The 57,671-nt window shown below is 69.1% G+C and carries 45 protein-coding genes (2 of these 45 only partly in view); 21 read left to right on the forward strand and 24 right to left on the reverse strand.

Annotated elements, in window-relative coordinates; all coding sequences use genetic code 11:
• Window positions 1–937: the 3' portion of an inositol-3-phosphate synthase gene (locus KEG57_RS15270; RefSeq protein ID WP_272418947.1), read on the forward strand. Its footprint begins 377 nt before the window's first position; only the last 937 of its 1,314 coding nucleotides appear in the window; its start codon lies off the left edge, out of view; it ends in the stop codon at window positions 935–937.
• Here the strand turns inward: KEG57_RS15270 and KEG57_RS15275 are convergent.
• Both KEG57_RS15275 and KEG57_RS15280 read right to left on the reverse strand, forming a co-directional pair.
• Window positions 928–1,251, reverse strand: a complete 324-nt coding sequence (locus KEG57_RS15275; RefSeq protein WP_272418946.1) for a TMEM165/GDT1 family protein — start codon at window positions 1,249–1,251, stop codon at window positions 928–930. The two genes, KEG57_RS15270 and KEG57_RS15275, sit on opposite strands and share 10 nt — an antisense overlap.
• Window positions 1,252–1,301: 50 nt before the next feature.
• Window positions 1,302–2,426: a diacylglycerol/lipid kinase family protein gene (locus KEG57_RS15280; protein WP_272418944.1), complete on the reverse strand. Its 1,125-nt coding sequence runs from the start codon at window positions 2,424–2,426 to the stop codon at window positions 1,302–1,304.
• Between the two features lie 273 nt (window positions 2,427–2,699).
• Between KEG57_RS15280 and KEG57_RS15285 the strand changes: the two genes are divergently transcribed.
• Window positions 2,700–3,362, forward strand: coding sequence for a hypothetical protein (locus KEG57_RS15285; RefSeq protein WP_272418942.1), 663 nt, complete (start codon window positions 2,700–2,702; stop codon window positions 3,360–3,362).
• 107 nt (window positions 3,363–3,469) lie between these two features.
• Here KEG57_RS15285 and KEG57_RS15290 read toward each other — a convergent pair whose 3' ends face one another.
• The gene (locus KEG57_RS15290) at window positions 3,470–5,110 is read right to left on the reverse strand and encodes a SulP family inorganic anion transporter (RefSeq protein ID WP_272418940.1); all 1,641 of its coding nucleotides are present in this window, start codon (window positions 5,108–5,110) and stop codon (window positions 3,470–3,472) included.
• A 200-nt stretch (window positions 5,111–5,310) separates the two neighbouring features.
• Here KEG57_RS15290 and KEG57_RS15295 point away from each other — a divergent pair, with 200 nt between their 5' ends.
• The 9 genes from KEG57_RS15295 (at window position 5,311) to KEG57_RS15335 (ending at window position 19,537) form a co-directional block, all read left to right on the forward strand.
• Window positions 5,311–6,756, forward strand: a complete 1,446-nt coding sequence (locus KEG57_RS15295; protein ID WP_272418939.1) for a complex I subunit 4 family protein — start codon at window positions 5,311–5,313, stop codon at window positions 6,754–6,756.
• 7 nt (window positions 6,757–6,763) lie between these two features.
• Window positions 6,764–10,699, forward strand: coding sequence for a putative inorganic carbon transporter subunit DabA (locus tag KEG57_RS15300; RefSeq protein ID WP_272418937.1), 3,936 nt, complete (start codon window positions 6,764–6,766; stop codon window positions 10,697–10,699).
• The gene (locus KEG57_RS15305; protein WP_272418935.1) at window positions 10,692–12,857 is read left to right on the forward strand and encodes a proton-conducting transporter transmembrane domain-containing protein; all 2,166 of its coding nucleotides are present in this window, start codon (window positions 10,692–10,694) and stop codon (window positions 12,855–12,857) included. The genes KEG57_RS15300 and KEG57_RS15305 overlap by 8 nt, the downstream gene beginning before the upstream one ends.
• A gap of 2 nt (window positions 12,858–12,859) precedes the next feature.
• Window positions 12,860–14,422 carry a complex I subunit 4 family protein gene (locus KEG57_RS15310; RefSeq protein ID WP_272418934.1) on the forward strand — a complete coding sequence of 521 codons (1,563 nt, stop codon included), beginning with the start codon at window positions 12,860–12,862 and terminating at the stop codon, window positions 14,420–14,422.
• A gap of 23 nt (window positions 14,423–14,445) precedes the next feature.
• Window positions 14,446–15,972 carry a complex I subunit 4 family protein gene (locus KEG57_RS15315; RefSeq protein ID WP_272418933.1) on the forward strand — a complete coding sequence of 509 codons (1,527 nt, stop codon included), beginning with the start codon at window positions 14,446–14,448 and terminating at the stop codon, window positions 15,970–15,972.
• Window positions 15,973–16,163: 191 nt separating this feature from the next.
• Window positions 16,164–16,766: an RNA polymerase sigma factor gene (locus KEG57_RS15320; RefSeq protein WP_272418931.1), complete on the forward strand. Its 603-nt coding sequence runs from the start codon at window positions 16,164–16,166 to the stop codon at window positions 16,764–16,766.
• Window positions 16,763–17,368 carry a hypothetical protein gene (locus tag KEG57_RS15325; RefSeq protein ID WP_272418929.1) on the forward strand — a complete coding sequence of 202 codons (606 nt, stop codon included), beginning with the start codon at window positions 16,763–16,765 and terminating at the stop codon, window positions 17,366–17,368. The genes KEG57_RS15320 and KEG57_RS15325 overlap by 4 nt, the downstream gene beginning before the upstream one ends.
• A 177-nt stretch (window positions 17,369–17,545) precedes the next feature.
• Entirely contained in the window at window positions 17,546–18,715 is a 1,170-nt protein-coding gene (locus KEG57_RS15330; protein ID WP_272418928.1) for a porin, read from the forward strand.
• A 123-nt stretch (window positions 18,716–18,838) separates the two neighbouring features.
• A complete protein-coding gene (locus KEG57_RS15335; RefSeq protein WP_272418927.1) occupies window positions 18,839–19,537 on the forward strand; it encodes a siderophore-interacting protein in 699 nt (232 codons plus the stop codon).
• Between the two features lie 33 nt (window positions 19,538–19,570).
• Here KEG57_RS15335 and KEG57_RS15340 read toward each other — a convergent pair whose 3' ends face one another.
• The 3 genes from KEG57_RS15340 to KEG57_RS15350 form a co-directional block, all read right to left on the reverse strand.
• Entirely contained in the window at window positions 19,571–22,732 is a 3,162-nt protein-coding gene (locus tag KEG57_RS15340; protein ID WP_272418925.1) for a serine/threonine-protein kinase, read from the reverse strand.
• A gap of 111 nt (window positions 22,733–22,843) precedes the next feature.
• The gene (locus tag KEG57_RS15345) at window positions 22,844–23,629 is read right to left on the reverse strand and encodes a hypothetical protein (protein ID WP_272418924.1); all 786 of its coding nucleotides are present in this window, start codon (window positions 23,627–23,629) and stop codon (window positions 22,844–22,846) included.
• Window positions 23,630–23,893: 264 nt separating this feature from the next.
• Window positions 23,894–25,345, reverse strand: a complete 1,452-nt coding sequence (locus tag KEG57_RS15350; protein ID WP_272418923.1) for a hybrid sensor histidine kinase/response regulator — start codon at window positions 25,343–25,345, stop codon at window positions 23,894–23,896.
• Between the two features lie 54 nt (window positions 25,346–25,399).
• Here KEG57_RS15350 and obgE point away from each other — a divergent pair, with 54 nt between their 5' ends.
• On the forward strand, window positions 25,400–26,428 hold the full coding sequence (obgE, locus tag KEG57_RS15355) for a GTPase ObgE (protein ID WP_272418922.1): 1,029 nt from the start codon (window positions 25,400–25,402) through the stop codon (window positions 26,426–26,428).
• A 43-nt stretch (window positions 26,429–26,471) separates the two neighbouring features.
• Here the strand turns inward: obgE and KEG57_RS15360 are convergent, their stop codons facing one another.
• The 10 genes from KEG57_RS15360 to KEG57_RS15405 all read right to left on the reverse strand — a co-directional run bounded on the left by KEG57_RS15360 (window position 26,472) and on the right by KEG57_RS15405 (window position 40,122).
• On the reverse strand, window positions 26,472–27,716 hold the full coding sequence (locus KEG57_RS15360; RefSeq protein WP_272418921.1) for a guanine deaminase: 1,245 nt from the start codon (window positions 27,714–27,716) through the stop codon (window positions 26,472–26,474).
• 45 nt (window positions 27,717–27,761) lie between these two features.
• The gene (locus KEG57_RS15365) at window positions 27,762–28,346 is read right to left on the reverse strand and encodes a hypothetical protein (RefSeq protein ID WP_272418920.1); all 585 of its coding nucleotides are present in this window, start codon (window positions 28,344–28,346) and stop codon (window positions 27,762–27,764) included.
• A 45-nt stretch (window positions 28,347–28,391) separates the two neighbouring features.
• A complete protein-coding gene (locus KEG57_RS15370; protein ID WP_272418919.1) occupies window positions 28,392–29,486 on the reverse strand; it encodes an SUMF1/EgtB/PvdO family nonheme iron enzyme in 1,095 nt (364 codons plus the stop codon).
• A 19-nt stretch (window positions 29,487–29,505) separates the two neighbouring features.
• Window positions 29,506–31,641, reverse strand: coding sequence for a sulfatase-like hydrolase/transferase (locus tag KEG57_RS15375; RefSeq protein WP_272458580.1), 2,136 nt, complete (start codon window positions 31,639–31,641; stop codon window positions 29,506–29,508).
• Between the two features lie 103 nt (window positions 31,642–31,744).
• Entirely contained in the window at window positions 31,745–33,004 is a 1,260-nt protein-coding gene (locus KEG57_RS15380) for a hypothetical protein (protein WP_272418917.1), read from the reverse strand.
• Window positions 33,005–33,064: 60 nt separating this feature from the next.
• Window positions 33,065–33,670 (reverse strand): hypothetical protein, encoded by a 606-nt coding sequence (locus KEG57_RS15385; protein WP_272418916.1) that lies wholly within the window; start codon window positions 33,668–33,670, stop codon window positions 33,065–33,067.
• A complete protein-coding gene (locus KEG57_RS15390; protein ID WP_272418915.1) occupies window positions 33,667–34,626 on the reverse strand; it encodes a hypothetical protein in 960 nt (319 codons plus the stop codon). The genes KEG57_RS15385 and KEG57_RS15390 overlap by 4 nt, the downstream gene beginning before the upstream one ends.
• A gap of 210 nt (window positions 34,627–34,836) precedes the next feature.
• Entirely contained in the window at window positions 34,837–36,372 is a 1,536-nt protein-coding gene (locus tag KEG57_RS15395; RefSeq protein WP_272418914.1) for a serine/threonine protein kinase, read from the reverse strand.
• A gap of 129 nt (window positions 36,373–36,501) precedes the next feature.
• Entirely contained in the window at window positions 36,502–39,033 is a 2,532-nt protein-coding gene (locus tag KEG57_RS15400; protein WP_272418912.1) for a HEAT repeat domain-containing protein, read from the reverse strand.
• Window positions 39,034–39,078: 45 nt separating this feature from the next.
• Window positions 39,079–40,122 (reverse strand): hypothetical protein, encoded by a 1,044-nt coding sequence (locus KEG57_RS15405; RefSeq protein ID WP_272418910.1) that lies wholly within the window; start codon window positions 40,120–40,122, stop codon window positions 39,079–39,081.
• Between the two features lie 72 nt (window positions 40,123–40,194).
• Between KEG57_RS15405 and KEG57_RS15410 the strand changes: the two genes are divergently transcribed.
• Window positions 40,195–41,103 carry a hypothetical protein gene (locus KEG57_RS15410; protein ID WP_272418909.1) on the forward strand — a complete coding sequence of 303 codons (909 nt, stop codon included), beginning with the start codon at window positions 40,195–40,197 and terminating at the stop codon, window positions 41,101–41,103.
• Here KEG57_RS15410 and KEG57_RS15415 read toward each other — a convergent pair.
• Window positions 41,100–42,014, reverse strand: a complete 915-nt coding sequence (locus KEG57_RS15415) for an ROK family protein (protein ID WP_272418908.1) — start codon at window positions 42,012–42,014, stop codon at window positions 41,100–41,102. The two genes, KEG57_RS15410 and KEG57_RS15415, sit on opposite strands and share 4 nt — an antisense overlap.
• Window positions 42,015–42,067: 53 nt before the next feature.
• On the opposite strand from KEG57_RS15415, the gene KEG57_RS15420 reads away from it, so the two are divergent.
• The gene (locus tag KEG57_RS15420) at window positions 42,068–43,354 is read left to right on the forward strand and encodes an MFS transporter (protein WP_272418907.1); all 1,287 of its coding nucleotides are present in this window, start codon (window positions 42,068–42,070) and stop codon (window positions 43,352–43,354) included.
• Here the strand turns inward: KEG57_RS15420 and KEG57_RS15425 are convergent.
• Window positions 43,351–44,319: a phosphoribosylaminoimidazolesuccinocarboxamide synthase gene (locus KEG57_RS15425; RefSeq protein WP_272418906.1), complete on the reverse strand. Its 969-nt coding sequence runs from the start codon at window positions 44,317–44,319 to the stop codon at window positions 43,351–43,353. The genes KEG57_RS15420 and KEG57_RS15425 overlap by 4 nt on opposite strands.
• Window positions 44,320–44,400: 81 nt before the next feature.
• Between KEG57_RS15425 and mdh the strand changes: the two genes are divergently transcribed.
• The 3 genes from mdh to mhpA all read left to right on the forward strand — a co-directional run bounded on the left by mdh (window position 44,401) and on the right by mhpA (window position 48,146).
• The gene (mdh, locus tag KEG57_RS15430) at window positions 44,401–45,348 is read left to right on the forward strand and encodes a malate dehydrogenase (protein WP_272418905.1); all 948 of its coding nucleotides are present in this window, start codon (window positions 44,401–44,403) and stop codon (window positions 45,346–45,348) included.
• Complete coding sequence (locus KEG57_RS15435) at window positions 45,345–46,478, forward strand: DegT/DnrJ/EryC1/StrS family aminotransferase (protein ID WP_272418904.1); 1,134 nt, start codon at window positions 45,345–45,347, stop codon at window positions 46,476–46,478. The genes mdh and KEG57_RS15435 overlap by 4 nt, the downstream gene beginning before the upstream one ends.
• Before the next feature lie 63 nt (window positions 46,479–46,541).
• Window positions 46,542–48,146, forward strand: coding sequence for a bifunctional 3-(3-hydroxy-phenyl)propionate/3-hydroxycinnamic acid hydroxylase MhpA (gene mhpA / locus KEG57_RS15440; RefSeq protein ID WP_272418903.1), 1,605 nt, complete (start codon window positions 46,542–46,544; stop codon window positions 48,144–48,146).
• A 110-nt stretch (window positions 48,147–48,256) separates the two neighbouring features.
• Here mhpA and KEG57_RS15445 read toward each other — a convergent pair whose 3' ends face one another.
• The 3 genes from KEG57_RS15445 to icd form a co-directional block, all read right to left on the reverse strand.
• A complete protein-coding gene (locus tag KEG57_RS15445) occupies window positions 48,257–48,718 on the reverse strand; it encodes a nucleotidyltransferase (RefSeq protein WP_272418902.1) in 462 nt (153 codons plus the stop codon).
• Window positions 48,660–48,854, reverse strand: coding sequence for a hypothetical protein (locus KEG57_RS15450; protein ID WP_272418901.1), 195 nt, complete (start codon window positions 48,852–48,854; stop codon window positions 48,660–48,662). The genes KEG57_RS15445 and KEG57_RS15450 overlap by 59 nt, the downstream gene beginning before the upstream one ends.
• Before the next feature lie 90 nt (window positions 48,855–48,944).
• Window positions 48,945–50,339, reverse strand: coding sequence for an NADP-dependent isocitrate dehydrogenase (icd, locus tag KEG57_RS15455; protein WP_272418899.1), 1,395 nt, complete (start codon window positions 50,337–50,339; stop codon window positions 48,945–48,947).
• 104 nt (window positions 50,340–50,443) lie between these two features.
• Between icd and KEG57_RS15460 the strand changes: the two genes are divergently transcribed.
• Window positions 50,444–51,460 (forward strand): peptidylprolyl isomerase, encoded by a 1,017-nt coding sequence (locus KEG57_RS15460; RefSeq protein WP_272418898.1) that lies wholly within the window; start codon window positions 50,444–50,446, stop codon window positions 51,458–51,460.
• 324 nt (window positions 51,461–51,784) lie between these two features.
• Here KEG57_RS15460 and KEG57_RS15465 read toward each other — a convergent pair whose 3' ends face one another.
• The 3 genes from KEG57_RS15465 to KEG57_RS15475 form a co-directional block, all read right to left on the reverse strand.
• Window positions 51,785–52,903, reverse strand: a complete 1,119-nt coding sequence (locus tag KEG57_RS15465) for a prohibitin family protein (protein WP_272418897.1) — start codon at window positions 52,901–52,903, stop codon at window positions 51,785–51,787.
• A gap of 37 nt (window positions 52,904–52,940) precedes the next feature.
• Window positions 52,941–54,440, reverse strand: coding sequence for a DUF2330 domain-containing protein (locus KEG57_RS15470; RefSeq protein WP_272418896.1), 1,500 nt, complete (start codon window positions 54,438–54,440; stop codon window positions 52,941–52,943).
• 154 nt (window positions 54,441–54,594) lie between these two features.
• A complete protein-coding gene (locus KEG57_RS15475) occupies window positions 54,595–55,392 on the reverse strand; it encodes a hypothetical protein (RefSeq protein ID WP_272418895.1) in 798 nt (265 codons plus the stop codon).
• 78 nt (window positions 55,393–55,470) lie between these two features.
• Here KEG57_RS15475 and dusB point away from each other — a divergent pair, with 78 nt between their 5' ends.
• The 3 genes from dusB to KEG57_RS15490 all read left to right on the forward strand — a co-directional run.
• Entirely contained in the window at window positions 55,471–56,457 is a 987-nt protein-coding gene (gene dusB, locus KEG57_RS15480) for a tRNA dihydrouridine synthase DusB (RefSeq protein WP_272418894.1), read from the forward strand.
• Window positions 56,458–56,961: 504 nt separating this feature from the next.
• Window positions 56,962–57,453 carry a response regulator gene (locus KEG57_RS15485; RefSeq protein WP_272418893.1) on the forward strand — a complete coding sequence of 164 codons (492 nt, stop codon included), beginning with the start codon at window positions 56,962–56,964 and terminating at the stop codon, window positions 57,451–57,453.
• 39 nt (window positions 57,454–57,492) lie between these two features.
• Window positions 57,493–57,671, forward strand: partial view of a S16 family serine protease gene (locus KEG57_RS15490; RefSeq protein WP_272418892.1) — the start only. The gene runs 1,936 nt beyond the window's last position; only the first 179 of its 2,115 coding nucleotides appear in the window; the start codon lies at window positions 57,493–57,495; its stop codon lies off the right edge, out of view.

Below are 57,671 nucleotides of genomic sequence, written 5' to 3' on the forward strand. Positions count from 1 at the left end.
CAAGCGCCTGCACGGCCCGCACGTCAAGACGGGCGCCACGAAGGCCGACATGGTCGAGCAGGTGCGCGACGACATCCGCACGTTCCTGAAGACCAAGGGCTGCTCGCGTGCCGTCGCCGTGTGGTGCGGCTCGACGGAGGTCTACTTCCCGCCGGGCGACGTGCACGCGTCGATCGACGCCTTCGAGGCCGGCCTCGCGCGAAACGATCCGGGCATCTCGAACTCGCAGATTTACGCGTGGGCCTGCCTCAAGGAGCGCGTGCCCTACGCGAACGGCGCGCCGAACCTCACGGTCGACTTCCCCGCCGCGTGGGACCTCGCGAAGAAGCTCGAGGTGCCCATCGCCGGCAAGGACTTCAAGACCGGCCAGACGCTCATGAAGACCATCATCGCGCCGGGCCTCAAGGCGCGCATGCTCGGCCTCTCGGGCTGGTTCTCGACGAACATCCTCGGCAACCGCGACGGCGAGGTGCTCGACGACCCCGATAGTTTCAAGTCCAAGGAAGTCTCGAAGCTCGGCGTCCTCGAGTACATCCTGCAGCCGCACATGTACAAGGACCTGTACAGCAAGCTCTACCACAAGGTCCGCATCGAGTATTACCCGCCGCGCGGCGACGCGAAGGAAGGCTGGGACAACATCGATCTCTTCGGATGGCTCGGCTATCCGATGCAGATCAAGGTGAACTTCCTCTGCCGCGACTCGATCCTCGCCGCGCCGATCGTGCTCGACCTCGCGCTGCTCATGGACCTCGCCTCGCGCGCGGGCTTCTCGGGCACGCAGGAGTGGCTGAGCTTCTACTTCAAGAGCCCCATGACCGCTCCGAACCTCTACCCGGAGCACGACCTCTTCATCCAGTCGATGAAGCTCAAGAACACGATGCGCTGGATGATGGGCGAAGACCTCATCACCCACCTCGGCAACGAGTACTACGACTGATCGCTGCGCGCCGGGGGCTCGCCCGAACGAGCCCCCGGCTCCTCCTTCGCGCCCACCAGATAGATCACGCCGAGCAGCACGAACACGAGCCCCGCCGCGCGCTTCACCCAGATCGCCGGCACGTGGCGGCTCACGACCTCCCCGAGGAGCACCGCGACCGCGCTCGTCGCGCACAGTGCGAGCGCCGAAGCCGCGAAGACCACCCAGCGCGACGAGCCGCTGCCGGCCAGCGTGAGCGTCGCGATCTGCGTCTTGTCGCCCATCTCCGCGAGGAAGATGGCGGCGAACGTCGAGGCGAAGAGCTTCCAGTCCATCCGCCGAGCGTGACGCGGCCCGGCGCCACGAACAAGCGCGCTCGCGCCCGCTAGCCCCGCGGCGGCGCGTAGAAGTCGACGATGCGGATCGGTTCGGTCAGACGAACCCGCACGCTTTGACGATCGCCTCGCACGTCGCCGCCGATCTGGAACGCCGTCGGCGGGTCCATCTCGATCGTGATGTCGTCGACGAAGAAGTCGAACGTGTTCTCGAGGTTCTCGTACTCGCCGCGCCAGATCGTCTGGAAGTTCGACACGAAGGCCACGGGCGAGAGGTTCGTCACGCGGAGCTGCATGCGGTCCGGCCTGTCCTCCGCGTACGGGAACATGCGGAAACCGAAGCCGTAATACGGGATCGTCGCGACACACGCGAGCTTCGCCGGTCCCTCGTAGATCACGCCGCCCTTGCGGATCGGCGCGCCGAGGATCGCCCCCTTCTCGCCCACGCGCACGGCGTCGCTCCCCGTGTTGATCACGCGGCAGTGCGGCGTGCGGCGCACGAAGTAGCTCGGCAAGGTCTTCGTCGTCGCCGCGATCGCGTACGACACGATGCCCGGCGCGATTCGCTTCAGGGGCCCACGCGCGAGCAGGCCCTTCACCCGCGTGTAGTCCTTGAGCATCTCCGCATCGATGCCGAAGCCGCAGAACGGCGAGAGCACGCCCTCGGCCTCGACGAGCCGAAGCCACCGGCTCCCCGCGTCGGCGCGCAGGCGCGAGAGATCCACCGCGAGCCCGCGGAACCCGCCCGAGCCTTTCTCGCCCGCGCCGCTCGCGCCGAGCACCCACGCGAGCGAGTTGCCCGTGCCGAGCCGCAAGAGACCGAAGCGCGGCATCGGCGCGTTCCTTCGCTTCGCTTCGTTCACGACGGCCGTGACGACCGACGTGAACGTCCCGTCCCCGCCGCCGGTGAGGATCGTCTCGTAGCCGCGATCGACGAGGGTCCGCGCGATGCCCTCGCTCTCCTCGACGCTGCGCGACACGAAGAGATCGCCGCTGTCGAGGATCTGATCGAGCGTCTCGATGACCTCCGCCGTGACGCTCTTGGCGTTGCCGTTGACGACCACGGCGATGCGGGGCAGGGCCGGGCCGGCGGACCGGGCCGGCCCTTCGGGCCTCGACGAGGTGGCCTCGAGGTCCGTTCCGGGGGGGAGGGGCGCGTCGGTGCGAGAGGCCATGGGCGGCGGATCTAGCACGAAAACGGCCTCTTCCCCGCCTGCCCCCCCCGTCGCCGGAACCGCTTCGCCTAGCCTTGCCCGCCCGCCCGCGCGGACACAAACTGACCATACGTCCGAAGTTTCTGGACGGACTGGCTCAAATTTTGGTAAGGCGACGGGCGTATAGCCTTCACGTGCACTTGACAGCCGTCCGGCTCGAACCGTACGGCGCGCCCCAGTTCGCGTGACGATACGCGTGGGACGGGGATTATCGCAGAAGCGGGACGCAGCGACATGGCGAAATCGACAAAGACGAAGAGCTCGGAGAAACGCTCCGCGAAGAAACATTCGAGCTCGCGCGCGAGCGGCGACGCCCCGAAATCCGGGACGAAGGCCCGGGAGAAGGACGACGACGCCAAGGGCTCGAAGCGCAAGCTCGGTCTGCGGGGAGCCGCGCCGTGGGCCGCTCGCCACGCGGCCAAGCATGCCGCCGAGGCGCGGGCCCGGGCCGCCGAGCCTGCCCCGCCGGGCAGCGCGCGCGCCACGATCCGCGTGCCGGAAGGGGCCGACGCGATCAAGGCGAAGATCGCCGAGCTCCACAACCAGACCACGAAGATCCGCACCCTGCGCAAGCGCATGGAGAAGGGGTTCTTCGACATCGGCCTGGTCCTCGCCGAGATCCAGGAGCAACAGCTCTTCCAGGCGAAGGGCTACGGCTCGTTCGAGGCTTTCCTCGAGCGTGAGATCGACTTCGGCAAGCAGACCTCGCTGAAGCTCGTGAAGCTGTCGAAGGTCTTCCAGCGCGAGGCCGCCCTCGACCACGGCATGGACCGCTGCATGCTGGCCCTCGCCGCGCTCGACGGCGAAGCCGCGCCGAAGGCCGCGCCCTCGACGCCGGGCCCCATGGCCGCGCTCCCGCTGCCCCTCAAGCCCCCGATGCGCGCCGCCGGCGGCTGATCCGAAGCGGGCCGGCCCTCCCGGCCCTCGCTTCGAAACCACGACGTCCCCCTCCCCGGCGCGCGCTGGGAAGGGGGACGTTCGTTTTTACGTTCGGCCGGGTAGGCTCAGGGGGTCGAGCCGGCGCGCTCCAGCGCGATCTTCCTCCGCGCCGCGAGCGGGTGCTCCGACAGGCTCCGGTGCCGGTCGAGGCCGATCAGCTCCAGCACGCGCCCGTTCCGCTCGAACTCGCCCCGGAGCTCATGGAGCTTCTCCATCACGGTGTGATCCACGAGGCGGGCATGGTCGAAGTCGACGACCACGTGCTTCGCCTCGTGTTTCGCGAGCTTCCCCTTGATCGAGAGGTAGTTGCTGAACACCGCGGCGTGCCGGATCCGGAGCACGACGCGATCCTCGAACGAACGCTCCTCGATGTCGGGCCGGAACAGGCTCTTGATGGGCGCCCCGTTCACGACGTGCACGACCATCTTGATCACGATGCCAGCCGCCACGCCGACGAGCAGGTCGGTCGCGATCGTCACGACGGTCGTCGACACGAACACGAGGAGCTGCTCGCGACCGATGCGGAACGTCTTGACGAACTCGTGGGGGGAGGCGAGGCGCGTGCCCGTGTAGATCAGCATCGCCGCGAGGGCCGCGAGGGGGATGCGGTGGATGAGGCCGGGCAAGAACGCCACGAAGAGCAGCAAGAACAGCCCGTGGAAGAAGTTCGACAGCTTCGACCGCGCGCCGTAGCCGATGTTCGCCGAGCTGCGCACGATCTCCGAGATCATGGGCAGGCCGCCGATGAGGCCCGCCACGAGGTTGCCCACGCCCGTCGCGAGCAGGTCCTTGTCGAGGTTCGAGCGGCGCTTTTCCGGATCCAGCGCGTCGACGGCCTTGGCGCTGAGCAAGCTCTCGATGCTGCCGACGAGCGCGAACATCGTGATGTACTTGAGCGACGTCCCCGAGAGCACCGCGCTGAAGTCCGGCGTCGTCACCGCGGCGAGCAAGTTTCCCGGGAGGTTCACCAGGAAGTTCGGGCCGATCTTGTAGTCGTGGTGGTTGATCGAGAACGTGTACGTGTGCTCGTGCTCGAGGTCGAACACGTGCGCGAGCGGCACCGCGAGGGCGAGGACGAAAAGCGGGGCGGGGATCTTCTTGAGGGCTGGGACGCGCTTCGAGACGACGGGGAACAGGAACAGGATCGCGAGGCTTGCGACGCCGATGATCGCGATCTCCGGATTCAGGCGCCCGAGGCTCCGCGGGATCTCGAAGAGCAGGGGGAGCGGCTCCTTGGCCTCGGGCGTCACGCCGAGCGCCACGTGGACCTGCTTCGAGCAAATGATGATGCCGATCGCCGCGAGCATCCCGTGCACCACGGACGAGGGGAAAAAATCGCCGAGGGCTCCGGCGCGCGCGAGGGCAAACCCGATCTGGAGCACGGCGGCCACCACGATCGTGGCGAGGGCGCGTCGATAACCGACCGAGCCGTTACCATTGCCGAGCTCCGTGACCGCGCCGAGTGCGATGACGATGAGCCCCGCGGCGGGCCCCTTGATGGTGAGCGTCGCGCTGCCTATCCATGTGGCGATCACGCCGCCGATGACGGCCGTGATGATGCCCGCCACGGGCGGAAAACCGCTCGCCATGGCGATGCCGAGGCAAAGCGGTAATGCGATCAGAAAGACGAGAAATCCGGCGACGAGGTCGTTCCGGATGGAAGGCGCGCCCGTGGGCACACCGGCGCTCTGGTCCGGCTTGTCCATAAAACCCTCTGCGGATCGGTCACGGACATCGAAATTCCGTACCCCACGACCTCGGTCGTGCGATCCGATCCACAAGACGGATCGAGGCGACCGACAGGTTCCCGGGAACCAACTCGGAGCTCGTCCCGTCCCACGACGCAAGCAGCACACGCAAGGACGCCCGTCCCTGCGATAGCCATTGTTTTATGCCAAGTCTCCTCTTGACGATTTTCCCGCCCTTGCTCGGCGCGATCTTCGTCATTCTGCTTCCGCCCGGGAAAGCCCGGATGATCAAGGGCGTCGCGCTCTTCCACGCGGCGCTCGCATTCATCGCATCGTGGAGCCTCGTCCCGTCGTTCGACCGGACCACCTCCGCGCTGCAATTCGTCGCGCCATTCCCGTGGTCCCCGGATGCGGACGGCTCCGCCGCGCTCGGCGTCGACGGAATCTCCTTTCCGATGGTGCTCCTGACGACGCTCGTGATGCTCGTCGCGCTCGTCGCCTCGCTCCACGGCACGCACCGGGTGAAGGGATATTTCGCCTGGTTTTTGCTCCTCGAATTCGCGGTCCTCGGCGTCTTCACCTCGCTCTCGTGGTCGCTCTTTTACGTCTTCTGGGAGCTCACCCTCGTCCCTCTGTTTTTCCTGGTCAGCGTGTGGGGCGGGAAAAACCGGTCGGCCGCGAGCATGAGCTTCTTCCTGTACACGCTCGCCGGCTCGGTCCTGATGCTCGTCGCCATCCTCGCGCTGCACCTCTCGGTGCCGAAGCACGGCTTCGGGATGGTCGAGATGCAAAACGCGAGCGCCGGGCTCGGCCGGGCGACGCAGGTCCTCCTCTTCCTCGGCCTCTTCGCGGGCCTCGCGGTGAAGATCCCCGTTTTCCCGCTGCATGGATGGCTCCCGCTCGCGTACGTCGAATCCGAGCCGCCCGTCAGCATGGTCTTTTCGGCCGTGCTCGCGAAGATGGGCGCGTATGGCCTGCTCCGCCTCACGGCGCTCTTGCCTGCCGGCGCGGAGTCCCTCGTGCCGCTCCTCTTCCTGCTCGGCCTCGTCAATATCGTCTACGGCGCGCTCCTCGCGTTTCGCCAGCCCGATCTCAAGACCATGGTGGCCTATGGCTCGATGAGCCACATGGGCTTCGTCTTGATCGGCGTCTCCTCCCTGAACGACGCCGGGCTCACGGGCGCCACGATGCAGATGTGCACGCACGGCGTCTCCAGCGCCGCGCTCTTCCTCCTCGTCGGCGCGCTCGAGCGTCGCACGAAGACCCGCGATTTGCGCCAGTACGGCGGCCTCGCGAGCGTCACGCCGCGGTTTTTCGTGGCGCTGTCCCTCGCGCTCCTCGGATCGATGGGTTTGCCCGGGCTCGCCGGCTTCGTCAGCGAGCTGTCCACGCTCGTCGGCACGTTCCAGCGGTACGAATATTTTGCTGGAATCGCGACCGTCGGCGTCCTCATCACGGCCGGATATTCGATGCGCGCCATTGGCCGCCTCTTCTTCGGCCCCTTGAATCCCCGCTGGAAACACCTCCGGGACCTCGAGCCGCGGGAGCTCCTCGCCGCCGCGCCGCTCGGGGTGCTCATCGTCGCGCTCGGCGTCGCCCCGCGCGCCGCTCTCGACCTCTTCGCCGCCACGGTCTCGCACATGGCGACGCTCTTCCACGGATGAGACTCGTATGCGCGCACTGCCTTCCGCCGTCACGCGCGGCATCTCGGTCGAATCGAGAAAACACCTCGAACACGAGATCCACCACATCGCCCACGTTCTGCCCGGACAGGGGCCGATCGAGACGTTCATCCACCACAATACGCTGCACGGCTTTCAGCACCTGCATTTCGAGGAGGCCGTCCTGGAGGCGCGCCGCGTGCTCGGCGGGCGCGGATATCTGCCGCTCGACGAGTACCGGCGGCTCTACGCGATCGGGCGGATCACCGATGAGGACCTCGAACGAGCGCGCCGCGAGCGAAATGGGGCGACCGAACCCGAGCCTCTGATCTGCATCGGCGATCGGACGATCACCACGCGCGACGTCGAGCGCCTCGCTTTGCTGCACGGCCTCGACCCGCTCGAACCCGGCGAGAACGCCGAGTCGCGCTTCGGGCCCGATTTCTTCTCCGTGCTCCGCCCCGAGCTCTCCAAGGAATCCCGCGAGCGCCTGCTCGCCACGGCGAAACGCGAATTCGAGGCCGCGCTCGCCCGCGTCGGTCGCGATTTCACGGTGGCCGATCTCCTCGCCGATCTCCTCGCCACGCCGGTCCCCGCGGCCGTGCTCGAAGAGGCTTGCCTCGAAGGCCCCACGGACGAGAGCGCCGATCCCGACGCCGTCACGCGCGCCCTCGACGCGCTGGGCATCCCGGAGGAGACGCGGGCCGGATACCTCGACATCGTCCGCGACAAACTCTCCGCGAGCGCCGCGAAAAACCGCCCCGAGCGCTGGCTCGAAGCCGAGGTGCGCAAGGTGCGCCGGGTGCTGCTCGCGCATTTCGGCGTGGAAGGCACGCTCCCCGCGCTCGCCGAGCGCGTGCGACGTGATCCCGAGGGCCTCGCCGTCCTCTCCTTGCTCCGCGCGAGCCTCGCGAGCTTTGGTTTGTCCGACCCGTTCTCGCCGATTCACGCCGAGCACCTCACGCCCGAGGAGCCCGTGGGCGCGCGGATCGAGGCGCTCTTCGAGCGCATCGAGCACCTCGAAGCCTGGGGCGGCCCGGCCATTCCGCTCGACGCCAAGCTCGCCTCACGCATCCGCGATACCGTGCGCGCGCACCTCGAAGAGCGGGACGGCGCGCTTGGTCCGCATGCGGGCGCGGCGACCAGCGAAATCGCGCGCCTCTGCCTCACCGTCGTCCACGACCTCGGCCCGGATCACCTGCGTCGGCGCGGGTTCGAGGCGCTCCGGGCGCTCGAATCCGCGTTCGGCGGGCCGCCGTCGAGCGAGAGCCTGATCGCCGAGCTCACCGCGCGGGATCCGCGCCAGCAGATGATGGAGCACGCGGCGCGCCGATTGGAAGAGCACATCGGCAAGGTCGGCCCCGAGACGTGCCACCGCGATTTGCTCCTCGCGCTCACGGGCGAGGACATCCACGAGAAGATTCACCCGCAGATCATGCGCGTGACCATGGCGTTCCTCGACGAGGGCCTCGCGGCCTGGCACGTCGCAGGCCGCTCGCTCGGCTTTTACGACGCGTTCCGCAAGATGGCCGAGCACGACCGATTCTTCGAGCTCGAAGATTTGCCGGGCGCGCGCGACGCGCTGCGGGAGCTGCCGCCGCTCGCCGTCGACGCGATCCTCCAGAGCCTCGAGCGCCTCGGCGTGCCCGAGCCGCACTGGGGGCCGTATCTCCGCCGCATTTGCGTGGGTTTGCCCGGGCTCGCGGGCATGGTGCACTGGCGCGAGACGCACCCCAACTACCCGGCGCAAAGGGCGCATCCGATCAACCTCATCCAGTTCCTCGCCGTGCGCCTTTTCTACGAGGTGCTCTTCGTGCGGCGCGCGTCGCTCCGCGCTTTCGGGCACGACGGCGACATCGACGCCTTCCGCCATTCCTTCTCGAACCACCTGCCGGAGCTGCTCGTCCGGCACGCGCTTTTCCTCGGCGAGTTGCCCGATTTCCTTGCCGAGCGCGCCCGCGCCCTGTTCGAGGCGCGCTCCGCCTCCGCCGCGGCCGGCGACGCGGGGGTGCTCCTCCGCCTGGCCGACATGGTCTTCGACCTGAAGCAAAGCGCCGAGCACGTGAACGCCGGGCATTCCGCGCGGCACCACGCATTCCGCCTCTTCTTGCTCGCGCAGCACCTCGGCGTCTCCCCGGGCGAGCTCCGCGCGACCTCGCTCGAAGGGGTCACGCGCCTGCTCGCGACGCTCGACGCGTGCGAACCCGACACCATCACGCCGATCTGGCACAACGCCTACGAGATCCATTACCGCGACGCCGTCCTCGAGGCGCTCACCACGAACATCCGCGCGCAGAAGCCGTACGTGGGCCGGCGCGAAGCGCAGATCGTCTTCTGCTTCGACGAGCGCGAGGAATGCATTCGCCGGCACGTCGAGGAGCTCCGGCCCTCGTACCAGACCTTCGGCGCGGCGGGCTTTTTCGGCGTGGCGATCGCGTACGAGGGGCTCGGCGCGCGCGAGGCCGTGCCGCTTTGCCCGATCGTCGCGACGCCCGCGGCAGAGCTCTGCGAGGTCCCGCGCCCCGAGGCGATGCCCGCGTGGGCCTCACGCTCGCTCCGCATGCGCGCGCTCGCGGCGCTCCGCGACGTCATCCGCGAGGTCACCCGGAACCCGGTCTCCTCCTATTTCGTCATCGACATCCTCGGGTTCTTCTCGCTCTTCCCCGTCCTCGGCCGGCTGCTCTTCCCGCGCGCGTTCGATCGCATGTCGCGCCGCGCGAAGGACGCCGCGCTCCCCGCCGTCGAGACCGAGGTGCCGCTCGATCGCGAGCGCGAAAAAGGTTCGGAGCCAAAACAAGGCGAGCTCCAGAAGACCCATTTCACCCTCGCCGAACAGGCGGATCGCGTGGCGTCGCTCCTCCGGATCATCGGCCTCGTCCGCGACTTCGCGCCGCTCGTCATGCTCTCGGGTCACGGCTCCGAGAGCCGCAACAACCCTCACCTCTCCGCGTACGACTGCGGCGCCTGCAGCGGCAAACACGGCGGCCCGAATGCCCGCGTCTTCGCGCGCATGGCGAACAACCCCGAGGTCCGCACGATCCTGCGGGAGCGGGGCATCGACATCCCGGACGACACCTGGTTCCTCGGAACCGAGCACAACACCGCGACGGACGAGATCCTCTATTTCGACCTCGTCGACATCCCGCACGCCTTCCGCCCCGCCGTGGACAAACTCCGCGGCGTGCTCCAGAAGGCCCGGGAACGCTCGGCGCACGAGCGGTGCCGCAAGTTCGAATCGGCCCCGAAAAACCCCACGCCGGCGCGCGCGCTTCGGCACGTGGTCGGCCGCACCGCGGACCTCTCGCAGGCGCGCCCCGAACTCGGCCATGCGACGAACGCGTTCGCCATCATTGGACCTCGAACGATCTCGCAGGGCGTCTTCCTCGACCGCCGATGTTTTTTGATCTCGTACGATCCGTCCATCGACTCCGAGGGCACCATCCTCGAAGGCATCTTGCTCGCCGCCGGCCCCGTCGGCGCGGGCATCAGCCTCGAGTATTACTTCTCCACGGTCGACAACACGACGTACGGCTGCGGGACGAAGGTCCCCCACAACGTCGCGGGCCTCATCGGCGTGATGGAGGGCGCCTCGGGGGATCTCAGGACCGGTTTGCCCCGACAGATGATCGAGATCCACGAGCCCATGCGGCTCCTGATGCTCGTCGTGGCGAAGACCGAGATCCTCGGCAGGATCTACGAAAAGCAGCCGATCGTCCGCGAGCTCGTGGGCAACGCATGGGTCCACCTCGTCGCGATGGATCCGGAGACGGGCGAATGCATGTCGTTCCTGCCTGGAAAGGGCTTCGTCCCCTGGGAGCCGCAGGGCCTCCCGGTGAAGACGGTGAAGAGCTCCGCGGCCTGGTATTCGGGCACGCTCGATTTCCTCCCCCCGGCGTTCATTCGTCCGGACGAACGCCCGGCGCGTTCCCCGGTGGCCCATGCTTGAGCGTTTTGCCATTCTGATTCCGCTGCTGCCGCTCGTCGCGGCGACCCTCATCGGCCTCTTCGCCCTCGGCGGGCGCCCGCTCCCGGAGCGCACGACGAGCCGGCTCGCCCTCGGCGCGGCTTTGCTCTCCTTCCTCGGCGCCGGAGCGCTCCTTTTGCGCTCCACGCTCGGCGCCGCGCCCGCGACGCTCTTCGTCGCGCCCTGGATCGAAAGCGGCTCGTATCGCGCGCCCCTCGAGCTCCTGCTCGATCCGCTCTCGGCGTCGCTCGCGCTGCTCGTCAGCGGGTTCGGCGCGCTCGTCCTCAAGTTTTCGACGAATTACATGCACCGCGAGGCCGGCTTCCCTCGGTTCTTCGCGGTGATGTGTTTTTTCCTCGCCTCCATGTTGCTGCTCGTCCTCGGCGGCAACTTGGTGATGACGTTCGTGGGCTGGGAAGGCGCGGGCCTCGCGTCGTACCTGCTCATCGGATACCATTACCAGCGCAAGGCGCCGGCGCGGGCCGCAACGTACGGGTTCGTGACGAACCGCATCGGCGACGCGGCCTTCCTCTGCGCGATCTTCATCGCCTGGCACGAGCTCGGCACGGTCCGCTATTCGTCGCTCTTCCACGTCGCGGAAACCGCGAACCACGGGGCGCTCTCGGCTCTCGGGTTCTGCCTGCTCGTCGCGGCGGCCGCGAAATCCGCGCAGCTCCCATTTTCGCCATGGATCTCGCGCGCCATGGAGGGCCCGACGCCTTCGAGCGCGCTCTTTTACGGTTCCGTCATGGTCACGGCGGGCCTCTTCCTCGTCCTGCGCATGACCCCCGTGCTCGTGCACGCGCCCGACGTGCTGCGCGCGATGGCTGCGATGGGCGCCGCAACCGCGCTGTATGGCGGCCTCGTGAGCCTCGTGCAGACGGACGCGAAAAGCGGGCTCATCTTCTCCACGGTGAGCCAGCTCGGGCTCATGTTCCTCGCGGTCGGCCTCGGGGCCCGCGGCATTGCGCTGTTTCACCTCTTCGCGCACGCGCTCCTCCGTGGCGCGCAATTCCTCACGGCGCCGAGCACCCTGCTCCTCGTCACGCGCGACGAGCCATCCCGTGAAGAGCGCCCCGTCGCGGGCGAGGTCGAGCCGGCCTTTTGGCTCTTGCTCGCGGGCCTGCTCGGCGTGCTCGCATTGCCCTTCCTCACGGAAATCTGGGCCGGCCCGGACGCACCGCTCTCTCCCGGCGCATTCCTTTCCGCGGCAGGCGCTGGAATGGCGCTCTTCTGCGGCGGCCATTATCTCCTCCGGTTCGCGCAGCGTGGCCTCGCGAATGCCGGCAAGGGCGCCGAGTGGAAGACCGTCTCCTCGTTCGTCGAATTCGGCCCGGCGTGGATCGCCCCCGCGGTCGTCGGCGCCGTCAGCCTCTCGCTCGGCCTCGCGCCCGGCGGACGGCCGCATGGCCTCTTCCACCTCGTCCTCGATCCTTTGCTGAAGCGTGGTGGTCTCGGCCGCGCCGCGCATCCGTTCTGGGCCTTCGGCCTCATGCTCCTGCTCGGGTGCCTGCTCGTCGCGGGCTGGGCGACGGCGCTTTATTTCCACCGCGCCGCGCCCGAGCGGCCGGGCATTCTGCCGACGCGCCTGCGTGGCCTCTACGTCACGGCGCTCGCGCGATTCTGGCTCGAACCTCTTTACGAGCGCCTCCTCCTCGCGCCCATTCTCCGCCTCGGCCGCGCGCTCGACCGCCTCGACGCCTCGCTCCTCGACCGCGCCTTTGGCCGCCCGCTCTCGCCCGAGGACGCGCCCGCGCCGCTCGCGACGTTCCAGGAAAAGGTCCTCGCCGGTGAAATCGACGACGCCGATCCTTTCGCGGCCGTACGCGCGGCCCTCGAACGCCAAACCACGGGCGGCGCCGCGATCACCCACGGCGAAGAGCCACCCCCGGCGCCCAGCGCCGATGACGATTTCGCGCGGGGCCGCGGGATCGCGGGCCGGCTCCTTCAATACGCGGCGACACTCGCGCACCTCGTCGAAAAACACATCGTGCGGCGCGCGATCGGCCGCGGCATTCCGATCACCGGCGACCTCATCGGACGCACCCTCGATCACGTCGAGGCGCTGCTCGAAAGGCCGGTCGTCGTCGGGGCGCTCGTCGTCCTCTCCCTGTTCGTCGTCGTCCTCTGGGCCGTTTGACCATGAACGAGATTCCCTACTCCTCGGCCTTGCCCTTCCCGGTCCTCGGCGCGCTCATCCTCGTGCCGCTCCTCGCCGCGGCGTTCGTCCGTTCCCTGAAACACGCGCGCCACATCTATGCCATTGGCCTCGGCGGCGCCGCGCTCGAGCTCGTCCTCGCCGTCATGGTCGTGGCCCGATTCGAGCGGCACACCTCCGCGCTCCAGCTCGTCGAGCGTGTCCCGCTCTTCGGCAACTTCGCCTATCACGTCGGCGTCGACGGCATCAGCGTCCTCTTTCTGCCGCTGACGGCGCTGCTCGCGCTGCTCGTCATCCTCCACGCGCAGGTTGCATCCAAAGAGCGGCCCGGCCATTACCTCGCCGCCATCTTTTGCCTCCAGTCGACGCTCATGGGCGCGTTCGTCGCGCTCGATCTCCTGCTCTTCTGGGCGTTCGCCGCGCTCGAGCTCGTGCCCGGCACGCTGCTCGTGCGGAGCTGGGGCACGGGGCCGGGGAGGCACGCGGCGGCGCGTCGGTATGCGGCGCTCAATGCGATGGGCGTCCTGCTCGTCCTCGCGGGCGCGCTCGTCCTCGGCCGCGTCACCGGTGGTCGATTCTCCTTCGACGCGCTGCTCGACATGCCCGCGCCGGCACGTGCGCAATCCCTCGCGTTCTGGCTCTTCGTCCTCGGCTTCGCCATCCGGATCCCGCTCTTTCCTTTCCACGGATGGCTTCCGCCCGTCATGGCCGAGGGCCCGGTCGTGGGCGTGAGCGTCTTCCTCGTCGGCGCCAAGCTCGGCGTGTACGGCCTTCTGCGATTCGTGGTCCCGCTCCTCCCCGTCGCCGCGCATCGACACGGTTCCATTCTGGCGATCCTCGGCGTCGTCGGGATGCTCTACGGCGCCCTCCTCGCGCTCGTCCAGACAAACCTACGGCGCCTCGTCGCATTCGCCTGCCTCGCGCACACGGGCGCCGTGCTCGTGGGGCTCTCGGCGCTCAACGTGGAAGGACTCTCGGGCGCGCTGCTCGTCACGCTGAACGTCGGCCTGAGCGCGGCCGGGCTTTATTTCGTCGCGGGCTTCTTGCACCGCCGCCTCGGCTCGACCGAGATCGAGCGCGCCGCGCGGCTTTCGCATCGCGCGCCTCTGCTCTCGTTCACGTTCCTGCTCGTTGGCCTCTCGACGATCGGAATGCCGGGGACGAGCGGCTTCGAGGCCGAGCACCTCGTCGTCGTGGGCGCGCTCGGCGCGCGGCACGGCATCATGGCCATCGCGGTCGGCCTCGGCAGCTTGCTCGGGGCCGCCTATTTGCTGCGTTATTTCCAGCGCGCCTTCCTCGCCCCCGCCGCGTCCCCGCCTGGCTCTCCCGCGGCCGAGGCGAAATCGACGCGCGGCAAGAGCGTGCGTGACCTGAGCGCGCGTGAGCTCGTCATTGCCGGCGCGGTCGGCGCGATCATCGTGGGCCTCGGGCTCTTTTCTCACCCCTTGCTCGAGGTCGTGGACGGCTCGGTCCGCGCCATGTCCACGCGGCTCGAGCACGCCAAACCGCATTCGTCCCTCGTGATGCACGGGGAGGGCGCCCCGTAAGGGCGCTCGGGAGGCGTTTCGTCGTGCAAATTCGCGAGATCTTCGCCGCAGATCAGGTCGGTTTTCCCGTCCTCTCCACGCTGATCTTCCTCCCCCTCGCCTGGGCGATCCTCGTCCTCGCGATCGGCGACGAAAGACGCGCGCGGTGGACGGCGCTCACCGGCGCCGTGATCGAGCTTTTCCTCTCGCTCTTCGTGCTCGCGCGGTTTTCGCCCGGCACGCCCGACGTGCAATTCGCCGAGCGGCGCCCGTGGATGCCCACGCTCGGCGCGAGTTATCACCTCGGCGTCGATGGCATGAGCGTCCTCTTTTTGCCCGTCGCCTCGATGCTCACGGTGCTCGTGCTCGTCGCCTCCTGGCACGACGTGAAGACGCGCGCCCGCGGCTTCTGCGCGTCTCTCCTCGCGCTCTCCGCGATCGTCGTGGGCATCTACGCGTCGCTCGACCTCGTCCTCTTTTTCGTGTTCTGGGAGGCGTCGCTCGTCCCCATTTATTTCCTCGTGAGCCTCTGGGGCGTGGGCCCCGAGCGCCGGTATGCGGCGATGAAGTTCGTGCTCACGATGCTCGCCGCCTCGGGGCCGCTCCTCCTCGGCATCATCCTGCTCGCGGTCGGGGGCCGGCAAAACCCGGCCGATCCGTACACCTTCGACTGGCTCGTCCTCCGCGCGCGGCCGGTCCCGGCGGCGATTGGCCCGATCGTGTTCTTCACGATGCTCACCGGCTTCGCCGTCAAGGGCCCCTTCGTCCCGCTCCACACCTGGATGCCCACGATGCTACGCGAGTGCCCCGTGGGGATTGGCGTCCTTTTGACCGGGCTCAAGCTCGGCAGTTATGGGGTGCTCCGCTTCCTCGTGCCGCTGCTCCCCGAGGCCACGGCGCGTTATGCGTGGCTCCTCGGCGCCATCGGCGTCACGGGCGTCGTGTACGGCGCGCTCGTCGCGCTCGTCCAGCCAAACCTGCGGCGCATGCTCTCGTTCTCGTGCCTGAGCCACGTGGGTATCGTCCTCGTCGGCATCTCGTCGGGCAAAGCGGAGGGCCTCTCCGGCGCGGTGCTCGCGATGCTCAACCTGGGTTTGTCCGCGACGGGTCTGTTTTTCCTGACCGGCTTTTTGCAGAGCCGCGTGGGCTCGTCCGAGGTCTCGGCGCTCGGCGGCGTCGCCCAGAAAGCGCCACGCGCGGCCGTGATGTTCTTGCTCTTGAGCCTCGCAGGCATCGGCGTCCCCGGCACGAGCGGCTTCCCCGGCGAGCACCTCGTCCTGCTCTCGGCCTACGAAACGAGCCTTCCGCTGCTCGGGTTCGCGCTCCTCGGCACGATCCTCGGCGCGGCCTACGTCCTCCGGGTCTTCGAGCAGGTCTTCCTCGGCCCCGTGACGCGCCCGCGCGTCGCCTCGATGAAGGACCTCCGGCCCCTCGAATGGGGCGTCGTCGGGTGCCTCGCCATTCTCGTGCTCGTGGTCGGCCTGTATCCGCGGCCTTTGCTCGCGATCGTGGGCCCGAGCGCCGAGGCCCTCGCGCGCCCGGCGACCTCGGCCGTCGCCGCCCACCCGTGATCACGCGCCCCGTCGCGCCCGCCCGGGAACCCGGGCCGAGCTCGTTCCGTCCCACTCCGGACATGCGCGCCACCTCCGAATCACCGGCGTTCTCCGCGGAAGGACCCATCTTCCGCTTTCCGGGGGTGGCCCCGCGTCTCGACTACGCTAGAGTGGCCCCGTCGTCGTCGCCCATGCTCGACGGGTTCTCCATGGCCGCTCCGCAATCCACGTCCCTCGCGGAAGGCCGCGCGCAGTTCGAGGCGGCGGTTCGCCCGGTCCTGCCACGGCTCTATCGATTCTGCCTCGCTCTCTCGGGCGACAGCGACCGCGCCGACGATCTCTTTCAGAACACGCTCATCAAGGCTTACGCGAACGCAGCCTCGTTCGAGGGCCGGAGCGACCTCGTGGTCTGGATTTGCGGGATTGCCCGGCACGAGCACCTGGAGGCGCGGCGGACCGAGGCGCGGCGGCGCGGGCTCTTCGAGCAATTCGTCGATGCTTGCGCGTCGGCGTTCGGGTTCGGCGCGGAGGACGAGCGAAAAAGCCCCGAGGCGATGGTGATCCAGAACGAGCACGCGGGGCAGCTCCTCGCGTGCTTGCAGACGTTGCCCGAGGAGTTCCGCACGGTGGTGGTCCTCTGCGACATCGAGGAGCTCGGATACGATCGCGTGGCCGAGATCCTCGGCGTCCCCAAGGGGACCGTAAAAAGCCGACATGCCCGCGGGCGCGCGCGTCTGCGCGTGGCCTATGAAAAGCTCGTGGCGGCGAAGCCCGAAACGCCGGCGAGGGAGGAGGAGGAGGAATCGACATGAACTCGAAAGACCTGCCCCCGCTCCCCGAGAAGCTCGAGGAGGAGATCCGCGCCCTCCGCCAGGTCAAGCCTCCGCAATCGCTCGTCGAGCGCACGTTCTCGGGTCTGCCCGAGCGCTCGACCTCCGAGCGTCGCACGACGAATGCCCCGGCCAAACCCCGCCCGAGCGGTGGCTCGGCCTTCGTGCGCCTCGTGCCCGCGATGGCCCTCGCGGCGGCGCTCGTGTATGGCGTCTGGGGACACGTGCGCTCGAAGGGCAACGAGGTCGTGCTCGTCGAGGAGCGCGCGGTCGCCTTGCCAGAGGCGGGGCATGCCTGGACCGAGCTCCACCTGCAGACGCAACACCACGACGATCAGCCGGCGCTCGTGAGCCTCGAAGTGCCCACGCACGTGCGCGTGCAGCTCCCGTCGGAGAGCGAAGCGAAACTCGAACGGCATTGTGTCGAGGCGCGCTGTGTGCACAAGTTCACGCATCACAATGGGAGAGGCGTGCCTTTGCGGGTCGCCGTCACGCACCCGGGCCGCTACGAGATTCACGTCCGGCACGAATCGAAGAAGGCCGCGCTCCGCGAGCAGTTCGTGCTGACGGCCAGCCGCGATTGAAATACTGCGGCGGCGGGGAACACCCCGGCGCCGCATTGATTGAAAGATAACCATCCGGGCCCCGGGGTGCCGCGCCCTTTTGCGCGCCGCCTCCGGCTCGTCCTGCCGCGCCAACCCGGGTTTGGCGGCGCGCTCGTTCGTCCTGGTACGTCCGCGCTGCGGACCGCTGGAGGTATCGTGTCTCATCGCATTCGCGCGCTCGCGAGCGGCCTCGCGTCGCTCGCCATGGCCTCTTTTTTCGCGCTCCCCGCCGCCCGCGCCGACGCGCCCGCGAAGAGCGACAAGTTCGAATTCCACGCCTCGCTCGCGGACGGGCTCGGATTCCGCACCGAGCAGGACAAATTCGTCCTCGACGCGGGCGTGCTCAGCCAGACGCGCTTCGATCTCATCTCGAACAGCGACGGGCTCTCGAGTGATGGATTCAACGTGGCCGTCGTACGCCCGTACATCCGGGCCCGCGCATTCCACGATCAGGTCCGCTTCTTCGTGCAACCCGAGTTCGCCACGGCCACGCCGAAGCTGCTCGACCTCGAAATCGCCTGGCAGCCGATGCCGGAGCTCGGCATCAAGGTGGGCCAGTTCTTGACGCCGTTCAGCCGGGCGTTCTTCACGCCGGTGCCGATCCTCCAGTTCCCCGATTTCTCGCGCGTGAACGAGAAATTCAGAGCGGGACGCGACACCGGCATGATGCTCTTCGGCTCGACCGGCAAGGGGCGTCTCGAGTATTACGCGGGCGCATTCAATGGAAACGGCATCGACAAGGGCGGCAACGACGACACGTCCGTGATGGCCATCGGCCGCCTCGCGGTGAGCCCGGTGCGGGCCATGCCGTACGACGAGACGCCTTCTTTGCGTGGCGCCGTTCCTTTCGGGATCTCCATCGGCGTCAATGGCATTGCCGATCGCGCGCACCCGACGAAGCAGCAGACGGACCCCGCGACGGGCCAGCAAACGACCGTGGCCTTGCCAGCCGAGACGCGCCTCACCGCGGGCGCGGACGTGTTCATCGCCTGGGATCGGTTCACGTTCCTCGGCGAGGCGTATGCAAGGCAGGTGCAGCCCGACGAGGGCAAACGAATCCAGGGATTCGGGGGATATGCGCAGGCGGGGTATTTCGTGGTGCCGAAGCGCTTCGAGATCGCGGCGCGCGCGGGCGTGATGGATCCGGACACGTCGAAGCCGGACACCGAGCGCAGCGTCGAGGGGCTGCTCAATGGGTACGTCGTCGGCAACCACCTCAAGATGGGCTTGCGTTACATGTGGCTACGCACCGACGCGAAGACGGCCGACGGGTACGCGGCCGGTACGAACCACAAGCTGACCTTCCAGATGCAGCTCTGGATCTAGGGGGAGATGGAGTCCGGGACCTGTGGCTGTGCCCCCCAGCACGATCTCGACCGTAATTGAAAACGATTTTCATTGTCATGTTCATCAACGGCGGGTAGAGTTCGGCCTCAGAGGGTGCCGACCATGCCCGAGATGCCTGCTTTTCTTGCCAATGTCCTGGAGCCTCGCTTCGGCCGCCGCGCCGAGGTGACGGGAGTAGCGGACCTCGCGCCGAAGCTCCGCAAGGTGCGCTTCGAGGGGGAGGCGCTCCGAGGCGTCACCTTCAAAGCCGGCCATGAGGTGGAGTTCCGCGTGAGTGATCGGGCGTTCCGGCATTACACGCCCTCCGCATTCGACGCGCGCGCGGGCGCCATGGAGGTGGTGTTTTTCCTGCACGGGCAAGGCCCAGGCTCGCACTGGGCCGCGAATCTGCGCCGCGGGCAAACCACGAACGTGCTCGGGCCGGGCGGGAATTTCGTGTTGCGGGACGCTTCCAAGCACGTGCTGCTCGGCGACGAGACCGCGCTCGGGCTCTTCGCGTGCTTCGCGCGCGCAGCGCCGGGGCAATGCATCGGCGCGGTCGAGGTGGCTCGCGGAGGAGGCGGCTGGCCCGAGCTTCTGGGTCTCGATCTCTCCGCCGCGGAGAGGACGGGGGAACGCGGCGACGCGCTCTTGCAATGGCTCGAGGCGAACGAGCCCGCGCAGAGCGCGGACGTCTGCTTTTACCTCGCGGGGCATACAGGCTCGCTCGTCCGGATACGCGAGTGGCTGCTGCAACGAGGTTTTTCGCGTCGGAGCATTCGAACGAAGGCTTACTGGGCGGACGGGAAGCGGGGGCTGTAGACGCGGGGTCCGCGGCTTGCGCCACAAGAGGGATCAGGGGGCGCGGCGAAGGTCGGCCCGCCGATCCATGAAGCGGCGCGGCAAGAGGGGGTTCGTCGCGATCGCCTTGTCGAGCCATTCCACGGCGAGCCGCGTGTCTTCGGCGCGGGCGCGCTGGGCGAGGAGGACCCCCTTGGCGGCCATGGCGAGGGCCCATTTCGGGTTGTGCCGGAGCGCCTCGTCGGCGGCGGCAAGGCCCTCCGCGAGGCGTTTTTCACGCGACGCATCGTCCACGGTACGGCTTTCGGCGCGGAGCGCGAGGAGCTCGGCGAGCGCGGCGTGGAGCGGGGCGTGGCGGGTATTGATGCGCAATCCCTCGCGGAGGACACGCTCGGCCTCGTCGAGCAAAACCGAGGCGTCCTCGCCGCGAAGCGCCGCGCGCCGGGCCATGGCCATCGTGAGCAGGCCGAGCTCGAGGCGAATGGCGGGTTCCCGCGCGTCGAGCTGCGCGGCGCGGCGGAGCTCGGCGCGGGCATCGTCGAGAGCTTTTTGCGGATCGGCGTTCGTGCGGAGGAGGTAGAGCGCGCGCACGTGCTTCGCAGCGCCCATGCCGAAATGGGTGTCGGCCTCGTCCCTGTTGAGATCGAGCGAGGCCTGAAAGCTCGCCTCGACACGATCGAGCGTCGCGATGGGATCCGCGCCTGTCGCCTCCTCGTATTGCGCGGCGACGAGCTCGGCCCAGCCGCGGTTGTTCAGCATGGGGAGCCATTTCGGGTTGATCTCCGCGCCGCGCGCGCAAGCCTCGACGGCGCGCTCCACGGACGGGCGCGGATCCTGGCCGATCGAGAGCTCGTAGCTCGCGCGGATGGAAAGCACGAATGCCGTGTTGGAATAGGACCCGATGTACGTCGAATCCTCCTTCGCGGCGCGCAGGAATCTCTCCACGGCACGATCGATGGAAGGCCTCGGATCGATGCCTCGGTCCCTCTCGTGGTCGGCCCTCACGAGCAACGCGAAACCGGCGTCGTTCCATGCCCACACGAGCGTCGGCTCGATACGCGTCGCCTCGTCGAAGCTCTTCATGGCGCGCTCGAGGGAAGGAATGGGATCGAGCCCGATCTTGCGCTCGTGCTGCGCGATGTACGTATAGGCATTGCCCACGCCGTCGTCGGAGATCGCGTCCTCGGGCGAGAGCCGCTTCGCGGAGAGCCAGATGTCGATCCCAGACTCCAGCGTGGGGCGCGGATCTTCCCCGCGGCGAAGCTCGGTATTGCCGACGTGGAAATGAGCGCGCCCCTTCTTCCGGAGCGCGCTGACGCTCCTCGGATTCGACGCGAGTGCCGCATCGCAGGCCGCCAGCGCTGCCTCGAACGAGGCGCGGTGCGAGCGCCCCTCCCAGATGTCGAGGAGGAGCCATTGGTTCCACGCTTCGGCGAGCGCCTCGTGGACGACCGCGTCGCTGCGGGCCATGGCCGACGCCGCCTGATATGCATCGATCGCCATGGCAAACAGGCGACGCCCGTCCTCCTGGCGTCCGCTCTCGCTCGCCGTGATGCCGGCCTCGAATCGCGCGTCCCCTTCGAGCTTCTTCGCCTCGTAAAGCCAGGGCGACTCTTCCGCCGCGAGCCGCGCCTGCGCCGCGGCGTCGTCATAACGCTTCTCGTAAAGCGCGACGAGCCCCTCGATGTAGGCCCTCGATTCGACCTCGGTCCCGCCGCTCTCGCGGAGATGTCGCAACGCGGGATCGCGGAAGCTCGCCTCGGCCCTCCGGATCGCAGCCTCACGCGCCGCCCCGTCCTCGATGCGACGCGCGCCGTCGAGCTCCTCCTGATAACGCCCGCCGAGCGCAAGCCCGAGCGCATAATGCACCTCAGGCTTCGTGTATCCGGCGCCGAACGCCCGTTCGAGTTGCTTTCGCGCCGTCTCGTACTCGTGCAGCGCGAGGTGCCCGCGGCCGAGCGCGTAATGGCCCGGGCCCTCGCCGACGCGCCCGGCCGCCGCCATCCTGCGCTCGATTTCGGCGAGCCGCGCCCGCACGACGCGGTGCTCGCGCTCGATGTCGTGCGCGGGAAAACCATATGCGCTCCGAAGAAAGAGCTCGACGTACTTCACGTCTTCGCCGAGCTCCCGCGCGAGCCTCGCCCGCTCCGACGCATGCCGCGCGGCGTTCACCCACATGCCCCCGAGGACGAGCGCGACCGAGAGGCCAATGCCCGCGACGAGGACCACGGCCCGGTTTTTCCGGGCCTTCGCCCAGAGGACATACGTGACGGAGGCCCGCTTCGCCTGGATCGGCTCGCCGTCGAGGAAACGCTGCAAATCGTCCCCGAGCGCCCGCGCGGATTCGTACCGGCGCGAAGGATCCCGCTGCAGGCACGTCATCACGATCGTCTCGAGCTCGGTCGGCACGCCCCGCCGGATGCTCCCGAGCCCCGGCGCGTCCTCGAGGATCACCTTCGTCAGAATCGACATCGCGTTTGCTCCGACAAACGGTGTCCGACCCGCGATGAGCTCGTAAAGCGTGGCGCCCAGGCTGTAGACGTCCGTGCGCCGATCGAGCAGCGTCGTGTTTCCCTCGGCCTGCTCGGGGGACATGTAGGACGGCGTGCCCACGATGGCGTTGTTGAGCGTCTCCCCGCTGCTGCTCGACACCTCGCGGGCGAGGCCGAAATCGACGACGTAGGGCTTGAACGAACCGTCCTCGGCCGTCGTCACCATGATGTTGCCGGGCTTGACGTCGCGATGGGCGAGGCCGAGCCGATGCGCCTCGTGCAACGCCGCGGCGACCTCGCGAATGACCTTCACCTTCTGCTCGAGCGTCATCTCGGGGTGCGCGCGATCGAGGGGCACGCCGTCGATGAGCTCCATCGCGATGTACGGCTCGCCGTCGGCCTCGCCGACCTCGTACACGCGACAAACGTTGTCGTGCTGCACGCGCGCCTGCGCCCGCGCCTCCGCCAGAAAACGCCGCGTGTCGTCGGGGTCGTCACTCTTCAGGAGCTTCAGCGCGACCGCGCGGCCGAGGCGCGGATCCCAGCCGCGGAACACGGTGCCCATCGCGCCTTCGCCGATGAGGCGGAGCTCCTCGTATCGCTCCCGCAGCGCAGCGGGTGGGACGCGGTCCTCGCCGCTACCGCCGGCGCCGAGACGCGTGTGGCTCTTCGCCGCACGCGCGTCGAGCGTGTCCGCCATCTCGTCGCTGCGCGCGCCATTCATGCTTCGAAAAAAGTTACCACGGCCGCTCGCACGGCTGCCATGCACGTTGGCGGAGTCATTGCGTAAGCGAACGCCCGTCTCTGGTCGGGCGTTCGCCGCGGGAGAATGGAATCACTGCCGATAAACGGTGATCACGTTATCGAACCCACCGCACGACTTCCAGCCGGCCGACGGGTCGGCGCCATCGACCGCGACGCAGTTGTCCGCGCAGGTTCCGTCTCCGGAAAATGGATTCGTGTATTGCTTCTGCCCGGACGAACCGATGCGACCCGCGACCGGCGACGTCAGGGCGCCTGCGCTGTTGCAATAATGGAACTCCGGCGGGTCCTTGAAGATGTTGCCGAAGAACGCGCCCTCCTGCGTCGGATACGTCGGGCTCGTGTCCGGGCCGATGGTGGGGAACTCGGCCGCGTTTGCGACGAGGAAGATGGGGACGTGCGTGCCGGTCGTGTTGAGGTGTGCGCCGAGGCACGCGGTCATCCGCTCCTGGCAATCCGCGTCACAAGCGTCGTTCTCCCACTCCGGGGCGACGCCGAGCAGGCCTTCGAAGGTGTGGCTCGTGAGTGTCTCGTCGTTCTTCATGATCGTGCGGCCCGCCGGGAGCGCGCACTTGACGATGTACTCGACGGTGTTGCGGCCCTGCGCCGACGCCATCAACCCGACGCCATTCTGCAGGCCGTTGCTCGTCCCAAGGCCGTTGCTCGTCCCGAGGCCATTGCTCGTCCCGAGGCCGTTGCTCGTCCCGAGGCCATTCACGACCGCGAAGCCATTCGTGCTGCCGACCGCCTGCTCCGCCGCGGCGACATCGGCTTCGTCCCGGTCATCGCCCTCGTCACCGCCGCACCCAGTCCCCGCCACGAGGATCGCTGCATACCATGCAATATGACCCAGCTTCATAAGCTTCTCCGGCGTTAGGGAGCAAAGAGCGCCACCATGTTTCAGGATAGCGAAAACCGGCAACTCTTGTCAATGGCGCATTAACGCTTTCCGCCGAAACAGGAGGATGAAACGAATCCAGTATGAGCGGTTCTCCACGTCGTGGGAACGGAATGGGAGCGGGCATACCGCACCGACGACGCGCGCTCGGTCCGGCACTGTAGGGCCAGCGTTGAGGCCAGAAGGCTTTCCCTGACGCGCGCTGTCCTGACGGACCGCGCGCGCTTAGCCCCTCGGCAGAATCACTTTGACCGTGGTGCCTTCGCCCTTTTTCGTGTCGACGACGACGCGGCCACCATGCTGATCGACGATTTTGCGGACAATGGCAAGCCCAAGCCCGGTCCCCGCGGCCTTTGTCGTGAAAAACGGGTCGAAGATCTCGGCGAGGATATTGGGGTCGACGCCCGGCCCGGTGTCGCCGATGGAGAGCCACGCCTCGCGCTCGTCCGCGCCCACCCGCGCCCGCAGGGCGCCGCCTTGGGGCATCACGTCGAGCGCGTTGACCACGAGGTTCAAGACGACCTGCTTGAGTTTCTCCACGTCGCCGAGCGCGACGACGCCCGCCGCGAGCTCACGCACGAGCTCGAGCCCATGCGCGGCGATGGCCTCGGCCTCGAGGTCGAGGACCTCGTCGACGACACGGCCGAGATCCAGCGGCTCGCGCTGCGGCGCCCGCGGCCGCGCGAGCTCCAGGAAGTCCGTGAGCAACCGTTCGAGGCGTTTGATCTCGCTCTCCACGATGCGCACACGCGCCCGCATCGGATCCCGCGCGGCCGGTGCTTCGAGCCGCTCGATGCCCCGCGCGAGCAGGTGGAGCTCGAGCACGGCGGCGTTCAGCGGGTTTCGGATCTCATGCGCGAGCCCGAGCGCGAGCGGCGCCATCGCGTTCAAGGCCTCCGCGTCGGCCGCGCGTCGTTCGAGCGCGCGCCGCTCGGTCACGTCGATCCCGATGCCGTAGACGAGCTCGATCCGCTTGCCCGATCCGCGGACGGGGCTCAGGTGCCAGCGAACGCGCCGGATCGCGCCCATGGCGTCGCGCACGCCGACCTCGATCTCGTTCGCACCGCCGCCATCGCGGACGGCGACGAACGCCTGGCAGAACTTCTTTCGCGCGTCCTCGTCGATGATGTTGTCCGGCAAGGCGCCGCCGAGCGCGGCCTCGGTGGAGACGCCGGTCATGGCCGCGAGGCGCGGGTTCCAGAGGGTGACGTCGCCCGAGGCGTCGAGGCCGACGATGAGGACGTCCGCCGCGTCGACGATGGCGCGGTAGCGGCGCTCGAACTCCTCGCGCTCGCGCTTCAGGGCGATCTTTTCGAGGGCCTGCGCGACGGTGGAGATGAGCTCGGCGGGGCGGAAGTTCTTCAGGATGAACGCGAAGGCGCCGGCGCGGAGGGCGGCGATGGCCGTGTTGACCGTGGCGTTGCCGGTGACGAGGACGATCTCGCCGTGGGGGCAGGCCTCGCGCAGGGGGCCGATGAGGTCGACGCCGCTGCCGTCGGGAAGCTTGACGTCGACGACGGCGACCTCGAACCCGTCCTTCTGGGCCCGTCCGAGCGCTTCGGCGCCGGTTTCGGCGAGCGAGACCTCGACGTCGAGGTCCGGATCCCCCGAGAGGACGTCCCGGAGGTTCTTCGCGAGGCTTTGGTTGTCGTCGACGATGAGGATCCGTGCCGCCAATTTCCTCTCCTCCGCTGCCCGTATCCCTATCATTGTGGTAGAAGCCGCGCCGCCATGCGGTTCGTCGACGAGTGTAGGGTCAAGGTGGTAGCAGGCAGCGGCGGCAACGGGTCCGTTGCCTTCCGCCGGGAGAAGTACGTGCCCTTCGGGGGCCCCTCGGGCGGCGACGGCGGCCGCGGAGGCGACGTCGTGCTCGTCGGCGACGAAGGGATGAGCACGCTGCTCGACTTCGTCTACGCGCGGACGATCGAGGCGGAGCGGGGCGAGCACGGTCAAGGTTCGGACTGCCATGGGCGCGGGGGCGCGGACCGCGTGGAGCGTGTGCCGCTCGGTACGCAGATCTACGACGCCGAGACGGGCGAGCTCGTCTCGGACGTGACGGCGCATGAGCAGCGTGTGGTCGTGGCGCGCGGGGGCAAGGGGGGTCGGGGCAACATCCACTTCAAGAGCGCGGAGGAGCGAGCTCCACGGCGCGCGGAGAAGGGAGACCCGGGCGAGGAGCGAGAGCTTCGCTTGGAGCTCAAAGTGCTGGCGGACGTGGGGCTCGTAGGCTTTCCGAACGCAGGCAAGAGCACGTTCGTCGCGTCGGTGTCGAAGGCGCGGCCGAAGGTCGCGGACTACCCGTTCACGACGCTGACGCCGACGCTCGGGGTCGTGGAGATCGGCGGCGGGAGGCGGTCGGGCGGCACGCATTTCGTGATCGCGGACATCCCGGGCCTCGTGCCGGGCGCGAGCGAAGGCGTGGGGCTCGGGACGCGATTCCTGAAGCACCTCGAGCGGACGGGGGCGCTCTTGCACCTCGTGACGATCGATCCGGGCGAGGGGCGGGATCCGCTCAAGGATTACCGGGCGATCCGGAAGGAAATCGCGAAATACAGCGAGGCGCTCGCGGCGCGGCCGGAGATCGTGGCGCTCTCGAAGGCGGACCTGCCCGAGGTGAAAGAGGCGTACCCGGCGATCCGGAAGCGCTTCAAGCGGGCGAAGATCGACCTGCACCTCGTGAGCGCGGCGACGGGGGAAGGGATGCCGGAGCTGATTGCGGCCTTGTGGCAGATGGTGAGCGAGGGGCGGCGCTCCGCCTGAACGAGCGGCGCGTTTTTCGGACCATCACATTGAGCCGTGCCCCTCACCCACCCACGACACGACGCCCCCGCACGTACGTCTCCCGGACGGGCGTCGTGTCGCTGCTGAAGACGATCCGCGAGAGCACGTCGTTTCGCTCCTGCACATAGGCCGGGAGCTCGATCACGCAGAAATCCGCGTCCTTGCCGGCCTCGAGGCTGCCGGTCTCGGGCGCGATCCCGAGCGCCTCGGCGCCGCCGAGCGTGCCCAAGCGGAAGAGCTCCTCCGGGGTGATCGGATCGCCGATGCACATCGCATTGTCGTACGTGGAGGACATGATGCGCCGCAGGTCGAAGGTGCGACCCGCAGCGACATCCGTGCCGAGGGCGACGGGAATCGAGCGGGTGCGCGCCTCGTCGAGGCGCATGCGGCCGCTGCCGAGGAAGAAGTTCGAATCGGGGCAATGCGCGATGCGCGCGCCACGCGCCCGGACCCGATCCCATTCGTCCGGCGAGAGGTGAATGGCGTGCGCGAGGAGCGTGCGCTCGCCGAGCAGGCCGGTGCGGTCGTAAATGTCGAGGTAATCGGTGGCGAACGGGTGCACGGCGAGCGCCGCCCGGCACTCGTCGGGGTTTTCCGAGACGTGCGTCTGGACGAACAGGCTGTGATCCCGGGCGAGCCGGCTCGCGCCTTCGAGCAAGGCGCGCGAGCAGGTGGGCGCGAAGCGCGGGGTGATCACGAAGGAGAGGCGGCCTCGATCGTAGCCGTGGTAGGCCTGGACGAGCTCGGCGCAGGCGGCGAGCGCGCGATCCGCATCGACGCGAAGGGGTTCGGGGCAATGCTGATCCATGAGGGTCAAGCCCGCGAAGGCGCGATGGCCGCTCCGCGCGAGGGCCTCGAAGAGGACACGCGTGGCCGCAGGGTTCGAGCTCGAATAAAGGACGGCCGTGGTGGTGCCGGCCGCCGCGAGGCGATGCGTGAGCTCGGCGGCGACGGCGGAGGCATGGCGCTCGTCGAGGAAGCGCGCTTCCTCGGGGAAAACGGTGCGCTCGAGCCAAGGCAAGAGTGGGCCCGTGGCGCTGCCGATGACGCGGGTCTGCGGGTAATGCAGGTGCGCGTCGACAAACCCGGGCACGAGGAGGAAAGGACGAACGTCACGCACGAGGGTGCCATTCGGCGCGCCCGCCCAGGGCTCGACGGCCTCGATGCGACCGTCTTCGCCGATCACGAGGACGCCGTCTTCGAGGAACCGGAGGCCCTCGCCGCCCGAACACGCGGTCATGATCCTGCCGCGAAATGCACGCTTCATGATCGCCCCCCTCTCGCGCCGCACGTCATGGAAAGCTGAGAATCGTCAACGAATCGCAAGCTGACTCCTCTGCATCCACCCCATGAGCACACCCTCGGCGCCGGTTTGCAAGACGAGAACCCACTCGCCCTGCTCCCGGACGACGAAGACCGAATCCCCGACGTTCACCTCCCCCGTCGGATCGGCGTCCTCCGCGGCCGAGAGGCGCAAGGTCGCCTTGCGACGCACGACGGCAGGCCGCATGCGGCCGCGCGGCGCGCCCTCGTCGGGCTGCTCCGCGGAATCCGAAGACCGGGCCGAGGCGCGTGGTCCGTCGCGGAGAGGGTCGAAGCGCGGGCCGAGGAGCGGGTCGCTACCCTGATCGTCGTCGTCCGCGTCCTCCTCGGCGAGCCCGGCCCCGATCGGGTGCGGCTCGGTCGCGGGTCCTCCCAAAGGCGCGCGGAGCATGCCCGAAGGGCCAAACGGCGCGAGGCCGGCGGCGCGGAAAAGCGCAGGCGTCGCGGAGACGGCGACGAAGCAAGCGGTCGCGACGAGGAGGAGCGTGGTGAGCGTGTCGATCCAGCGCCCCGGGCGCGGCGCGGGAGCACGGCCTTCGGGGGAAGGAGGCGGGGGCGCGGAGGAGGTCGTCACGAGGTCGAGGATAAGCCAGGGCGGGCGGCGCGGCAGGTCCCGCGGCTACTTGAGCTCCCGCGGCAGGGGCGCGACCGCAGGATCCGCGCTGAAACTCTTCGCCTCCAGCGTGGTCCCGACCCCGGCGCAGCAGCGGAAGCCCTGCTGGTAGAAGGTGTGGTTCTCGTCGTGCGAGCGCGTGGAAGGCCGGCAGCGCGTGCGCACGGGGCCCCAGTAGCCGCCCTTCAGGATGGAGGCGTGAGCCTCCCAGCTCCGGACGTTCTTGGTCCACTCGTCGACGTTGCCCGTCATGTCGTAGAGGCCGAACGGACTCTTGCAGCGCGGACGCGAGCCCGAAGGGACGCCCTGCCAGAGGCGGTCGAGCTCGTTCATGGCGGCGAGGCCGTCGCGGGGCTGCATGGCGCGCTCGTTGTAGGGGCGCCACTTGTTGTCGATGACGCACGCCTCGGTGTCGCGCACGTAGCCGTACGGATAGGGCTGCGCCTCCTCGCCCTCGCAGGCGAACGTCCATTCGAGCTCGTCACAGAGGCGCTTGCCCTGCTCGGCGCAAAGCTCGTTCGCCTCGTGGAAGTTCACCATGATGACCGGATAATCACCCTTCCGGTTCGGGTACTCGAAGCGATCCATGCAGAAGTGCATGGGCTTCGTGGGCAGCTCCTTCGAGAGCGCGAGCCACTGGTCCCGGTCGAACTCGGCGCAGCGCTCGGGGTAGTCGCGGTTGATCCACTTCGTGCAGGTCTTCTTCTGCAGCTCCTCGACCGATTTGCCGTCGTAGGCGGCCGTCGCCGAGGGGTCGACCTTCATCGTGCCCTTCACCTCGACCATGCCGCCCGGACAGGCGCCGCGGTTTGCCTCGAGCATGTCCGTGGTCTCGGTCGGCTCGACGGAAGGCGCGACGATCTGCCAGTGCTTGCCCCCGACGAGGCGCCACTCATGGGTGGGCTTGCGCGGGACGATGCCGCGGATCGCGCCGAGCGCGAGCGAGAGCGGCAGCTCCTGCTTGGCGGCGAACTTGACGATGCCCACGGCGGAAGCAACGACGCAGGCAAGCACGCTCGCGCCGACGACGGCATGAACGGTGCGTGATCCGCGCGGGGTCGGCTCCGGGGCAGGCGGCGGGGACGAGGTTTCTGCGGGCATGACGGTTCGACGCGCCTCGCTAGGGTGATGGTGCAATCTCGGCGGCGAGCTTCACGAGCCGGGCCACATCGTCCGGACGGCCTTCCGAGAGGTCTTTCGTCTCGCGCGGGTCGGCCCCGAGATCGAAGAGGAAGTTGCGGTTCTGCTTCTTGCGCTCGATCACCATGAGCTTGAGGGGCCAATCGATCAAGGCGACCCGCTTCGAAGCATACGCGAGAACGGGAGGACGGCGCGCCGCGCTCGGTTCGAGGCGCGCGTACGGCAGAAGCGAGACGCCCGAGACGCCGTCGAGCGGCGCATTGCCCAGGGCGAGCACCGTGGGAGCCACGTCGAGCGTGCTGACCGCGCCGTCGCCGTATCGACCCGGGCGTCCCCCGGGCAGCGCGACGACGAGAGGCACGCGGATCATCTCCTCGTAGAGCGAAGAGCCGTGCCCCTTGTCGCCGTGCTCGTCGAAACCCTCGCCGTGGGAGCCGTGGACGATCCACGCGACGCGCGAGGCGCGGCTCCACTTCGACACGAACGCCGCGATCTGCCCGATCTGCTTGTCGACGAAGGCGATCTCGCCGTCGTAGAGGCCTTCCTGGCCGCGGCCGAAGCGCAGACCCGCGTGCTCGAGGTAACGCTCGTGGGCGTCGAAGAGGTGGATCCAGAGGAAGATCGGCGCGTCCTTCTTGCCGAGGTCTTCGAGGACGGAGAGGGCCGCACGCGTGGCGAGCGCGCCCGTGACGCTGCGCTCGGGGTGCTCCTCGCGATAGACGGGCTCGAACCGATCGAACCCCTGCGCGAAGCCACGATCCTCGCTGAGCCACGTGAACGAGACGACGGCGGCCGTCGCATACCCGGCCCGCTTCATGCGTTCGGCAACGGTGTCGATCTCGTCCGCCAGCGTGGGCCACTCGCGGCGGTTGTGCGGGGTCTGCGAGAGGGGTTTGCCCGAGACGAGCGGCGCGAGCGCGCGCTGGGTGTCGCTGCCCGTGGCATACGCATGCTCGAAGAGGACGCCACGCGCGGCGAGCTCTTCGAGGTGCGGCGTGGTCTTCTGGTCGTAACCGTACGCGCTCGTATGATCGGCGCGCACGGTGTCGAGCGTGATGAGCAGGATGTCCGGGCGTGAAGGATCGAGGGCCTTGCCCGCAGGCTCGGGCGCGGACGGCAGAGGCGCGGGCGCAGGCGTTGCGGACGACGGAGGCGGCGCGGAGCTGGGTGTGGCCGCGGGGGCTTTCGCAGGCGCGTCGGGACGAGGCGTGTCGGCGCCGCTGCAGTCCTGATCGATGCCGTCGCCGGGCACGTCCTCGGCGCCGGGGTGGCGGCGCGGATCACCTTCGTCACAATCGCCGCCGCCGAAATGCGCGCCCATGCCGTCGCCGTCGCGATCGGTCCAGCGCTCGAGGGCCGAGAGCATCGTCGCCGCGAGTCCCCCGCCCGCCTGCACCGCGCGCCCGAGCGGCGGCGACGATTCGAGCCGCGCGGAGGCCGCGATCATGAGCACCGCGGCGAAGGGAACGCCGAACGCGGAGGCGAGCTTGAGCAGTCTGTCGCTGAGCTCGATCGAGGCGACGAGCGCGGTCGCGAGGACGGCGATCGCGAGGTCGACGAGCGCCGCGCTGACGGACGCGGAGCCCGTGCCGCCCGACGCGCGATACAGCCAAGCCGCGACGACGAGCAGCGGCAGGACCGAAACGACGGCGCCACCCGCCGCGACGTGGAGCGGGCGAACGCCGCGCGCGACGAGCCCCTGGCCGATCTCGACCATGCGGCGCGCGACGAGCGCGCAGGCGACCACGACGAACGCGCCGAGCACGCCGAAGGTGGCGCCGCCGAGGCCACGATGATGCGTGAGGGCCTTGAGCAGGCCCGCAAGGACCGCGAGCGCCGGGAGCGCAAGTCCAATCCAGAGCGCGATCCCGAGCGCCGCCGTGGGCCCGGCGCCCGCGCCGAGCACGCCCCGGAGGCCACGCCCTGCGGCGCGCAGGAGCACGATGGAGAGCGTGACGAGGGGCAGGAGCGCTGCCGTACCCACGAGCAAGCCGTCGAGGAACGTCCCGCCCGCGCCGCTCGTCCGGAGCGCGGTGGGAACGGCCGAAAAAGCCGCGACCGCGAGCGCGAGCACGCACGCCTCCCCGAGGCGCATCGTCCAGCCGGTCTTCGTCATGCGAGGCGGAGGTGGGTGCGGAAGGGGCCCATGACGGCGAGGGCGTAGCACCAGGCCACGGAGCCGAAAAGACGAAACCGGCGCGGCCCGAGGCCGGAAAAACTCAGGGCCCCGCGGGGCACGAAAGACCACACACGGCGGCGACTTGCCCGACGCAGTTATTGTCCCAGGTATCGCAGCAGCAATAGGGGTCGTTGTCGCAGATCGCCTGGATGCACTGGATCTCGACCGCGCTTTCGGCGCAGCTCGTCGGGGTCAGGGCTTCACCGGGCTGGCAGATGCCGTGGTTGCAGCCGGCGTTCTTGCAGCAGGACCCCCCCCTGCAGATGCCTGCGCAGCAGTCCGTGGCCTTCGAGCAGAAGCTACCTTCCTGCCTGCACTGGCCGCACTGGCCGTTGATGCACGAGCCGCTGCAGCAGGTGTAGCTCTCGTAGCAACCCTCGCCGTCGTTCGCGCACTGGCACGTGCCCTGGCAGTGAAGGGTGCAGCACTCGTCGTCGTTGTCGCATTGCTGGCCGGTCTCGGTGCACGCCGAGGGCTCGACGCAGCGCTCGATGCCGGGCTTGCAGAAGAGGTCGCCGCAGCACGGATCGGGCCCCGTCGGAGAGCAGGGTGCGGAGAGCGGCAGGCAGCCCGCGCTGCCACAGATCCCGAGCGTATCGTCGCAGCCGGCGGCGTTGCAGCAGTCGCCGTCCGCGAGACAAGGCGCGTCGTCCGGCGTGCACTTGGGCTGCGTGCAGATGCCTCCGTCGCAGAGGCCCGAGCAACAATCGACGTCGCCCATGCAGTTGAAGCCGTCGGGAAAACAGGTGTCCGCGCTGCACACGCCCGAGGCGAGGCAGACGCCGCTGCAGCACTCGAAGCTGTCGGTGCAGGGCTCTCCGGGCACGACGCACGGGGTGCCGCCGCAGGTCGGCGGATCGCCTTCACACTTGCCGGTGCAGCAATCGACGTCGGCCTTGCAGGACGAGCCCGTCGTCACGCAGCAGCTCTGCCGGCTGCAGACGGAGGCGCCACCCGAGAAGCCGCAGCACTGCTCGTTCGTCGTGCAGCTCTGCCGGGGGTTGCGGCAGATCGGGGGCACGTCGAGGCAACGGCGCGCGCTCTTGCAATCCGTGAGGCAGCCGGAGAGACCATCGAGGAAACTCGCCTTGCCCTCGGCAGTCGCCACCGCGAGCTGCGAGCTCACGTGCCCCTCGCACTTGGCGAAACCCGCGTCGCCATAACAACGCCCGAGCAGATCGCAGAGCGCCTCGGGCGCGGAGGCGTAGCCGTCGAGATCGAGGACGCCGAGGCAACTCGCGGCGCCGATCGAGACGAGCGCGGCGAGGAGCGCCGAGAGCACGCGGCGAGGCCGGCGCATGGCGCTTCGAGAGGACAAAGGTTCGGGGTGCGGCGCTCCGGCGTGCACGTTCGAGTCCCCCTAAGGTTTGTCGCCGAAGCACGTGTCGAGCGGGGCCTTGCAGTTCTGCTCGAGGCACGTGTGGCACGTGTCCTGCGGATCGGCCGTGAGCAGCTCGATGTTCTGGCAAAACCCCGTGCAGTCGTTGGTGCACACGGTGCACGCGCAGTCCCGGAGCTCCTTGAGCCGCCCCCGGCCGGACGCGCACTCGTACGTCATCCCGTCGCCCTGCTCGGTGGCGATCTGGAAGCACGTGCGGCACGTCTGGCAGGTGTCCGAGGTCGAGCACATGAGCACCGAGTCGTTCCACGGACAGCACTCGCACCCGGGCTTCTCGCCGTTGCAGCCGGGGATCGCGGCGTAACACTCGGCCGCGTGCTCGCAGATCGTGCCGCACTGCTTCTTCTCGAACGTGTCGAGGAACGCCGTGCGCTCGGCCTCCGACGCGGCCGTGATGCGCGCCTGCGCGCGCGTCGCGCACGACGTGACTTGTTCGAAGCCGGGGCACGTGCAGAGCGCGGCGGCGGCGTCCTGGTAGCCCTCGAGATCGAGCACCGTCGCGCACCCGCCGACGAGGCCAAACGCGACGAGGATCGCGGCGATCCTCACGCCGAGGGGCCGCTTCACAGCGCGCCCCCCACGACGAGCCCGCCGCCGTTCGGCCCGGCCCACGGGGCCACCCACACAGGGCGCGGAACGACGACGCCCGTCGCGGGGCGAGGCGGCGGTGCCGCTGGGGGCGCCGTGAGGAGGAGCGTCACGCCGACCGCGGCCGCGACGATGCCGCCGAGGCCGATCCACTGACCGGCTTCGGCGAACGCCTGCGCCGAGGAGATCGCGGCGAGACCGTCGGGCGTGCAGAACTTCTCCACGCAGGCCGACCTGTCGCTCGCGGCGCCGCGCTTGGCGAGCGCCACGCCTTCGAGCGCGCCCGCGGCGATGAGCCCCGCGGCGCCGAAGCCGCCGACGACGAACCCCGCGAGGCGCTGCTTGCTCGACCCCGGCGGAGGAGGAGGAGGCGGCGGCTCGACGACCTTGACCTTTCGCGGCTTCGCCTTGTCGAGCGCCTCGATGTCGAGCGTGATCTCGGTGCGATCACCTTCCTTGGTGACGCGAACGCGCTCTTCCTTGAGCTTCATGCCGTCGTCGCGCAGGACGAGGAGGTCGTGCTCGGCCGGGTCCGCGGGCAGCTCCACGCCGAAGACCGCGGGCGCGAGCTTGACCTGATCCCACAGGATGTCGACGCCCGGGACCTCGTTCTGCACGTTGATGACGACCTTCGGCAGCTTCGGGAAGAGCGCGTCGCGACGGCTCCGGGCGAAGTCGGCGCGTTTGTCCCCGTCGCGCAGCGCCTTCTCCATGGCCTCGCCCCACGTCGACCACGCCGTCGCGGTGCGACCGAGCTTCTCGTAACAGTCGGCGAGGTTGAGGAGCGTGCCGAGCGTCGGATCGAGCCTGTAGCTCGCGTCGAACTTGGGGCAGGCCTCGAAGTACTGCTTCTCGCTCATGAGCTTCTTCGCGGCCTGGAACAGAGCGTCGGCGGCGGCCGGATCGTTCGCCCGTGCAACGGACGAAGAGATCACGAGCCCGACGCCAAGGGCTAGGGCCGAGCCCCCGCGCAGCGCTGCACCGCGCGCGCGTGACGCGCGTGGCGTTGTCCGACCAGGCAGAGGGCCCTGCATGCGAGAGTGTTCCATCCGAGAAGACCGCCCCCATGGGAGCAGCATCGTTCGCACTTCAGCGTACCCTATACCCCAGCTCCCCGGGGAAGCCGAAGAAACGGCAGGGGCGTCTCAGTGCCGGCCCGACAGCGGATCGAACGACTTGTTGTTGCGCGGACCCACGGTCCCCTTGAACGGATAGGTCGTCGTCGTGGTGGGATGGGGAAACGGCCTCGTGGTCGCCGTGGGCGCCGCGTCGCTCACCCCCGCGTCTGCGATCTGCGTGTTCGCCAACGTCGGCGAAGGCGAAGGTGTTGGATTCATGACGGTGTGCTGCGCATCGTTCATCGGCACGACCGTGGGCGGGTACGCGGATGCGGTCGTCTTCACGTCGGGCGAGGCAGGCCGCATGCTCGGATCGTCCGTGCTCACGGGCGGAGGGCGCATGAACCAGAGCATGGCGCCCCCGAGCGACGCGCCCACGAGGAGCGCGACGGCCGCGGCGCGGAGCACTCGGTTCTTCCGGGACGGCGCGGTGCCGAGCTTCATGCCCGTGAGCGTGAGCGGCCCTGCGGAGCTCTTGCGCTGCGTCTCTTGCGGCGTGAGCGTCGGCGGCGGCGCGGGATCGGTGGGCGGAGGCTCGCCGAGCAAGGTGAGCTGCGAGGCGCTGAGCGTCGCGGCCGCCGCCGTGGACGGGGGCGGGGTGAGGTGCTTCGCGTCGATGATGAAGCGACCGGTGATCCGATCCGGCCCGCTCCCCGGGCCGGGGAACGTCTCGATCACACCGAGCGACTTCGCGAGCGCCGTGACCGCCTCGCCGGCCGAGGCGTAGCGCACCTTCACGTCGCGGGCGCAGCACACGGCGAACCAGTCGTCGTAGTCGTGGCCGAAGGGCGCGCCGTGCTCGCTCGGGATGGGCATCGGCTCGTACGCGATCTGCGCGATCAGATGGGTGATCGTCTCGGCCGTCCAGATGTCGCGGCCCGTGAGGAGACGGTGCGCGATGAGCCCGAGGGCCCAGACATCCGTTTGACCACAAATCTTGGACGACTCGCCCTTCGCCTGCTCGGGCGACATGAAGAGCGGCGTGCCGAAGATCTGCCCCGTCGTGGTCGCGGCCGCGCGGACGAGCTCGCGCGAGGCCTCGCCGGTGAGCTTGGCGATGCCGAAGTCGAGGATCTTGATGCAGGGCGTGCCGTCCTCGCGCGTCGTGAGAAACAGGTTCTCGGGCTTGAGATCGCGATGGACGATGCCGAGGGCGTGGGCCTTGTCGAGCGCGCGGGCCGCCTGGCGCAGGTAGAGGACCACGTCGGTCGGCGGGAGCGGCCCGAGGCGCTCGATGCGCTGATCGAGGTCCTCGCCGCGCAGGTACTCCATCACGAGGAAGGGCGCGCCGTTCAGGTTCGCCGCGACGTCCGCGTCGGTCACGCGGACCACGTGATCGCTGTTGATCCGCGCCGGCGTGCGCGCCTCGCGGCGGAAGCGCTCGAGCGCCACGGCGTCCGAGATCACGGCCGAGTGCAAGATCTTGAGGGCGAGCTGTTCGTCCGTATGGACGTGCTCGACGAGGAACACCGAGCCCATGCCGCCGCGCCCAAGCTGACGCACGACGCGGTACCGATCGGCGATCACGGTGCCGGGCTTGATGTTCTCGGCGGGGTTACTCACTTGCGCCTTGGTTCCTCCGATCCCTGCCTCCCCTGAAATTACACGGATCGCAGGGCAACCGCTACCGCGCGGTGCGTACCGACGGGCGGGGCCTCCGTCCCGGGCCGAGGACGCCCGAAAAAGCAGCGATCACTTGCACTTGGAGGTTGCTTCGAGGGCCGCTCGCGCGAGCTCCCGCACGTTGCGCGGGACCTTCGGATCGAGCAGCGGCGCGAGCCTCGCGCGGAGATCCTGCGGTTTTATGTCCCCAAGCGCCGCGATCCCCGCCGCGCCGAGGGTGCGCTCCCCTTCGCTCATGGCAAACGGCGTTTTTCGCGCGAGCTTCGTCCACGTGTCCACCTGGGAACGGTCACACATCGCCGCGAGCGCCAGGATGGCCCGCGCGCGCACCTCGGCCTGCTCCTCGTCGTTCCCGGCGAGCTCGCGGATCGGGCCGAGGTAGGCCGTCGCCTGGTGCATGCCGAGACCATCGAGCGCGCGGCCACGGACCTCCGGCGAGGCGTCGCCGAGCGCCGCCGCGAGCGCCGCGTCCCCCGCCTTCGTGCTCGGCATCTCCCCGAGGCTCCGGGCCGCGTTCGTCCGTACGAACGTGAACGGGTCCTGCGCGAGGCGCTTTCCGAGCGCGGTCACGAGCGCCGCAGACGGCGCCTCGTCCGTTCGCCCGCGCGCGCCGAGCGAAAGGACCGCGGCGTCGCGCACGCGCACCTCCGGATCCTCGGAGGCTTCGAGGAGCGAAGGCAACACCAGCGGCGCGCGATGAGCGACCTCGGCGGCGCGCAGCCGCACGTGCCGATCGGGATCCTTGCGCAGCGCCGTGACGAGGAACGCCTCGGCGCGCTTGTCGCCGGCGCGCGCGAGATCGGCCGCGGGGCCGAGCAGGAGGTAACGCGTCCGGAACGGAGCGCCTTCCGTCGCGAGCGAAGCGAACGCGTCGCGCGCGCCCGGCACGAGATCGATGCGCGCACCGAGCGCCCGCAGCAGATCGATCCGCACGACCTCACTGCGCCCCGCGAACCGCTCCTTTTCGAGCTCCGCGCCGAGCGCCGCGAGCGCGCGATCACTCTTGGCCGCGTGCGCGAGCGAGCCGCGGAGCTCGCGCCGGAGCGCGTCGTCCGGGGTCGCGAGCGCGTCGACGAGGACGGGGATCGCCTCGGCCGGCGCGAGGAGCGAAAGCTCGGACGCGGCCTCGATCCGGACCTTGCCTTCGCCCTTCACCACGAGCTCGGCGAGCGAGGGTGCTGACGCGCGCCCGCAGCGGCGCAAGCGATCACGCGCGTGCACGAGCACCGGCTCCTCGGGGGCGCGCTTCGACCCCTTCTTTTCGAGCTCGGCTTGCATCACGCGTGTCCAGAACGGCGCCTGGTCGGCGCACGGGGCCGCGTCGATCACGCCCTCGGCGAGCTTCTTGCCGGCGTCGTCGAGCTTGTCGTAGCCCTGGATCGTCGCCTTCACCGCGGCGCTCCCGCCCCGCGCGAGCAGCGCCGCCGCGCCCTTCGATCGATCGCTCCCGCCCGCGAGCGCGCCCACGAGCGCCTCGGGCGAACTCTCGTCGAACGCCGTGCGCGCCGTAATCTCGGCGATCGTCACGCGCGCGTCCGCCGCGCTCTCCGGCGCGTACGCCGTGTCGAGCACGACCGACAGACACGTGGCCGTGATCGGCTCGGGGAGCTTCACCTCGTACCGCGCGCCGGCCTTCTTGAACGCGTCCTCCGGGAAGCTCACCTCGTAGAGTTTTTCCGGCGTGGCGAGGTAGATCGTCTTCGGTGCGGCGCCCCCGGACACCTCGGCCTTGGGCGGGCGCACAACGAGGTCGAGCGACGTGATCGGCACCTCGCTCGCCGACGAGAACGTCACGAACTCCCCGCGCCCCGCCCCCGTCTTCGCCTCGGACCACGCCGTCTCCGGATCCCCGTCCGTGAGCGTCGCGAACGCTTTTCCCACCGCGCTCGACGCCGTCCGCGCCACGAGCAGCGGCACGAGCGGCCGCGGTTTGTCCCCGGAAACCGGGGTCGCCGCGAGCTTCGTCGCCTCGGCGCGCTCCTTGCCGGAAAGGTTCTGCACGCTCGCGCCGCGCTTCAACGTCATCGTCTGCGGATCGACCTCGCGCGCCGAGACGAGCGCGGGCCTGCCGCACACCGTGACGTCGTCGCGTTGCTCGCCCACCACGAGCCGAACGCCTTTCTCCAGCGGCTCCTCGACCAGCACGCTCGCGCGTTCCTCGCCGTGCTCGCCCTTCGCGAGGCCCGTGAAGCCGGTCCAGAGCGTGATCGGCGCGTCGCCTTTGCCCGCGAGCGGCGCGCCGAGGAGCGCCACGAAGCTCGCGCCGCCCGGGCCCCCGCCGGCGACGACACGCACGACCTGCCGCCCGCCCGCGAGCGTCCTCGTGTCGAGCTCGGCGCCCTTCGCGACGAGCTCGAGCGCCCCCGCGGGCAGCTCGATCGTCGTGCCCGACTCCGCGTTGCAGTTGACCTCTTTCGCGCAGACACGCGCGACGATGCCCGCCTTCGACGCGCGCACGGCGAGCGCCTGCTGACCGGCGACGGCCGGGGCGACGATCGCGTCCTTCGAGCTCTTCGAATCGGGCGCGGCCTCGGACGTCGCGAGGACGAACGTGCCGGTGGCGAGGGTGGCGAGGGCGGGGAGCGCTGTGCGGAGCCGCATGGCCGCATCCTTGCCGCGATGGGGCCAGCGCTGCAACGGCAGAGGTTACTTCGGGACTTCGCTCGACGGGATCCAGAAGCCGCCGTCGTCCGGCGGGACGATCCCGAGGTGCTTCGGCAGGATGTTCGTCCAGCCCGCGACGGTCTCGAGCACGTAGACCTCGCTCTCCGCCTCGATCACGCCGATCGGCTTCGCCTTGTCGTCGCGCTTCGCGCGGATCGGGATCTCCTTCGTGACGCGCACGAGGGGCGGGGGCTTGTCGAACGTGAGCTGCGCGCCGGCGATCTGCGTGGTGGGCGGGATGTACTGGTCCATCATTTCGCCCTTCTTCAGCGGGTCGAGGTCACGGAGGCGCGCCCAGGCGTCGATGGTGAGATCGCTGCGCGACATCACGTGCACGAAGCCGAGCTTCATCTCCGTGCTCCAGAAGAGCTGCCCCGCGCCTTCCATCATGTCGAGCGAGAGGACCACGTCGCCGTTCGGCTTGTCGAAGAGCTCGAGCTTCTGCTTCTTCGTCATGTAACCGCGGCCGTTGCCGGGGACCTCGAACGGCTGCACGGTGCCCTTCGCGAGCGCGAACGCGTCGCAAGGCGCCGTCGCCCGCACGGTCTGGTTCAACGTGCCGCCAACCGGGATCTCCACGGTGAGCGAGTTCAGGCTGGCCTTGACGAGCTTCACCTTCTGCGCGCTCGCGATCCAGACGTGCCCGCCGTAGACCGAGATGTCGCGCGTCGTGAAGAGCGAGATGTCCGCGGGCGCGACGTAACCTTCGAGCCGCATCGCGCCGCTGCCCGCCGACGTCGCGAGCCGCGCTCGACCGGCCGTGGGGTCGAACGGGATTTCGCTGAGCGTCATGGGGATGTACGCGCCGTTCAGCGTGGCGATGAGGTTGCCGCCGCTCGGCGCGTCGAAGAGTTTGGTGTTCTTGGAGGGAGGGTAGGTGCCTTTGATCGAGCAGGTGGGCGCTGTGACCGTGGGCTCCGCTGTAGCCTGCGCCTCGTCCGCGTGGGCCGCGGGCGCGCCGCCGGGCACGGCGAGGAGCCAGATACCGACGAGGGCCCCACCACATGCTAAGAATCCGCGCTTCATGTCCGTCTCCCCAGAGCGAGTTTATCCAAGTCGGATGCAGGGAATGACACGAAGGACGCAACCGAGCGAAGGATGATGCAATCCGTCGAGCTTTCGTTCGCTTCCCCACGGAAGCTGCCCAAACCCAAGGATCTCCGCGGAAACGTGGTGGTCCTGGACATCGCCTTCGCCTCGGAGGCGGGGGGCAAGAGCTTCGAAACGGTAACGTTGCCCTTCATCGAGGCGCTCGGATCGCGGCTTCGTGCCTGGGTCGATCACCACGACAGCTTGCATCACGCGCGTTATGCCGAGGACGCGCGATTCGTGCTCTCCACGAAGGCCGAGCACGGCGCTTGCCCGGAGATGATCACGCCGGAGATCGTCGCGCGCGCCGGCCGTATCGACACGCTCGTCTGCCACGTGGATTTCGACGGCCTGGCGAGCGGCGCCAAGTGGCTGCGCGGCGGTGAGGAGCCGTATCCCGGCTGCGACGCGGACGCTCGGGCGATCGACACGCGGATCGGTACGCCGGGCCCGATCGCGCAGCGCATCGATCGGGCGCTCCGCGCGCGGCCGAGGGATCATGCGCTCTTCGGGCTCATCGTGCGGCACCTTTCGACGGGTCTGACGGACGCGTCGCTATGGCAGCCGATCGACGCCGCCGGCGCGGAGCTCGCGCCGCTCGAGGCGGAGTCGCGCAGGCTTGCGAAGTCGTTCGCGCGGATCGAGCCGGGCATCGTGATCGTCGACGCGACGACGCGGAAAGGTCCGTACGACAAGACGCTTCTCCTGCTCGTTGGTCAGGAGCGAGCGAGCGTGTCGGCCGTGATCGACGGGGACAACGTGACGTTCGCGGCCGCGTTCGACAGCGGGATCAATTTCCTGGAGAAGTTCGGGATCTCCGGCGGCATGCCGACGGTCGTGTCGATCCACCGATCGAAGCTCGCCTCGGCGCTCGAATCGCTCGGCGTGAAGCCCACCGAAGCGTCGCGCTTCAGCTAGATCGCCAGCAAGGCTGCACCGATCACGCCCGCGCTGTCGCCGAGTTTGTTCTTCAAGATCGGCGTGCGGAGCTCGTCGTTGAAGACGATCGCGGCCACGCGATCGCGACCCTCGTCGTAGAGAAGGTTCAAATTCGACAGACCGCCGCCGAGCACGATCGCGGTCGGATCGACGATGTCGATCACGTTGGCGAGGCCCCGGGCGAACGCTTCAAGGAGACCCTCGATCGCGGCCGCGGCGTGAATATCCTCGGCGCGACGTGCGGCGATCTCGGAGGCCGAAAGCGAGCGGCCCGCGCGGCGCGCATAGTCCGCCTCGACGGCGGGGCCGCTCGCGAAGAGCTCGAGGCAGCCGCGATGCCCGCAGTAACAGACGGGCCCGCGGTCGGGGAACACGGCGTGGTGGCCCCACTCGCCGGCGATGCCGTGTTCGCCCGGCCAAACCTGCCCGCGGATGACGAGGCCGCCGCCGACGCCGGTCCCGAGGATCACACCGAAGACGACGCCGCCCACGTACGCCGCGGCCGCGCCGAGCCGCGCCTCGGCGAGCGCGAAGCAATTCGCGTCGTTGTCGAAGGCGATGGATCGATCGAGCAGGCGCTCGAGATCCGGGCGGAAAGGGCCGCCGTTGAGGCAAGTCGTGTTCGAGTTCTTCACGAGGCCCGCGCCCGTCACGCCGCCCGGCATGCCCACGCCGAGCGGGATCGTCTTTGCGTCGAGGCCCGCCTCCGCGGCGACGTCCCGCACGAGCGTCGCGACCGCCTCGAGGATTCCCTCGTAGCCACGCTCGCGTGGCGTGGGGATGCGGCGGCGGAGGTCGACCGCCGGCGCGGCTTTCTCCGCCTCCCGAAGCACGACGGCCTCGATCTTCGTGCCGCCCAGATCCACCCCGATCGCGATCGGCTGGCGCATGCCGGGGATGTACCTGCGAGGACGCGCCGCGTCCATGAACCGCCCGAGGATGCGTGATCCGTGCGAGCATCCTGCCGCCCGTGACGAACGCCCCGAGCTCCTCCGCCTCCCCTGCCCTCTCGCGGCCCCACGCTTGGGCCCTCGCCTTGACCGCGACGCTGACGATGGCCGTGAGTTACGTCGATCGCCAGGCCCTCGCCGCGCTCGCGCCCACCGTCTCGAAGGTCTTCGATCTCTCGGACACGCAGTACGGCTGGCTCGTCTCGGCCTTCTCGGTTGCTTACCTCGCGGGGGCTCCGTTCGCGGGCTGGCTCGTCGATCACCTCGGCGCGCGCCGGGGCCTGCTCGGCGCCGTGGTCGCGTGGTCGCTCGTCGCCGCCGCGCACGCGCTCGCGCCGAGCTTCACGGGCCTGCTCATTTTGCGCGTCGCGCTCGGCCTCACCGAATCGCCTTCGTTTCCGGGCGCCGCGCAGACCATCCAGCGCGTGCTCCCGCCGGCCGATCGCGCGCGCGGCTTCGGGTTCCTGTTCACGGGCAGCTCCCTCGGTGCCATCGTCGCGCCGCAGCTCGCGCCGTTCCTGGAGAAAACCTGGGGCCTCCGGATCGCGTTTCTCGGCACGGCTCTCGTGGGGCTCTTGTGGGTGCCGCTCTGGCTCCTCTTCGCGTGGCGGAGCCCGGCGCGTGAGGTGCTCGACGCCGCACACGCGCCTTCTGCGAACCGCCCGCGTGCACGATCGGTCCTGACGCACCCCGCGGTGCTGCGTGCGACGCTCGCGATCATGGCGTCGGCGCCGGCGACCGGCTTCCTGCTCAATTGGGCCTCCAAGTATCTCGCCGCCGGACACGGCATCCCACAGGCGAAGGTGGGCCCCTACCTCATCATCCCGCTCGTACTCTTCGACGCCGGGGCGATCCTCTTTGGTCACTTCGCCAGTGTGCGAGGCCGAGCGCGCGTGGGCGGCGCGCCTGATCGTCCGCTCTTTGCGATCGGGATCGCGCTCCACGTCATGCTCGCGCTGACGGCGTTCGGGCGTACGCCGGTCGAATCGATGGTGCTCGGCGGGCTCGGCTTGGCCGGCGGCGGCGGGGTCTTCGCCATGCTCACCGCAGACATGCTCACGCGTGTACCGCCCTCGATCGCCTCCGCGGCGAGCGGCGTCTGCGCAGCCGCGCAGTCACTCGCGCTCATCGTCGCGAGCCCGGTCCTCGGCCGGCTCATCGACATCACGGGTGGCTACAGGATCCCGTTCCTGGCGGTCGGCGCCTGGGTCCTCCCAGGCTGCATCGCGTGGCTCCTCTGGTCCCCGCCCCCGCTGCACGAGGAGCGCGCGAGCGCCTAGCCCGCGATCTTCAGGTTCCGCCGGATCCGCGCGTGCGGATCCTCGAGGTTCGGCACGAACGCCTGTCCCGTGATCGTCTCGAACGCCTCGATGTACCGCCGCGCCGCCTCGACGCGCACTTCGTCCGGGATCGTAGGAATCGGCCCGTCGCCCGTGAACCCCGTGCCCGCGAGCCAGCGGCGCACGTACTCCTTGTCGAACGACTCGGGCTCCTCGCCCCGCGCGCGGCGTTCGTCGTACGTCCGGGCAAACCAGAAGCGGGACGAGTCCGGCGTGTGGATCTCGTCGATCACCACGATCCGCCCGTCCTTCGTCTTGCCGAGCTCGTACTTCGTGTCGACCAGGATGAGCCCGCGCTCCTCGCAGCGCTTCTGCCCGAACGCGAAGAGCGCCATCACCATCTCGGCCGCCTCGTCGAAATCGCGCGCGCTGATCACGCCCTCGGCGAGGATCTCCTCGCGCGACGCCGACACGTCGTGCCCGCCCTTCGGCGCCTTCGTGCTCGGCGTCAGGATCGGCGCCGGCAAGCGGTCGTTCTTGCGCAGCCCGTCCGGCAGGTGGTGGCCGCAGAAGACGCGCTCGCCGCGGGCGTAGTGGGTCCAGATGCTCGTGGAGGTCACGCCCGTGACGTACGCGCGCACGACCATCTCCACGGGCAGCGGCGTGCACTCGACGGCCTCGACCACGTTCGGATCCGGCACGGAGATCACGTGGTTCGGCGCGATGTGCTTCGTCGCCTCGAACCAGTGCGCCGCGAGCAGGTTCAGGACCTGCCCCTTCAGCGGCAGCGTGCCGAGCACGCGGTCGAACGCGCTGATGCGGTCGGTGGCCACGAGGAAACGCCGACCATCGCTCGTGGTGTAATTGTCCCGGACTTTCCCCTCGTATTTCGCGCCGAGCGCCTCGAAATCCGTGCGGTCGAGGGTCGTCCGGAGCGCTCGCTTGAGGGTGTCTTCGTCCACCATGTCGCCCGGACCTTAGCGCAAGATTTGCGCGGCGCAGCAAGCCGGTTCTTTTCAGCTCGTCGGGATGCTAAAGGGCCGCGCATGAGCACTCGGAAGAAGATCGCACTCATCGGGGCCGGCAACATCGGCGGCGAGCTCGCGGCGCTCTGCGCCCGCAAGGAGCTCGGCGACATCGTCCTCTTCGACATCCCGGCGAAGAGCGACTTCGCCAAGGGCAAGGCCCTCGATCTCGAGCAGAACTCGAGCGTCATCGGCTACGACGCGAAGATCACCGGCACGAGCGACTGGAAGGACTGCGCCGGCGCCGACGTCGTGATCGTCACCGCGGGCATCCCGCGCAAGCCCGGCCAGAGCCGCGACGACCTCGTCGCGACGAACCTGCCCATCATCCGCAGCGTCGCGGCGGGCGTGAAGGAGCACTGTCCGGACGCGTTCGTGATCGTCATCTCGAACCCGCTCGACGCGATGGTCTACGAGCTCAAGCGCGCCACGGGCCTGCCCCGCGAGCGCGTCGTCGGCATGGCCGGCGTGCTCGACAGCGCCCGCTTCCAGCTCTTCCTCGCGCGCGAGGCCAACGTCAGCATCAAGGACGTGCGCGCCATGGTGCTCGGCGGCCACGGCGACGACATGGTCCCCGTGCTCAGCGCGACCACGATCAACGGCGTCGCCGCGACCGAGCTCATCGCGCGCGAGAAGCTCGACGCGATCATCGCCCGCACGCGCACGGGCGGCGGCGAGATCGTCAAGCTCATGGGCACGAGCGCCTACTACGCCCCGGCTTCGGCCGCGGTCGCGATGGCCGAGGCGTTCCTCCTCGACCAGAAGCGCCTCCTGCCGAGCGCCGTCTACCTCGACGGCGAGTACGGCTACAAGGACCTCTTCATGGGCGTGCCCGTCATCATCGGCGGCCGCGGCGTCGAGAAGATCCTCGAGATCAAGCTGACGGACGACGAGAAGGCGATGCTCGCGAAGAGCGCGAAGAGCGTGCAGGGCATCACCGACGTCGTGAAGAACACGCCGGCCGCGTGAGTGTCCCCATGCGGGACATCACGGTCCCGCTCCTCGATCTGCGCGCGCTCCATCGCGCGATCCGCGAAGAGATCGATCAAGCCATCGCCCGTGTCGTCGAGGCGCAGGCGTTCGTCCTCGGAGAAGAGGTTCGCCTCTTCGAGGAGGCGATCGCCGCGCGCCTCGGTGCCGCGCACGCGATCGGCGTGGCCTCGGGCAGCGACGCGCTCCTGCTCTCGCTCGTCGCTTCGGGCGTGGGCCCGGGCGACGAGGTCGTGACCACGCCGTTCACGTTCTTCGCGACCGCGGGCGCGATCGCGCGGCTCGGCGCGCGGCCCGTGTTCGTCGACATCGAGCCCGACTCCTGGAACCTCGATCCCACGCGCGCGCTCGCGGCGCTCGGCCCGCGCACGCGCGCGATCGTGCCCGTGCATCTCTACGGCCGCGTGGCGCGGATGGAAGCGTGGCTCGACGAAGCGCGGGCGCGTGGCATCGCGGTCGTCGAGGACGCGGCGCAGGCGATCGACGCGCGGCGGGGTGGGCACGCGGCCGGCACGATCGGCACGTTTGGCTGCCTCTCGTTTTTCCCGAGCAAGAACCTCGGGGCGTTCGGCGACGGTGGGCTCGTCTTGACGAACGACCCCGAAAAAGCCCTCCGGATTCGCCGTCTCCGCACGCACGGCGGCGAGAAGATGTACCGGCACGACGAGGTCGGCATGAACAGCCGCCTCGACGCGATCCAGGCCGCGGTTTTACGCGCCAAGCTCCCCTACCTCGACGGCTGGACCGAGGCGCGACGCGCCATCGCCGATCGATATCGCGCCCTCTTCGCCGAGGCGGGCCTCTCCGAATTCGTCCGCCCCGCCGAGGACGATCCCGAGGGCCGCCACGTCTACCACCAATTCACGATTCGCGCCGTTCGTCGCGACGCTCTCCGCGCCTTCCTCGAATCCGCCGGGGTCGGCACCGCCGTCTACTACCCGGTCCCGCTGCATCTCCAGCCTTGTTTCGCGCACCTCGGCCACCACCCGGGCGATTTCCCCGAGGCCGAGCGCGCCTGCCGCGAGGTGCTCTCGCTCCCCATTTCGCCGACCTTGACGCCGGAGCAGCAGCAGTTCGTGGTGGATCGCATTCGCGCGTTCTACTCCTGATCACGTTCTCCCTGCGAAGCTCTCCCCGGTTGCCGCGCCATCTCGCCATCGCGATACTCGGGCATGCTCGAAGACGTCGACGTCGCGATCGTGGGGGCGGGTCCCGTGGGCACGCTGATGGCCAATCTGCTCGGCGGGCGCGGGCTCCGCGTGGCCGTGCTCGAGCGCGAGACGACGCCCCATGGCACCCCGCGCGCATTCTCCTGCGACGACGAGGCGATGCGCGTCTATCAGCAGGCCGGGCTCGATCGGGAGCTCGCGCAGACGATGTACGCCTGCCCGGAGGCCGAGTTCACCGACGGAAGCGGGCGCGCCTTCGCGAAGCTCGTCTTCCGCGGGCTCGATTTCGGCAATGGTTTTCCGGCGCTGAACTTCTTTCACCAGCCCACGCTGGAGGCCATCCTACGGCGAGGGCTCGAGCGATTCGAGGGCGTGTCGTTGCGACTCGGGCACGAGGTCCTCGCGATCGATCAGGATGCGGAGCGGGTGCGGCTGCGGGTGCGGGATCCGAGCGGACAGACGCGCGCATTGCGGGCGCGTTACGTGCTCGGGTGCGACGGGCGCAAGAGTACGATTCGCAAGCTCTCGGGCATTGCTTACGAGGGCCGCCGGTACGAGGAGCCGTGGATCGCCATCTCCGGCGTGATGGACGAGATCCCGGACACGATGCCGCTCGCGCGTTTCGTATGTGATCCGGCGCGGCCCGGCTTCGTCGCGCGCGGGACGGAGAACCAGTGCCGCCTGGAATTCATGCTGCAGGCGGGCGAGACGCGGGAGGCCATCGAGAGGCCGGAGTCGGTCGCGCGGCTGATCGCGCCGTATGTGGATCCCGCGAAGATCCGAATTCAACGAGCGAGCGTGTACACGTTCGAGGCGAAGACGGCGGCGCAATGGCGCAAAGGTCGGGTCTTCCTCCTGGGAGACGCGGCGCACACGATGCCGCCGTTCATGGGGCAAGGGCTCGTGTCGGGACTCCGGGATGCGGCGAACCTCGCGTGGAAGCTCGCGCTTTGCGCCTCCGGGCGCGCGAGCGAGCGGCTGCTCGATACGTACGAAGAGGAGCGGCGGCCGCACCTGCTCGCGATGACGGAAATCAGCATCCGGCTCGGGCACGTCTTTCTGGTGCGCGACGCGCGCGCGGCGGCGGTGCGGGACGCCGTGTTCCGTGGGCTCGATCGGGTGGGCCGCGTGCGCAAATTCATCCGGAACATGGAGTTCAAGCCGAAGCCTACGTGCGACGCGGGAATGATGCGCGGCGGGCGGCGTCGGCGCGGGCGCTTCGACAGAGCGCCGGGCGTGACCCCGCGTTACCCGGAAGGAACGTATTTCCCGCAGCCGTTCGTGCGTGACGCCGCGGGCGCGCGCGTGCGGCTCGACGACGTGCTCGGGACGGGATTCGCCGTGCTCGGCTTCGGGCTCGATCCACGCGAGGTGGTCCGGGACGAACCTTTCTGGGCGGGGCTCGGCGCGCGGTGTTTCCGGATCCTTCCCGCGGGGAGCGAGGCGCGCGAAGGCGCGCTCGTCGACGAGGACGGCGCGCTCGAACGGTGGTTTGTCCGGTATGACGCCACGCTCGCGGTCGTGCGGCCGGATCGTTATGTGTTCGGAGGGTTTTTACGCGCGGAGGTGGACCAGGCCGAGCATGCGCTGAAGCTGGCCCTCCGCTGATCGGCGTCACGCCCCCCAGCGGCGCGTGGTCATGGGCATCGGCTGCCCGGTTTCGAGCAGCGTCTTCAGGCTCGAAAGAATGGCCGGCCAGCCGGCGGTCACGGCCGAGGTCATGGCGTCTTGGCTTTGATCGCCATCAACTTCGCCACGTCTGCGACGTCCTTCTCACGCCCAGAGGCCCGTTTGTTCTTGAGCAACGCTTCGAGCCCGAGGAAAGCCACCGGCAGCCCGTCGAGCGAGCCGCTCACCCGGCTGTCCCAGGCCTCATCGAAGTCGACGCCGGAGATCGACGTCAGCAAATCGATACGGTTGGGCGGACGGCCGAGCTGCACGACCGCGTTAGGCCGCATGAAGTCGTCGGCAGACAACGCGAGCTGTCCAAAACCGAACGTCGCGAGCGCCCCAAGGATTCGGTCGGCGTTCGCCCGCGTCGGCCGAACGAAGAAATCGATGTCCCCGGTGAACCGGGGATGTCCGTGGAACGCGACGGCGTGTCCCCCGACGACGATGAACTCAACACCGCTCGAGTTCAACAACCCGACAAACTCTCTCAAATCCTGCTGCAGCTTCACCCATGGACTCCCGGTAGCTGGCCACGAGATCCAGCAAGAGGTCGACGCGCTCCTGTGGCGTGAGGCTCGCGTAATAGGCTTCGTCGGCCCGCTCGGCTTCCTCGAAGCTGTGGAATACGAGAACGCTCTTGTCCATGGGTAGGCACCCGTCGAGAACCCTCGACAGTATGAAGCCCCCTCCTCCGATCCGGAAGAGGGGGCTTCAGCACGTCACGCGGGAAAGCGCTCAGCCCATGTTCGCGATGATCGCGTCACCGAACTCGGAGCACTTCACTTCCTTCGCGCCCTCCATGAGGCGCGCGAAGTCGTAGGTCACGGTCTTCGCGCCGATCGCGCCGTCCATGCCCTTGTTGATGAGGTCCGCGGCCTCGATCCAGCCCATGTGCCGCAGCATCATCTCGCCCGAGAGGATGACCGAGCCGGGGTTCACCTTGTCGAGGTTCGCGTACTTCGGCGCCGTGCCGTGCGTGGCCTCGAAGACCGCGTGGCCCGTCACGTAGTTGATGTTGCCGCCCGGCGCGATGCCGATGCCGCCGATCTGCGCGGCGAGCGCGTCCGAGAGGTAATCGCCGTTCAGGTTCAAGGTCGCGATCACGTCGAAATCACGCGGCCGCGTGAGGACCTGCTGCAGCGTGATGTCCGCGATCGAGTCCTTGACGCGGAGCATCTTCTTCCACTTGCCGCCGCCGTGCGTGTCCCAGAGCTTGAGCGCCTCCTCGACCTCGGCGCGGAACTCCGCCTGCATGTCGGGCGGCGCCATGTCGTAGCCAGGCTCGATCTCCTTGGCGTTCTGCTCGACCGTGATCTCCGGGTTCTTCTCCTTGTTCCCGAGGATCCACGTCTCGCGCTCGGTCACCACCTTGTTCCGGAAGTCGTGCTGCGCGAGCGAATACCCCCACGCCTTGAACGCGCCTTCCGTGAACTTCATGATGTTGCCCTTGTGCACGAACGTGACGCTCTTCCGGTTGAACCGGAGCGCGTACTCGATCGCCGCGCGCACCAGGCGCTCCGTGCCCTCGCGGCTCACCGGCTTGATGCCGATGCCGCTCGTCGCCGGGAAGCGGATCTTCTTCACCCCCATCTCGTTCTGGAGGAAGTCGATCACCTTCTTCGCCTCGGGGCTCTCGGCCTCCCACTCGATGCCGGCGTAGATGTCCTCCGTGTTCTCACGGAAGATCACCATGTCGACCGCGCCCGGATCCTTCACCGGCGAAGGAACGCCCTTGTACCAGCGCACCGGGCGCAGGCAGACGTAGAGGTCGAGCATCTGCCTGAGGGCCACGTTCAACGAACGGATGCCCTTGCCGATCGGGGTCGTCAGCGGGCCCTTGATGCCCACGAGGTACTGGCGATACGCCTCGACCGTACCCTGGGGCAGCCACTCGCCGAACGTGTTGAACGCCTTCTCGCCCGCGTACACCTCGTACCAGGCGATCTTCCTCTTGCCGCCGTAGGCCTTCTCCACGGCCGCATCGAGTACGCGCTGGCTCGCCCGCCAGATGTCGGGGCCGGTGCCATCGCCTTCGATGAACGGGATGATGGGTTGGTCCGGCACCTGGAGCTGGCCGGACGCGGACATCGTGATCGCTTCGCCCGCAGTGGGCTTCGGGAACTCGCGCATGGCCGCGCAATAAACCAGGGCGACGGCTGCCGCAACGGGGACGGACGATCTCGGGTGATTCGCCCGCGGACCCACGGCCGCACTTGTGCTACGTCGTGCCCGGCATGCGCTCTCGTCAAAGGCTCGTCGCTCTTGGTCTCGTGCTCGCCGCCGCCCTCGCCCAGCAGCCGGCCGAAGCCATCGTCGTCGAGCGAATCGTCGCGGTCGTAGGCGACGACCCGATCCTGCTCTCCGATCTCCGCGCCCGCGCCAAGCCCTCCCTCCTGCAGGTCCAGCAGCGCGTGCGTCCCGGCGCCGAGCAAGCGGCCGCAGAGTCGCAGGTCTTCAAGGACACGCTCGAGGTGATGATCGATCAGAGGCTCGAAGCGCAGGCCGCCGAGCGCGCGGGAATCACGGTGACGCCCGACGAGGTCGAGAACGCCTTCCGCAACATCGCGAACGCCCAAGGTCTCACGACGGCCGAGATGTTCCGCGAGGCGAAGGCGCGCTTGGGCCTCACGGAGCAGGAGTACCGCGACGAGATCCGGCGGCAGATCCTCGAAGGAAAGATGCTGCAGCTCCGCGTGAAGGGGCGCGTGCGCATCACCGAGGACGACGTGAAGGCGATGTACGAGCGCACGCTTCGCGAGGAGCGCAAGCGCCGCGACTACCGTGCCGCGTGGATCGTGCTGCAGATCATGCCGGGATCGAGCCCGGAGGCGATCGCCGAGCGAAAGAAGCTCGCGGCCGAGCTCGTGACGCGGGCCCGCGCCGGCGAGGACTTCGCGGCGCTCGCGCGCGCCTACTCGGACGAGGCGAACACGCGCGACGCGGGCGGCGACCTCGGGATCCGCGCGCCGGCCGGCTCGCCGCAGGCCCAGCAGGGCCAGCGCCCGGCGCTCGCGCCCGATTTCGAGAACGCGGTGATGCCGCTCGACCCCGGTCAGGTAAGCGATGTGATCCAGGTGGAGAAGGGCCTCGTGATCATGAAGCTCGTCTCGCGTCAGCCCTCCCGGTACACGACATACGAGGCGGCGAAGGGCGAGATGGTGCAGCGCCTGCAGACGGAGATCCTCGAGAAGGCGAAGCGCAAGTGGCTCGACGAGCTGAAGAAGCGCACGCACCTCGACGTGCGTTTGTAGTTCGACTCCCTCACCCGCCGCGCCGGGGCGCTGCCCCGGGCCCCGCGGGGGCTATTCGCCCCTCGACCCGAACCAGGGCAAGCCCTGGACCTTTTGTGGGAGAACTGCGCGGTGCGCAGTTCTCCCAGCAGGCCGGTGGGACCGCCCCGCCCGTCGAGACGTCAGCGCTGCTGTCGCCGGTCTCGACCGGGCCCGTTCGATGAACTGCGCGGGAGCGCAGTTCATCGACCACGAGTCCAGCGCTTGCGCTGGTCCGGGTGCAGGGGCGGACAGCCCCCGCTGGGGCCTGGGGCAACGCCCCAGCGCAGCGGCGTCGACATGAGACTACGGCTTCGATGGCTCGGCCGGCGGCGTTGACGCCGGGGGCGCTTTCCCGGTGTCGGCCTTCTCATCCTTCTCGGCCTTCTCGCGCTCGGCGTCCTTGCGCTCCAACTCCTCTTCCTGACCGAGCAGCTCGAGAAGCTTCTTCTCGTCGTCGTCGCCGCCCTTGCCGAGCTTCGACGCGTCGAACGTGAGCATCGGCATCGCGCCGCCGCCGTTCATCACGGGCAGCCTGCCGTTCCAGCGCTCGAGCGCGCGGTACTGCAGCACTGACGGCGTCATCGAGTACTTGAGGATCAGGTTCGACCGCGCCTCGGCCTTCGCCGTGATGAGCTTCGCGTCCGCCTCGCCTTGCGCGCGCGCCCGCGCCGCCTTCGCTTGCCCCTCGGCCTGCGTGACCGCCTGCTCCGCCTCTGCCTTCACCTGGCGCACCCGGTTCTCCGCCTGGATCGCCTGCTGCGTCGCCTCCATCGCGCGGTTGATCGCGTTCGCCACGTTCTCCGGCAACCGCAGCGCGCCGTTGATCGTCAGCTGATCGATCACGAACCCGTCCGGGCCGAGCTGCTCCTGCATGCGCTTCGCGACGTTCTCCACGAGCTTGCCCTTGCCCGCGCCGTAGATCTCCTGCACCGGCATCTGCGAGGCTTGCATGTTGAAGCTCTCGCGCATCGCGTTGCGCACGTAGCCGTTCGCGAGGTCCATCAGGTCCGACTTGCGAAACCGCCCGTAGAGCTTGGGCGCGAGCGTGGGCTCGATGTGGAACGAGAGCCCGACGTCCGCGTTGATGTTCACGCCCTCCTGCGACGAGAACGTGATCGAGCTGTCGCGCGCGTTGCCCTCGTGCGGATCCTTCGTCCAGACGATGTTCTGCACGCTCGTCGGGAACAGGATGATTTGCTCGGTCAGCGGGTTGAAGAACACCCAGCCCTGCACCGTGGGGCTCTTGTCGACGCCGCGCTCGTCGCCGGCGAGCTTGACCTTGATGCCGACGTGCCCTGCGTCGACGCGCGTGACGCACGACGAGAGGGCGATCGCCAGGATCACGAGCCCGATGGCCGCGACGGCGACGCGCTTGATGAGGTTTGCCTGGGGTGGGGACGAGAAGGGGCGGACGGTTGCCATGGCGCTCTCGCGCCTAGCATATCGAAAAGAGGAGAGCTCAGGCCCTCGTGATGCCCATGCGCCGGCGAGCAGCCGCGGCGAGCGCGGCGAGCGCCATGCCGAACGCGACGACGAGCGGGCCGCGTCCGTCGCCGGTCTTCTTGCCACCGCCCGGGATCGGAGCGGCCGAGCCGTCGCCGCAGAACACGTCGACGTTCGTGCCGATGCGGGCCTGGTGCATGTTGTCGACGGTCTCCTGCGAGGCCGCGGGCTGCAGGACGAGATCGCTCTCGAGCGCCGCGCGCGGCAGGTTCGCTTCGAGCCGCGTGAGCCAAACGTCCTTCGGATGCAGGCCGTTCAGCGCGACCGCGAGGTCGTCGAGCGGGCCGCAGGCCAGCGTGCGTGCGTCGATCTCGCCCGACGCGACCTCGCCGCAGGACGGATCGTCGAGCGGCACGCCCGCGGGGCACGGGTTCGAGACCATGAGGCCGCTCTTGCCGACGTTCGCGAAGGACTCCGAGCAGAAGCCGTCTGCCGTCTCGCCGTTCGCGATGCCCTGCTGCACGTAGGCCGCCGCGATCGAGTCGGCGAAGTTGCCGTTGCCGGCGGTCGTGTACGTGCGGAAGCCCTGGAAGCTGAAGAGACCGGGGAGCTGCGAGAGCAGGCCGCCCTCGAACGCGAACGCCGTGAGCCACGACGCGCCGCCGTTCTGCTCGAGCACCTTCGTGCGGAGCTCGCCGTAGTTCGACGACTGCGTCTTGAAGTCCCACGAGAGTAGGTCGACGGGCGCGACGACGTTGTTGAAGTTCTTCGCCTCCCAGCGACCCTCGGTGATCATGAAGAGCGTGATCGCCACGTTCGCGCCGCTGCCGATCGCCACCATGCGCAGGGGCAGCGTGGGGCTGATGCCTGGCTGCACGACACGCACGGGCGTCATCGCCTTCACGTCCTTGCCCGGCACGAGCTTGATCGCGATGAAGTCGAACTTCTCCGCGATGTAGGCGTCGATCACCGGCTGCGTCGAGGGATCGATGTCGTAGCCCGCGACGTCGAGCCACGTGTTCAGCGCGCCGGGCGTGTCCGTGCTCAGCGTGACGGTCTGATACGGGCCCACGGTGCCGCGGTGGACGACCGTGACGCTCGGGCCGCCGCCGCCGTTGCTGCCCCCCTCCGCGTCCGAAAACGCGCGGCCCGCGAGCGATTCGCTGCAGCCGAAGCCGCCGCTGCTTCCGTTGCCGCAGTCGACGGGCGCCTGGAAGATCTGCGTGGTCGTCGCGGCGTCGAGCGTGTCGAACCAGGCGTCGGTGGAGACCTCGATCACCGCGCCCGGCTTGACCGGCAAGACCCACGCGAAGCTCTCGGGATCGCCGTTGTACTGGATCTGATCCCAGAGCACCGTCTGCTTCGGCGAGATCGAGAGCGCCATGCGATGCGCCGAGACGACGGTGCTCTGGCTCGGCGGCGCGAAGCATCCCCCACACGCCTCGGCTTCGTTCGTCGCCGTAAGAGAAGCAAGAAGGGTGGCGGCAAGAACTGGGACAACGAAGCCGAAGCGCATGGGGAAGATCTCCTCTCGGGTAGGAGCCTTAAGAAAAGCAAGCCAAGGCGCGGGCGGGTTCAGCAAAAGCGATGCCGACCCGATTGCCGCCTTTTTCAGGGAATACGCTGCGCCAGAGTGAGCCACACAGGGCGAGGGCGCCCCGGGGCTTTCCTCAACGTGCGGGCGGGGCCACGTCGATGCGGCAGGAGACGGGGAGCGCGAGGCCGACCTGCTCGAGGGAGATGGGCGTCTGCGTGATGGCGCTCGGCGGCTCGCACGAGATGAGGTGGAGGGGCACGGTCTGCGACTCGGCGACGCGGGCGAAGGCGCGCGCGCGCTCGACCCAGCGCTTGACGAGCTCGGGTCGGAACGACTCGGGGTCGCGGAGCTTGATCTCGGGCGAGCCGAACGCGGTCTCGATCTCGGGCGCGCCTTCCCCGGACGAAGGCACGAGCGCGTCATGCTTCTTCGAGGCCTCGACGAGCCCCGCGACGATCTTCGCGCGCGCCCAGTAACCCGCCTCCGCGGCGAGCGGGACCTCGACGGCGCCGTCCACGGTCACGACGAAGCGCGTCTTCCGCGGCTCGTCGTCCTTCACCTTCGAATACTCGGCCGCGGCCGTGGTGTTCGCGCCGAGCATGGCGATCGTGGCCGCGCCGCCCGTGGCCGCGCCGAAGCGCTCCTTGAGGGCGAGCGTGGCTTTCTCCAGAAGATCGAGCCCGGCCTTCGGATCGCCGAGCTCGACGCGCAGGACGAAAGGAACACACGCGAGGTCCGGGCGCACGACGAGGGCGCCGCGCGCGTCGCCGTGGCTCGGGATCGAGGGGCCGCTCGGCGCGGAGAACGAGGAGGCGCTCCCGTACGACGCGCTCGAGAGGAGCGAAGGCGCGCTCGGCTCGGGGACGCCGGCGGAGCCGCACGCGGTGGCGAGGAGACCGAGCAGAAGCGGGAGGGGCTGGAGTTTCGCCATGGGGCGGCGAGTCTACCCGCAATCACGCGCTGGATCGCTGGCGCGTCCGTCTGCCGCGTGCTCTAACCTCTCCCCCCCGTGTCCCCCGACCGAACGCTTTTCCAGAAGCTCTTCTCGTCCCGCCCCGTGATCCTCGCGCCGATGGAGGACGTCTCCGACGCCGTCTTCCGCAAGCTCTGCCGCGAGCTCGGCGCCGAGCTCTGCGTGACGGAGTTCGTGAACGTCGAGGGCCTCTTGCGCGGCTGCCGCAACGCGCGCCGCAAGATCACGCTCGGCGCGGACGATCAGCCGACCGCCATCCAAATCTACGGCTCGGATCCGGATCGCCTCGCCGAGGCCGCCGAGATCGCCGCGGCGGCGGGCCCTTCGTTCGTCGACATCAACTGCGGCTGCTGGGTGCCGAAGATCGCGGGCCGCGGCGCAGGCGCGGGCTGGCTCCGGAACCCGACGGCGATGGTCGAGATGGCCGCGATGGTCGTGCGCCGCGTGTCCATGCCGGTGACCGTGAAGACGCGGATCGGCTGGGGCCCGGAGTCGGAGATGCCGATCGTGGAGCTCGCGAAGCGGCTGGAAGGCGCGGGCGTGTCGGCATTGACCATTCATTGCCGGACGGCGCAGATGGGCCACTCGGGGGCGGCGGACTGGACCTGGGCGGCGCGCGCGAGGAGCGTGGTCGGGATCCCGGTGATCGTGAACGGCGACATCAAGAGCGCGGAGGACGCCGAGCGCGCGCTCGCGGAGACGGGCTGCGAGGGCGTGATGGTCGGCCGCCGGGCGATCGAGCACCCGTGGATCTTCCGCGAGGCGAAGGCGCTGCTCGAAGAGGGTCGGCGGATCGATGCGCCGACGCCCGAGGAGCGGATCGCGCTCTGCAAGAAGCACCTCGTGATGAACACGGAGGAGCGCGGCGAGCCCCACGGGGTGCGCGTGACCCGAAGGCACCTCGCGGGATATCTGCACGGTCTGCCGGGCGCGGCGGCGCTCCGGCGCGCGCTGAATGCGTGTGACTCGCTGGAAGGGTGCCTCGCGATTCTGGACGAGGCGCTCGCACGGCGGGCGGCCTGATCGACCTTTCGGGGGTGTGAGCGCCCACCTTTGGTGGGTCTAGCCACAAACAGGCGCGTCTCGAAGTCGCCTGCGCGCGTCTCGAAGTCGCCTGCGCGCGTCTCGAAGTCGCCTGCGCGCGTCTCGAAGTCGCCTGTGCGCGTCTCGAAGTCGCCTGCGCACGTCTCGAAGTCGCCTGCGCACGTCTCGAAGTCGCCTGCGCCGTGTCTCGAAGTCGCCTGCGCGCGGCGTGGGGTCGGTTGAAGGCGTCTCGAAGTCGCGTGCGCGCGCCTCGAAGTCGCGTGCGCCGCGTCTCGAAGTCGCCTGCGCGCGTCTCGAAGTCGCGTGCAGGCGTCTCCAAGGCGTGTGCGCGCGTCTCCAAAGAATGCAGCTTGGGCGTGATCCGCCCGGTCCCAACCCTTCTCTCCCTCGGACTCGCCCCGACGACCCTTGACCGGGGCCCCCGATGGCAAGGGGGCCCGGTGCGTGGCGTACTCGGTATCCGGCAAGCTCGCAGGGGGGACCATGCGTTCTGCTTCTGGTATCCGACCGGGACTTCCCACGAATCGCGACGGCGCGACGAAAGACGTGCGGCGCATCCTCGTGGCCGACGACGACGCGACCCGCAGGCGCCTCATCGGCGCCCTTCTCGTCGAGAAATACGCCCCCGCGGTCGCCCTCGAAGCCTCCTGCGTGCCCACCGCGCTCGAAGCCCTGCTCGTCCGGCACCCCGATCTCGTCGTCGCCGATCTGGGTTTGTCGGGGCATTCTCAGGGCGGCTTTCGCCTGATCCTCGACGCGGCCTCGCTCGGCGTGCCCGCGGTCGTCACGAGCGGGCCGATTTCGCGCGCGCTGGAGGAGCGGCTCGCGCAGCTCGGCGTGGGATGGGTGCCCAAGGGTTCGTCGGAGCAAACGTTGCTGGCCGCGATCGACCGCGTCATCGAGAAACCGCGCGTCGCGGAGCGCGGAAACGAGCCCCGGAAGGTGCCCTCGGGGCCCAGGATGCATACGGCGTGATCGGCGCGTCCGTGACGAGCCACGAGCGCTGAAAGCAGGATGTCGCGGGACAAACACCAGGCAGCCGGGCCCCCTTCGGAGTCCGGCGGGGCAGGAGAGCTCGACGCCGCCCTGGCCTCCGAAGGCCTCGACGACGAGCTCTTGCGCCAGCTCGGCCATCTGCTCGACATGGAGCTCGTGGATCCGCCGCGGCGCGCGCGCAAAGAGCCGCTGCGGCG

The organism is Polyangium jinanense (assembly GCF_028435365.1).

Bases quoted from the DNA above. Each gene is read 5' to 3' on its own strand.
- KEG57_RS15460 (WP_272418898.1), top strand. From the start codon at position 50,444: ATGCGCTCTCGTCAAAGGCTCGTCGCTCTTGGTCTCGTGCTCGCCGCC.
- KEG57_RS15410 (WP_272418909.1), top strand. From the start codon at position 40,195: ATGATGCAATCCGTCGAGCTTTCGTTCGCTTCCCCACGGAAGCTGCCC.
- KEG57_RS15280 (WP_272418944.1), bottom strand. From the start codon at position 2,426: ATGGCCTCTCGCACCGACGCGCCCCTCCCCCCCGGAACGGACCTCGAG.
- KEG57_RS15305 (WP_272418935.1), top strand. From the start codon at position 10,692: ATGCTTGAGCGTTTTGCCATTCTGATTCCGCTGCTGCCGCTCGTCGCG.
- KEG57_RS15370 (WP_272418919.1), bottom strand. From the start codon at position 29,486: ATGCCCGCAGAAACCTCGTCCCCGCCGCCTGCCCCGGAGCCGACCCCG.
- KEG57_RS15320 (WP_272418931.1), top strand. From the start codon at position 16,164: ATGGCCGCTCCGCAATCCACGTCCCTCGCGGAAGGCCGCGCGCAGTTC.
- obgE (WP_272418922.1), top strand. From the start codon at position 25,400: ATGCGGTTCGTCGACGAGTGTAGGGTCAAGGTGGTAGCAGGCAGCGGC.
- mdh (WP_272418905.1), top strand. From the start codon at position 44,401: ATGAGCACTCGGAAGAAGATCGCACTCATCGGGGCCGGCAACATCGGC.
- KEG57_RS15415 (WP_272418908.1), bottom strand. From the start codon at position 42,014: ATGCGCCAGCCGATCGCGATCGGGGTGGATCTGGGCGGCACGAAGATC.
- KEG57_RS15360 (WP_272418921.1), bottom strand. From the start codon at position 27,716: ATGAAGCGTGCATTTCGCGGCAGGATCATGACCGCGTGTTCGGGCGGC.
- KEG57_RS15275 (WP_272418946.1), bottom strand. From the start codon at position 1,251: ATGGACTGGAAGCTCTTCGCCTCGACGTTCGCCGCCATCTTCCTCGCG.
- KEG57_RS15290 (WP_272418940.1), bottom strand. From the start codon at position 5,110: ATGGACAAGCCGGACCAGAGCGCCGGTGTGCCCACGGGCGCGCCTTCC.
- KEG57_RS15325 (WP_272418929.1), top strand. From the start codon at position 16,763: ATGAACTCGAAAGACCTGCCCCCGCTCCCCGAGAAGCTCGAGGAGGAG.
- KEG57_RS15345 (WP_272418924.1), bottom strand. From the start codon at position 23,629: ATGAAGCTGGGTCATATTGCATGGTATGCAGCGATCCTCGTGGCGGGG.
- KEG57_RS15400 (WP_272418912.1), bottom strand. From the start codon at position 39,033: ATGCGGCTCCGCACAGCGCTCCCCGCCCTCGCCACCCTCGCCACCGGC.
- KEG57_RS15450 (WP_272418901.1), bottom strand. From the start codon at position 48,854: ATGGACAAGAGCGTTCTCGTATTCCACAGCTTCGAGGAAGCCGAGCGG.
- KEG57_RS15470 (WP_272418896.1), bottom strand. From the start codon at position 54,440: ATGCGCTTCGGCTTCGTTGTCCCAGTTCTTGCCGCCACCCTTCTTGCT.
- KEG57_RS15465 (WP_272418897.1), bottom strand. From the start codon at position 52,903: ATGGCAACCGTCCGCCCCTTCTCGTCCCCACCCCAGGCAAACCTCATC.
- KEG57_RS15300 (WP_272418937.1), top strand. From the start codon at position 6,764: ATGCGCGCACTGCCTTCCGCCGTCACGCGCGGCATCTCGGTCGAATCG.
- KEG57_RS15375 (WP_272458580.1), bottom strand. From the start codon at position 31,641: ATGACGAAGACCGGCTGGACGATGCGCCTCGGGGAGGCGTGCGTGCTC.
- KEG57_RS15475 (WP_272418895.1), bottom strand. From the start codon at position 55,392: ATGGCGAAACTCCAGCCCCTCCCGCTTCTGCTCGGTCTCCTCGCCACC.
- icd (WP_272418899.1), bottom strand. From the start codon at position 50,339: ATGCGCGAGTTCCCGAAGCCCACTGCGGGCGAAGCGATCACGATGTCC.
- KEG57_RS15405 (WP_272418910.1), bottom strand. From the start codon at position 40,122: ATGAAGCGCGGATTCTTAGCATGTGGTGGGGCCCTCGTCGGTATCTGG.
- KEG57_RS15340 (WP_272418925.1), bottom strand. From the start codon at position 22,732: ATGAATGGCGCGCGCAGCGACGAGATGGCGGACACGCTCGACGCGCGT.
- KEG57_RS15310 (WP_272418934.1), top strand. From the start codon at position 12,860: ATGAACGAGATTCCCTACTCCTCGGCCTTGCCCTTCCCGGTCCTCGGC.
- mhpA (WP_272418903.1), top strand. From the start codon at position 46,542: ATGCTCGAAGACGTCGACGTCGCGATCGTGGGGGCGGGTCCCGTGGGC.
- KEG57_RS15285 (WP_272418942.1), top strand. From the start codon at position 2,700: ATGGCGAAATCGACAAAGACGAAGAGCTCGGAGAAACGCTCCGCGAAG.
- KEG57_RS15485 (WP_272418893.1), top strand. From the start codon at position 56,962: ATGCGTTCTGCTTCTGGTATCCGACCGGGACTTCCCACGAATCGCGAC.
- KEG57_RS15380 (WP_272418917.1), bottom strand. From the start codon at position 33,004: ATGCGCCGGCCTCGCCGCGTGCTCTCGGCGCTCCTCGCCGCGCTCGTC.
- KEG57_RS15425 (WP_272418906.1), bottom strand. From the start codon at position 44,319: ATGGTGGACGAAGACACCCTCAAGCGAGCGCTCCGGACGACCCTCGAC.
- KEG57_RS15335 (WP_272418927.1), top strand. From the start codon at position 18,839: ATGCCCGAGATGCCTGCTTTTCTTGCCAATGTCCTGGAGCCTCGCTTC.